Origin of the sequence: Acinetobacter sp. XH1741 (assembly GCF_041021895.1) — a bacterium.
GTDB lineage: Bacteria > Pseudomonadota > Gammaproteobacteria > Pseudomonadales > Moraxellaceae > Acinetobacter.
Map to the genome: position 1 here is coordinate 2,881,810 of NZ_CP157428.1, position 56,052 is coordinate 2,937,861.

Annotated in this window: 62 protein-coding genes (2 of these 62 cut by a window edge); 23 read left to right on the plus strand and 39 right to left on the minus strand. The window is 36.6% G+C overall.

Features of this window, described 5'->3' with window-relative positions; all coding sequences use genetic code 11:
* From ABLB96_RS13745 to ABLB96_RS13780, 8 genes are all read right to left on the minus strand, one after another.
* Positions 1–567: the 5' portion of a LamB/YcsF family protein gene (locus ABLB96_RS13745; RefSeq protein ID WP_000496072.1), read on the minus strand. 198 nt of this gene lie to the left of the window's left edge; only the first 567 of its 765 coding nucleotides appear in the window; it begins with the start codon at positions 565–567; the stop codon falls past the left edge of the window.
* A gap of 34 nt (positions 568–601) precedes the next feature.
* On the minus strand, positions 602–1,855 hold the full coding sequence (locus ABLB96_RS13750) for an NRAMP family divalent metal transporter (protein WP_081400410.1): 1,254 nt from the start codon (positions 1,853–1,855) through the stop codon (positions 602–604).
* 341 nt (positions 1,856–2,196) lie between these two features.
* Entirely contained in the window at positions 2,197–3,108 is a 912-nt protein-coding gene (mumR, locus tag ABLB96_RS13755) for a LysR family transcriptional regulator MumR (protein ID WP_348896761.1), read from the minus strand.
* A gap of 90 nt (positions 3,109–3,198) precedes the next feature.
* Complete coding sequence (locus ABLB96_RS13760; protein WP_348896762.1) at positions 3,199–3,378, minus strand: zf-HC2 domain-containing protein; 180 nt, start codon at positions 3,376–3,378, stop codon at positions 3,199–3,201.
* Entirely contained in the window at positions 3,372–3,992 is a 621-nt protein-coding gene (locus ABLB96_RS13765) for an RNA polymerase factor sigma-70 (protein WP_348896763.1), read from the minus strand. The genes ABLB96_RS13760 and ABLB96_RS13765 overlap by 7 nt, the downstream gene beginning before the upstream one ends.
* Positions 3,989–4,750, minus strand: coding sequence for a putative DNA-binding domain-containing protein (locus ABLB96_RS13770; protein ID WP_348896764.1), 762 nt, complete (start codon positions 4,748–4,750; stop codon positions 3,989–3,991). Before ABLB96_RS13770 ends, ABLB96_RS13765 begins: the two co-directional genes overlap by 4 nt.
* Complete coding sequence (locus ABLB96_RS13775) at positions 4,701–5,564, minus strand: DUF692 domain-containing protein (protein WP_348896765.1); 864 nt, start codon at positions 5,562–5,564, stop codon at positions 4,701–4,703. Before ABLB96_RS13775 ends, ABLB96_RS13770 begins: the two co-directional genes overlap by 50 nt.
* 69 nt (positions 5,565–5,633) lie before the next feature.
* On the minus strand, positions 5,634–5,942 hold the full coding sequence (locus ABLB96_RS13780) for a hypothetical protein (RefSeq protein WP_106465928.1): 309 nt from the start codon (positions 5,940–5,942) through the stop codon (positions 5,634–5,636).
* A 163-nt stretch (positions 5,943–6,105) separates the two neighbouring features.
* Between ABLB96_RS13780 and ABLB96_RS13785 the strand changes: the two genes are divergently transcribed.
* Entirely contained in the window at positions 6,106–6,708 is a 603-nt protein-coding gene (locus ABLB96_RS13785; RefSeq protein WP_151763686.1) for a DoxX family protein, read from the plus strand.
* On the opposite strand, the gene ABLB96_RS13790 is transcribed toward ABLB96_RS13785, so the two are convergent.
* The 6 genes from ABLB96_RS13790 to ABLB96_RS13815 form a co-directional block, all read right to left on the minus strand.
* The gene (locus ABLB96_RS13790; RefSeq protein WP_348896766.1) at positions 6,705–7,502 is read right to left on the minus strand and encodes an SDR family NAD(P)-dependent oxidoreductase; all 798 of its coding nucleotides are present in this window, start codon (positions 7,500–7,502) and stop codon (positions 6,705–6,707) included. The two genes, ABLB96_RS13785 and ABLB96_RS13790, sit on opposite strands and share 4 nt — an antisense overlap.
* A gap of 91 nt (positions 7,503–7,593) precedes the next feature.
* Positions 7,594–8,538, minus strand: a complete 945-nt coding sequence (locus ABLB96_RS13795; protein ID WP_348896767.1) for a DUF4424 family protein — start codon at positions 8,536–8,538, stop codon at positions 7,594–7,596.
* A 334-nt stretch (positions 8,539–8,872) separates the two neighbouring features.
* Positions 8,873–9,271, minus strand: a complete 399-nt coding sequence (locus tag ABLB96_RS13800; RefSeq protein ID WP_348896768.1) for an EamA family transporter — start codon at positions 9,269–9,271, stop codon at positions 8,873–8,875.
* Positions 9,268–9,627 carry an EamA family transporter gene (locus ABLB96_RS13805; RefSeq protein WP_309454797.1) on the minus strand — a complete coding sequence of 120 codons (360 nt, stop codon included), beginning with the start codon at positions 9,625–9,627 and terminating at the stop codon, positions 9,268–9,270. The genes ABLB96_RS13800 and ABLB96_RS13805 overlap by 4 nt, the downstream gene beginning before the upstream one ends.
* Positions 9,624–10,508, minus strand: a complete 885-nt coding sequence (locus ABLB96_RS13810; protein ID WP_348896769.1) for an alpha/beta fold hydrolase — start codon at positions 10,506–10,508, stop codon at positions 9,624–9,626. Before ABLB96_RS13810 ends, ABLB96_RS13805 begins: the two co-directional genes overlap by 4 nt.
* A complete protein-coding gene (locus ABLB96_RS13815) occupies positions 10,505–11,224 on the minus strand; it encodes an MtnX-like HAD-IB family phosphatase (protein WP_348896770.1) in 720 nt (239 codons plus the stop codon). Before ABLB96_RS13815 ends, ABLB96_RS13810 begins: the two co-directional genes overlap by 4 nt.
* Before the next feature lie 431 nt (positions 11,225–11,655).
* Here ABLB96_RS13815 and ABLB96_RS13820 point away from each other — a divergent pair, with 431 nt between their 5' ends.
* The 4 genes from ABLB96_RS13820 to ABLB96_RS13835 all read left to right on the plus strand — a co-directional run bounded on the left by ABLB96_RS13820 (position 11,656) and on the right by ABLB96_RS13835 (position 15,907).
* Positions 11,656–12,423 carry a MipA/OmpV family protein gene (locus ABLB96_RS13820; RefSeq protein ID WP_348896771.1) on the plus strand — a complete coding sequence of 256 codons (768 nt, stop codon included), beginning with the start codon at positions 11,656–11,658 and terminating at the stop codon, positions 12,421–12,423.
* Between the two features lie 80 nt (positions 12,424–12,503).
* Entirely contained in the window at positions 12,504–13,943 is a 1,440-nt protein-coding gene (locus ABLB96_RS13825; RefSeq protein WP_348896772.1) for an aminotransferase class III-fold pyridoxal phosphate-dependent enzyme, read from the plus strand.
* Between the two features lie 9 nt (positions 13,944–13,952).
* Entirely contained in the window at positions 13,953–15,020 is a 1,068-nt protein-coding gene (locus tag ABLB96_RS13830) for a GNAT family N-acetyltransferase (RefSeq protein WP_348896773.1), read from the plus strand.
* The gene (locus ABLB96_RS13835) at positions 15,017–15,907 is read left to right on the plus strand and encodes a hypothetical protein (RefSeq protein WP_348896774.1); all 891 of its coding nucleotides are present in this window, start codon (positions 15,017–15,019) and stop codon (positions 15,905–15,907) included. The genes ABLB96_RS13830 and ABLB96_RS13835 overlap by 4 nt, the downstream gene beginning before the upstream one ends.
* A gap of 33 nt (positions 15,908–15,940) precedes the next feature.
* On the opposite strand, the gene ABLB96_RS13840 is transcribed toward ABLB96_RS13835, so the two are convergent.
* Together ABLB96_RS13840 and ABLB96_RS13845 are read right to left on the minus strand one after the other, a co-directional pair.
* Positions 15,941–16,258 (minus strand): hypothetical protein, encoded by a 318-nt coding sequence (locus ABLB96_RS13840; RefSeq protein WP_348896775.1) that lies wholly within the window; start codon positions 16,256–16,258, stop codon positions 15,941–15,943.
* 146 nt (positions 16,259–16,404) lie between these two features.
* Positions 16,405–16,962, minus strand: coding sequence for a TetR/AcrR family transcriptional regulator (locus ABLB96_RS13845; RefSeq protein ID WP_348896776.1), 558 nt, complete (start codon positions 16,960–16,962; stop codon positions 16,405–16,407).
* A 710-nt stretch (positions 16,963–17,672) separates the two neighbouring features.
* On the opposite strand from ABLB96_RS13845, the gene ABLB96_RS13850 reads away from it, so the two are divergent.
* The 3 genes from ABLB96_RS13850 (at position 17,673) to ABLB96_RS13860 (ending at position 19,844) form a co-directional block, all read left to right on the plus strand.
* A complete protein-coding gene (locus tag ABLB96_RS13850; RefSeq protein ID WP_348896841.1) occupies positions 17,673–18,920 on the plus strand; it encodes a serine hydrolase in 1,248 nt (415 codons plus the stop codon).
* Positions 18,921–19,054: 134 nt separating this feature from the next.
* Complete coding sequence (locus ABLB96_RS13855) at positions 19,055–19,396, plus strand: hypothetical protein (protein WP_348896777.1); 342 nt, start codon at positions 19,055–19,057, stop codon at positions 19,394–19,396.
* 19 nt (positions 19,397–19,415) lie between these two features.
* Positions 19,416–19,844 carry a GNAT family N-acetyltransferase gene (locus ABLB96_RS13860; protein ID WP_348896779.1) on the plus strand — a complete coding sequence of 143 codons (429 nt, stop codon included), beginning with the start codon at positions 19,416–19,418 and terminating at the stop codon, positions 19,842–19,844.
* Positions 19,845–19,938: 94 nt separating this feature from the next.
* Here ABLB96_RS13860 and ABLB96_RS13865 read toward each other — a convergent pair whose 3' ends face one another.
* The 3 genes from ABLB96_RS13865 to ABLB96_RS13875 all read right to left on the minus strand — a co-directional run bounded on the left by ABLB96_RS13865 (position 19,939) and on the right by ABLB96_RS13875 (position 21,949).
* Complete coding sequence (locus ABLB96_RS13865; RefSeq protein ID WP_348896781.1) at positions 19,939–20,394, minus strand: hypothetical protein; 456 nt, start codon at positions 20,392–20,394, stop codon at positions 19,939–19,941.
* 251 nt (positions 20,395–20,645) lie between these two features.
* Positions 20,646–20,840 carry a hypothetical protein gene (locus tag ABLB96_RS13870; RefSeq protein ID WP_348896783.1) on the minus strand — a complete coding sequence of 65 codons (195 nt, stop codon included), beginning with the start codon at positions 20,838–20,840 and terminating at the stop codon, positions 20,646–20,648.
* 158 nt (positions 20,841–20,998) lie between these two features.
* Positions 20,999–21,949 (minus strand): 3-hydroxyacyl-CoA dehydrogenase NAD-binding domain-containing protein, encoded by a 951-nt coding sequence (locus tag ABLB96_RS13875; protein WP_348896785.1) that lies wholly within the window; start codon positions 21,947–21,949, stop codon positions 20,999–21,001.
* Between the two features lie 287 nt (positions 21,950–22,236).
* On the opposite strand from ABLB96_RS13875, the gene ABLB96_RS13880 reads away from it, so the two are divergent.
* Positions 22,237–22,935 carry a DUF1826 domain-containing protein gene (locus tag ABLB96_RS13880; RefSeq protein ID WP_348896842.1) on the plus strand — a complete coding sequence of 233 codons (699 nt, stop codon included), beginning with the start codon at positions 22,237–22,239 and terminating at the stop codon, positions 22,933–22,935.
* Here ABLB96_RS13880 and ABLB96_RS13885 read toward each other — a convergent pair.
* Entirely contained in the window at positions 22,932–23,396 is a 465-nt protein-coding gene (locus tag ABLB96_RS13885) for a hypothetical protein (protein ID WP_369029497.1), read from the minus strand. The genes ABLB96_RS13880 and ABLB96_RS13885 overlap by 4 nt on opposite strands.
* A 244-nt stretch (positions 23,397–23,640) precedes the next feature.
* On the opposite strand from ABLB96_RS13885, the gene ABLB96_RS13890 reads away from it, so the two are divergent.
* Positions 23,641–24,672 carry a MerR family transcriptional regulator gene (locus tag ABLB96_RS13890; RefSeq protein ID WP_348896787.1) on the plus strand — a complete coding sequence of 344 codons (1,032 nt, stop codon included), beginning with the start codon at positions 23,641–23,643 and terminating at the stop codon, positions 24,670–24,672.
* A gap of 163 nt (positions 24,673–24,835) precedes the next feature.
* On the opposite strand, the gene ABLB96_RS13895 is transcribed toward ABLB96_RS13890, so the two are convergent.
* Positions 24,836–25,699 carry an iron-containing redox enzyme family protein gene (locus ABLB96_RS13895; RefSeq protein WP_348896789.1) on the minus strand — a complete coding sequence of 288 codons (864 nt, stop codon included), beginning with the start codon at positions 25,697–25,699 and terminating at the stop codon, positions 24,836–24,838.
* 321 nt (positions 25,700–26,020) lie between these two features.
* On the opposite strand from ABLB96_RS13895, the gene ABLB96_RS13900 reads away from it, so the two are divergent.
* Complete coding sequence (locus tag ABLB96_RS13900) at positions 26,021–26,593, plus strand: TetR/AcrR family transcriptional regulator (RefSeq protein ID WP_348896790.1); 573 nt, start codon at positions 26,021–26,023, stop codon at positions 26,591–26,593.
* Between the two features lie 949 nt (positions 26,594–27,542).
* Here ABLB96_RS13900 and ABLB96_RS13905 read toward each other — a convergent pair.
* Positions 27,543–27,755, minus strand: coding sequence for a cold-shock protein (locus tag ABLB96_RS13905; protein ID WP_002054492.1), 213 nt, complete (start codon positions 27,753–27,755; stop codon positions 27,543–27,545).
* A gap of 1,742 nt (positions 27,756–29,497) precedes the next feature.
* On the opposite strand from ABLB96_RS13905, the gene ABLB96_RS13910 reads away from it, so the two are divergent.
* Positions 29,498–30,220 (plus strand): type 1 glutamine amidotransferase, encoded by a 723-nt coding sequence (locus tag ABLB96_RS13910; RefSeq protein ID WP_348896791.1) that lies wholly within the window; start codon positions 29,498–29,500, stop codon positions 30,218–30,220.
* Between the two features lie 199 nt (positions 30,221–30,419).
* Here ABLB96_RS13910 and metC read toward each other — a convergent pair whose 3' ends face one another.
* The 4 genes from metC to ABLB96_RS13930 all read right to left on the minus strand — a co-directional run bounded on the left by metC (position 30,420) and on the right by ABLB96_RS13930 (position 33,890).
* Positions 30,420–31,601, minus strand: coding sequence for a cystathionine beta-lyase (metC, locus tag ABLB96_RS13915; protein WP_348896792.1), 1,182 nt, complete (start codon positions 31,599–31,601; stop codon positions 30,420–30,422).
* Between the two features lie 245 nt (positions 31,602–31,846).
* Positions 31,847–32,572 carry an AAA family ATPase gene (locus tag ABLB96_RS13920; RefSeq protein WP_348896793.1) on the minus strand — a complete coding sequence of 242 codons (726 nt, stop codon included), beginning with the start codon at positions 32,570–32,572 and terminating at the stop codon, positions 31,847–31,849.
* A gap of 45 nt (positions 32,573–32,617) precedes the next feature.
* Entirely contained in the window at positions 32,618–33,088 is a 471-nt protein-coding gene (locus ABLB96_RS13925; RefSeq protein WP_348896794.1) for an Lrp/AsnC family transcriptional regulator, read from the minus strand.
* Between the two features lie 97 nt (positions 33,089–33,185).
* Positions 33,186–33,890, minus strand: a complete 705-nt coding sequence (locus ABLB96_RS13930; protein ID WP_348896795.1) for an SDR family oxidoreductase — start codon at positions 33,888–33,890, stop codon at positions 33,186–33,188.
* 310 nt (positions 33,891–34,200) lie between these two features.
* Here ABLB96_RS13930 and ABLB96_RS13935 point away from each other — a divergent pair, with 310 nt between their 5' ends.
* The 4 genes from ABLB96_RS13935 (at position 34,201) to ABLB96_RS13950 (ending at position 38,680) form a co-directional block, all read left to right on the plus strand.
* Positions 34,201–34,974 (plus strand): isocitrate lyase/phosphoenolpyruvate mutase family protein, encoded by a 774-nt coding sequence (locus tag ABLB96_RS13935; protein WP_348896796.1) that lies wholly within the window; start codon positions 34,201–34,203, stop codon positions 34,972–34,974.
* Between the two features lie 65 nt (positions 34,975–35,039).
* Entirely contained in the window at positions 35,040–35,624 is a 585-nt protein-coding gene (locus tag ABLB96_RS13940; protein ID WP_348896797.1) for a GNAT family protein, read from the plus strand.
* 158 nt (positions 35,625–35,782) lie between these two features.
* Entirely contained in the window at positions 35,783–37,954 is a 2,172-nt protein-coding gene (locus tag ABLB96_RS13945) for a TonB-dependent siderophore receptor (protein ID WP_348896798.1), read from the plus strand.
* Between the two features lie 48 nt (positions 37,955–38,002).
* A complete protein-coding gene (locus ABLB96_RS13950) occupies positions 38,003–38,680 on the plus strand; it encodes a hypothetical protein (RefSeq protein ID WP_348896799.1) in 678 nt (225 codons plus the stop codon).
* A 53-nt stretch (positions 38,681–38,733) separates the two neighbouring features.
* Here the strand turns inward: ABLB96_RS13950 and ABLB96_RS13955 are convergent, their stop codons facing one another.
* Positions 38,734–39,204: a spore coat U domain-containing protein gene (locus ABLB96_RS13955; RefSeq protein WP_348896800.1), complete on the minus strand. Its 471-nt coding sequence runs from the start codon at positions 39,202–39,204 to the stop codon at positions 38,734–38,736.
* A 448-nt stretch (positions 39,205–39,652) separates the two neighbouring features.
* Between ABLB96_RS13955 and ABLB96_RS13960 the strand changes: the two genes are divergently transcribed.
* A complete protein-coding gene (locus tag ABLB96_RS13960) occupies positions 39,653–39,976 on the plus strand; it encodes a pyrimidine/purine nucleoside phosphorylase (protein ID WP_348896801.1) in 324 nt (107 codons plus the stop codon).
* A gap of 22 nt (positions 39,977–39,998) precedes the next feature.
* Here the strand turns inward: ABLB96_RS13960 and ABLB96_RS13965 are convergent, their stop codons facing one another.
* Positions 39,999–40,109, minus strand: a complete 111-nt coding sequence (locus tag ABLB96_RS13965) for a helix-turn-helix domain-containing protein (RefSeq protein ID WP_369030206.1) — start codon at positions 40,107–40,109, stop codon at positions 39,999–40,001.
* A 335-nt stretch (positions 40,110–40,444) separates the two neighbouring features.
* Here ABLB96_RS13965 and ABLB96_RS13970 point away from each other — a divergent pair, with 335 nt between their 5' ends.
* Positions 40,445–40,882 carry a DUF2147 domain-containing protein gene (locus ABLB96_RS13970; RefSeq protein WP_348896803.1) on the plus strand — a complete coding sequence of 146 codons (438 nt, stop codon included), beginning with the start codon at positions 40,445–40,447 and terminating at the stop codon, positions 40,880–40,882.
* Positions 40,883–41,048: 166 nt separating this feature from the next.
* On the opposite strand, the gene yddG is transcribed toward ABLB96_RS13970, so the two are convergent.
* From yddG to ABLB96_RS13985, 3 genes are all read right to left on the minus strand, one after another.
* Positions 41,049–41,933, minus strand: coding sequence for an aromatic amino acid DMT transporter YddG (gene yddG, locus ABLB96_RS13975; RefSeq protein WP_348896804.1), 885 nt, complete (start codon positions 41,931–41,933; stop codon positions 41,049–41,051).
* A 29-nt stretch (positions 41,934–41,962) separates the two neighbouring features.
* A complete protein-coding gene (locus tag ABLB96_RS13980; RefSeq protein ID WP_348896805.1) occupies positions 41,963–43,036 on the minus strand; it encodes an alpha/beta fold hydrolase in 1,074 nt (357 codons plus the stop codon).
* Positions 43,037–43,152: 116 nt separating this feature from the next.
* Complete coding sequence (locus ABLB96_RS13985) at positions 43,153–43,704, minus strand: TetR/AcrR family transcriptional regulator (RefSeq protein WP_348896806.1); 552 nt, start codon at positions 43,702–43,704, stop codon at positions 43,153–43,155.
* 705 nt (positions 43,705–44,409) lie between these two features.
* On the opposite strand from ABLB96_RS13985, the gene ABLB96_RS13990 reads away from it, so the two are divergent.
* On the plus strand, positions 44,410–44,919 hold the full coding sequence (locus ABLB96_RS13990; RefSeq protein WP_348896807.1) for a GNAT family N-acetyltransferase: 510 nt from the start codon (positions 44,410–44,412) through the stop codon (positions 44,917–44,919).
* A 365-nt stretch (positions 44,920–45,284) separates the two neighbouring features.
* Positions 45,285–45,518: a hypothetical protein gene (locus tag ABLB96_RS13995; RefSeq protein WP_309455263.1), complete on the plus strand. Its 234-nt coding sequence runs from the start codon at positions 45,285–45,287 to the stop codon at positions 45,516–45,518.
* A 39-nt stretch (positions 45,519–45,557) separates the two neighbouring features.
* On the opposite strand, the gene ABLB96_RS14000 is transcribed toward ABLB96_RS13995, so the two are convergent.
* The 7 genes from ABLB96_RS14000 to csuAB all read right to left on the minus strand — a co-directional run bounded on the left by ABLB96_RS14000 (position 45,558) and on the right by csuAB (position 52,211).
* Positions 45,558–46,067, minus strand: a complete 510-nt coding sequence (locus ABLB96_RS14000; RefSeq protein WP_348896808.1) for an acetyltransferase — start codon at positions 46,065–46,067, stop codon at positions 45,558–45,560.
* 124 nt (positions 46,068–46,191) lie between these two features.
* Entirely contained in the window at positions 46,192–47,211 is a 1,020-nt protein-coding gene (gene csuE, locus ABLB96_RS14005) for a Csu fimbrial tip adhesin CsuE (RefSeq protein ID WP_348896809.1), read from the minus strand.
* Positions 47,208–49,706, minus strand: a complete 2,499-nt coding sequence (gene csuD, locus ABLB96_RS14010; RefSeq protein WP_348896810.1) for a Csu fimbrial usher CsuD — start codon at positions 49,704–49,706, stop codon at positions 47,208–47,210. The genes csuE and csuD overlap by 4 nt, the downstream gene beginning before the upstream one ends.
* A complete protein-coding gene (locus tag ABLB96_RS14015) occupies positions 49,703–50,536 on the minus strand; it encodes a molecular chaperone (RefSeq protein ID WP_348896811.1) in 834 nt (277 codons plus the stop codon). Before ABLB96_RS14015 ends, csuD begins: the two co-directional genes overlap by 4 nt.
* Positions 50,530–51,048 (minus strand): spore coat U domain-containing protein, encoded by a 519-nt coding sequence (locus tag ABLB96_RS14020; protein ID WP_348896812.1) that lies wholly within the window; start codon positions 51,046–51,048, stop codon positions 50,530–50,532. The genes ABLB96_RS14015 and ABLB96_RS14020 overlap by 7 nt, the downstream gene beginning before the upstream one ends.
* 4 nt (positions 51,049–51,052) lie before the next feature.
* Positions 51,053–51,601, minus strand: coding sequence for a spore coat protein U domain-containing protein (locus ABLB96_RS14025; RefSeq protein ID WP_348896843.1), 549 nt, complete (start codon positions 51,599–51,601; stop codon positions 51,053–51,055).
* A 73-nt stretch (positions 51,602–51,674) separates the two neighbouring features.
* The gene (gene csuAB / locus ABLB96_RS14030) at positions 51,675–52,211 is read right to left on the minus strand and encodes a Csu fimbrial major subunit CsuAB (RefSeq protein ID WP_348896813.1); all 537 of its coding nucleotides are present in this window, start codon (positions 52,209–52,211) and stop codon (positions 51,675–51,677) included.
* Positions 52,212–52,793: 582 nt separating this feature from the next.
* On the opposite strand from csuAB, the gene ABLB96_RS14035 reads away from it, so the two are divergent.
* The 3 genes from ABLB96_RS14035 (at position 52,794) to ABLB96_RS14045 (ending at position 54,914) form a co-directional block, all read left to right on the plus strand.
* Positions 52,794–53,432 carry a TetR/AcrR family transcriptional regulator gene (locus ABLB96_RS14035; RefSeq protein ID WP_348896814.1) on the plus strand — a complete coding sequence of 213 codons (639 nt, stop codon included), beginning with the start codon at positions 52,794–52,796 and terminating at the stop codon, positions 53,430–53,432.
* A gap of 210 nt (positions 53,433–53,642) precedes the next feature.
* A complete protein-coding gene (locus ABLB96_RS14040; RefSeq protein ID WP_348896815.1) occupies positions 53,643–54,044 on the plus strand; it encodes a DoxX-like family protein in 402 nt (133 codons plus the stop codon).
* Positions 54,045–54,080: 36 nt separating this feature from the next.
* Positions 54,081–54,914 carry an SDR family oxidoreductase gene (locus ABLB96_RS14045; protein WP_348896816.1) on the plus strand — a complete coding sequence of 278 codons (834 nt, stop codon included), beginning with the start codon at positions 54,081–54,083 and terminating at the stop codon, positions 54,912–54,914.
* A 149-nt stretch (positions 54,915–55,063) separates the two neighbouring features.
* Here the strand turns inward: ABLB96_RS14045 and ABLB96_RS14050 are convergent, their stop codons facing one another.
* Positions 55,064–56,052, minus strand: partial view of a monovalent cation:proton antiporter-2 (CPA2) family protein gene (locus ABLB96_RS14050; protein ID WP_348896817.1) — the 3' portion only. It continues 841 nt past the right edge of the window; only the last 989 of its 1,830 coding nucleotides appear in the window; its start codon lies beyond the right edge, outside the window — the gene reads right to left on this strand; its stop codon occupies positions 55,064–55,066.

Here is a 56,052-nt window from a genome sequence, read left to right on the forward strand (position 1 = left end):
CGAGTCGTGTAAAACCGCACCTTCTAGACGGCGAGATACTAGTGAACCATCGCTGTTATAAGCACGGTCTGCAAATGCCTCAGATACAACTTTTAAACCAGCCGCTCGTGCTTGTTCCACTAAGTTCGAACCTGCCAAAGCCACTAAAACCAGTTCAGGGTTATACATTTTAATCGCATCAATTACTGCCGCTGCCTGTGCTTGGTCATGTGCAATAGTGTTATAAAGTGCGCCATGTGGTTTAACGTATTGCACTTTTGAGCCTGCTACTTTCGCCAAACCATCGAGTGCAGAAATTTGGTAAAGCACATCAGCAATAAGCTCGTCACGTGACAAATCCATATTACGGCGGCCAAAGCCTACAAGGTCTGGGTAAGACACGTGAGCACCAATAGTTACGCCAAGCTCCACTGCTTTACGAACCGTTTTTAAAATACCCAGCGGGTCGCCAGCATGGAAGCCACAAGCAATATTGGCACTGGTCACGACTGGTAAAATCTGGTCATCATTACCCATTTTCCATGACCCAAAGCTTTCACCCAAATCACTATTTAAATCTACAAACATGGCATTATTCCTTTATTACTTCACGCAGTCTGGCTTAAAGCTTAGTCAAATAATTAAACACTGTCGTAAACGACATATAGCCCATCCACCACGTCAACAAACATGTTAACCCACCCAAAATAAGTAACCATTTTGGATAGTTATAATTACCCATTAAATCTTTACGGCAAGCTGCTACATACACAAAAATTGTAAGGCCAATTGGCAACACCAAACCGTTAAAACCACCCACAAAAATGAGTAGACCTGCTGGAGTTGCACCCAATAACACATACAGCAATAAAGCCAATGCGATAAAAGTAATGGTCGTATAGTTGGTTTGCTTTGGGGTTAAATTCTTTTTAAATGCGGTAAAGAATGAAACTGAGGTATAAGCTGCACCAATCGTGCTACTGATACCTGCTGCCCAGAAAATTAAGCCGAATAATTTAAAACCAAATGTACCCGCTGCATATTGGAATGCTTGGGCTGCCGGATTGGCATCATGGCTGGCTAAATCAATGGTTGCACCACTCACCACCACACCTAAGAATGCCAAAAACAGTACATAGCGCATGATGCCGACGACAATAATGCCCTTGGTCGCAGCTTTGGCAACTTCATCAATATTTTCAGGGCCAACCGCGCCTTTATCGAGTAACCGGTGTGCACCTGCATAGCAGATATAGCCACCCACTGTACCGCCTACAATGGTGGTAATAATGGCAAAGTCGATATGATCTGGAGCAAAAGTTTGGTGTACAGCTTGCCCAACAGGAGGCATCACAATCACAGCAACGATAATAATCAGCAGGATTTTAAGCAATCCCAACACGATCATGCTTTTATCCATAGCAAGCGTTGCTTTTTTGGAAGCAAAAATCAAAATGGCTAAGGCACCACTTAAAATACCGCCCCACTTTGTGTCTAGGCCAAAAAGTGCATTTAAACCTAAAGCTGCACCTGCAATGTTACCTACACTAAAGAAAAAACCGCCCAAAATCACCAGAAATGCCAGTAAATAACCACTACCCGGTAATGCTTTATTGGCAATATCCGATGCGCGCATTTGAGTCAGTGTGACTACGCGCCAAATGTTTTGTTGAACGACATAATCAATCAGAATGGAAACTAAAATTGCAAAGCCAAATGCCGCACCTAACTTAACTGTAAATACAGCAGTTTGGGTTAAAAATCCTGGCCCCATTGCAGAGGTCGCCATCATAAAGATTGAGGCAACAATGGCCCATTGGCGATCTGATAAAAAAGAAGATTTCAGTAAAGACATATTAATGCGTTCCTCATCCATTTGAGCTTAACAACGCTATTTTCAAGTTGAATCAAGAACACCATTTTTATCCTAAACGATATTCTTTAATCCTTTAAAATGACAAAGATTCCCTGTTCCCCAATCAACTTAATCGGTGATCAAATCTTGTATCTCAAATAAAAACATAGCTCATCCCTACGGACAATAAGACTTTTTACATAAATTAAAATTTATAAGTATTTAATTTTTATTATTTTTTATTTTATTAAAAGTCAGGATAAATTTTACTTATCGACTTTCATAAGCTGCCTTTATGACTTTGCATACAAGCAGCGATAATTTAGAGAAGAAAAATGAGATGAAAAGATCACCGATTCTACTTATTTTTTAATTTGCTCATTCAGCCTTTTCATGGCACTTGCTGAGACTTTAACAGCGACCTCGGTTAATTTTTCTTTCAAGGCAACGTCATTCCCGTGAATATAAATGGACGTGAAATGAAAGGTTTTTAAGCGAATAGGCGTATCTAATATCTCCAGTCGTCCGTCGGTAATTTCCTTTAAAGCCGTTAAGGTCGGTACGACTGCAATACCTAAACCTTGCTCAGCAAGACGCAATAAAGTCGCTAAAGAATAACTGGTAATTGAAAGCGGCTCATCAATGCCCTGTTCTTTCATTTTGGCCTTTAATTCCTTATAGGGATAGGTAATTTTTGGATAAGTTAAAATGGTATGCGACATTAAGGTTTTAAAAGACATTTGCCCAATTCCACCTTTAAACGATGGTGCTGCTAAGAAACTGAGTTCAAAGTTACAAAGGGACTGCTCAATACATTCAAAAGCCAAGGTTGGGCCAAGTAAAAAGGCCATGTCCAAGTCTCCCGTACGAACGCCTTCTTGTAAATTAGGTGTCAGGTCAACCACAATTTCGACGGAAATTTTTGGGAACTCTTGTTGAACCTTTTCTATATATTCAACGAGCCACGTATAAACAATAGTTTCGGAAACGCCTAAACGAATGGTGCCAGTCAGGTGCTGGTTTTCGGTCAGTTCTGCGACTAGATCTGTTTCTAAGCGCATAAACTTTTCGGCATATTTAAATAAAGTCATGCCTTTATGGGTCAGTTTAAACTGCCGCAAGCTTCGGTCTAAAACCTTAAAACCTAATTCATTTTCAAGAGATGTGATTTTTTGAGATACCGCAGGCTGCGTCGTTTGTAATTTAGTTGCAGCCTTATTGAAGCTATTTAAAGTAACAACCCAATAAAATGCTTCAAGATTCTTTAAATTCACGTTTCATCCTGTCTTAAAAATTCCTTTACTTTTATAGTATGTAAGCTTTTAGCGTGTTATGGCCAGCAATAAATAAATTTTTAACTAAAGTTAGTTATCCAAATTTTTAAATGCTTTAGAAAGCTGACTAATTGTTTTGATCTGTTTTGCATAACGGCGGCATGATCGGCATGCCAACAAATGCAGTTGTAAACCACTTTGCTCACGTAAAAAAAGTGGTCTATCTTGTTTTTCAGACAACAGTTGAGTGGCTTGTCGACATGTCAACATGAACAATCCTCCTTCAATAACCATTTATTTTCCAAGCATTCCCGTAAACGGGTACGACTTCGATACATCAACACATTAAAGTTTGAAATAGATAACTCCAGCTTGCTACAAATTTCGTTAGAACTCAGCTCTACCACTTCTCTCATCATAAAAACCTGAGCATATTTGGCAGGCAAATGATCTAAACAGGCTTCAAAAATTATCCAAAAATCTGACTGCTCCATCATTTCTTCAGGGCTTTGCCATGCTTGAGGTGCTTCATATTTATGCCAGTGTCCTGAAACATCAAACAATTCATCAACACTGAGTTCGCTTTCCTCATCTTTAAATAATTCAGACATGGCAACCAAACGTGACTTTTGCCGAACCACATCAATAATTTTATTTTTTAAAATAGCGAATACCCATGTTTTGAACGCAGCCCGCCCTTTAAATGAATCTAAGTTTTGAAAAGCACTGGTTAAAGCCTCTTGCACTACATCTTCAGCTTGCGGAAGTGAGGATAACTGTAAAAAAGCAAATTTAATCATTTGCTGCCTTAAGTCTTGTAAAAAGGCTGGGTTATGCAGTTGATCCCCTAAGTCGTCATGATGTGATGCCGCGGCCGAAGTCATCCTTGTACCTCTTTAAAATCATGGGGAATTTGAATTAATTGTAGTCGAGTTAAGAGGTTTTTGAGTTCTTGAATTTGCAGATAAATTTCAGGCTCAGACAAGTCAGTGAGTACGGAATGAATGAGTGTGAAAATATCATGGTCAGTTAACGCTATATTTTTCGTTAACTGTTCAATCAGCATAGCAAACAAAGGCGAAAGCTGTTCAATACATACTTTATTTTGTTGATCACGCCAGACCATTATTGCACTTGGTGCAAGTTCAACTTGTTCTAGCGTCATCAAAGTCGTCCACGTATAAACGGGATATTGATAAACCAGTACCCATACTTTGGTGGTTAACTGCCAAGCACAATTTTCGTGTAAAACATCATTTTCAATTTCAACAGTATCTAAATACAGTTCAAGCCATTCAAACTGCAATAATTCAGCCAACCAAGGATATTCTTGCAATATTGGATGCTGTCGTGCTGTTAAATACTCTCTAAACTCTAAAGAAATATCATTATATAAAGGTGAGCGACTCTTAGCTTTTTGAAAAAACTCTAACAGCAATTGTTGCCACTTTAATTCTGGCAACATCGAACGAGCTACCGGATAAACTAACTCAATAAATGAGCTGATATTATTAAAAAGTAAGTCCCGATAAATTTGCATTCGTTGAGCAGGAAGTGCTTGAGGTATTTCCAAATCAGGATCACGAATCCATTCACAAAACTGTCGTTGCATGGTTTGGAAGGATATTTGATTTCCCTTCATAGCCACTCTCCTGTTGTTGAATGAGTTTAATTTTGGCGAGTTCCTCTTCTAATTCTTGCCATGATGGAATATTAAAGTCGCGTTCTAATAAAGTCGGTTTTACTCCACACACTTGATAGGTATATCTCAATAGCTCCCAAACACGGTCACAAACTTCTGCCCCATGGGTATCGATTAATAAGTTCTTCTGAACTTTTTCATGCCCAGCAATATGTAAATAACGGATTCTTTCTTTTGGCATTTTCTGGATAAAACCAGATGCATCGCTACCATGATTGATACTGTTGACATAGACATTATTTACATCAAGGAGCAAATCACAGTCTGCATGTTGCATTACTTCACGGATAAATTCAGCTTCACTCATTTCGGCATTCGGCATTAAATAAGTAGAAACATTCTCTATAACTAATCTTTTTCCTAAAATATCCTGCACACGTAAAATACGTTCAGCCACATATTTAACAGCGGCTTCTGTCATCGGTATGGGCAACAAATCGTATAAATAGCCGCCATCATTTGTATAACTTAAATGTTCAGAATAAATTGGTACATCATATTGTTCTAAAAAGCGTTTTATTTTACCTATAAATTCGAGATTAAGTGGATGCGGCCCTCCAATAGATAATGACAACCCGTGACAAATTAACGGCGCTTTTTCAGCACACTGTGCAAGTAGTTTTGCATGTCGACCACCAAAACCTAACCAGTTTTCTGGGGCAACTTCGATAAAGTCCGGATATGTTTTTGCAGTTAGAAACGAATCTATAAAGTCACGTCTTAAACCAAGCCCCACACCATTCAACTCCATCATGGTGATTACTCCTTTTGGAAATGATGCCGACACTTACTAGAAGGCCGACATCATCCATGATTAGATTGTTTACTTGGCGCCACACTTGCCATCAGCAACTTTTTTATCTGCCCCGCACTTGCCGTCCGCTGCTTTTTTAGTTGCTCCGCATTTACCATCTGCTGCTTTTTTATTTGCTCCACATTTTGCTTCAGCAGACTTTTCGTGTTTTTTCATTTTGTTGGCTCCGCATTTCGCTTCACCACATTTACCATCGGCTGCTTTGGTTGCATGTACTTCGGTTGTTGTATTGGTTGCTGCTACAGCCACTTGCGTAGCACCCACAACTGAAAGTGCTAATAATGCTGCCACTGAAGTCATTGAGTTGAGTTTGTTCATTTTCGTATTCCTTTAATGCTAATTTCTCGGTTTGTACACATGTACATAAAGTTAGACGGACTAAATCCCTTTTTATTACACCGTAAATAAAAAAATTTTTATGTAAGAAATACAGTTTCCATCCGACTAATTATTATTCAATCGCATTGGATGTGAAATTATCATGAAGAACTTTATTTATGGCTTATCTCGATATTATCAAAACCTCGGTAAGTCTTTACAACATATTGACGGCATTGCCGCATTGGCTATACGATTGTATCTAGTTCCTATATTTTGGATGGCGGGTACAAATAAACTGATGCACTTCAATGACATTGTAGAATGGTTCGGCAGTTCAGATGGAGGATTGGGCCTTCCTTTTCCCTATTTAATGGCCGTGCTTGCAACGTCAACTGAACTAGCAGGTGCCATACTTTTAACATTAGGTTTATTTACCCGTTTAATTAGTATTCCTCTTATTATTACCATGTTAGTTGCAATATTTACGGTACACCTCCCAAATGGATGGCAAGCAATTGCAGACCCGCATGCTCCCTTCGCGAACATGCAAGTATTGGCTTCCGCTGAAAAGTTAGATAAAGCTCGAGAGATTTTACAGAACTATGGCAACTATGACTGGCTTACATCGAGCGGTTCGTTTGTTATTTTAAATAACGGAATTGAATTTGCCGCGACCTATATGATTATGCTACTTGCCCTGCTTGTACTTGGAGGTGGTCGTTACTTTAGTTTAGATTATTGGATTAAAAATAAACTACGCTAATCGATTATTGCACCAGCAGTCATGTTTACAACCGTTGCGGTCATTGAGTTCGCATGTTCCGAGGCAAGAAAAGCGACGGTTTCAGCAACCTGAGAAAGTGTAGGTAAACGCTTTAGCATGGTGCTCTGAGCAGCACCTTCAAGCCATTGTCCTATGCTGATTCCCATTGCTTGTGCTTTAGACTCAAATAATTCACGTGTATAAGAACCCGCTTGAACCGCATCAACAATTGCATGTGAGCGCACACCGAGTACCCGTATATTTTTAGAACCTAACTCACTGGCAAGCGCCTTAATAAACGCCTCAATTCCAGCACAACCCACAATATGTCCGAGATGTCCCGGTATCGCCATTCGTGCTGAAGGCGCCACAATTGAAATGATGGTTCCGCCACGCTCACCACCCATATACCGAACCACAGCTTTCGATATATTAAACTGAGCCGTTAGAAATGGCTCTATTCCCCCTACAAACTCGTTAAGGTTTAACTCCACAAGTACTTTACCCTGATTATGTATAAAACTGGTCGCATTAATGACGATATCTAAAGCACCCGTCGCTTGGGCAATTTGAGCAACGGCATCACTGGTTGCTTGGCTATTGAGTACATCAACACTAACGGTATGTACCATGCCTTCATGTTTTTGCAGTTGTGTCGCAATGTTTTGTAGTTTATTTAAATCTCTTGCGCATAAATAAACATGTGCTCCTTCACGAAGGAAAACTTGCGCAATCGCAGTGCCAATTGCACCACTGCCTCCAAAAATAACTGCTACTTTTCCCTTGAGCAACATACGGCATCCTCTTGTTATTGTGCGCCATAGCTAGGTTATGACACACAATCAAAAGTGATGCAATTTTATACAAATTAAAGTTTGTATGGGTTTATGGAAGATGAACAAAAATAACGTCTAAGTCTTGTTTTGGTACAAACTTGGTTTTGCTCATTTGAAATTGAGTCGGACTAATTTTAGTGACTTTGCCATCCCAACAAAATGAAACCAGTTCGTCTTTATCACGTTCAATCGTTAACTTAAAGTTTTCAATAGGCTTTGCCCAGTTAGCACCTGTCGTCAAAATATAACCTAACGCACTAAACGGCGAATGTTCTGCCTGTGCTTTTTTAAGGCCCTGCTTAAGCTGTTTATCCATGCAAAATTGCTTACTATCTTCTTCTGGTGTGAGACCTACAGAACCACCCACTAAGGGCTTATATTCATGGTGAATTTTAGTCAAACTATTGGCTTTGAAGGTTTGCTTCCAGCTATAAATAACTTGAGATGACCACGGAATTACATCATCTTTTTCAAATTGAGCTAAAATCTTCTGCATTTGTGGTTTATTACATTTGTTCAGCTTATCTAGATAATGCAAATAATCATAGTTATTGCGGATCCATGGATTCAGCATGTCTTTTTCACTGAAACCACACTGCTTAAATTCATCCGTTACATCAATTACAGGCGATTTTTCATCTTTTTGAATAAACGTTCTGACATGCATTTCCGGTTTTATATTTTGACCGTCCACCACAATTTTAAAGCTTTTTAAAAGTGCGTCTGTGTCTGCAAAATCCGCTTCAAAAAAGTTATCAACACGTGGTAGTGGAAATAAAACGGTTTCTGTCACATCCTTGTTACTTAAATTTTTATATACATAATCGACCTTAATCATCTTTTTACTAATAAATAGATCTTCACTCTGCATCGTAACTTGTGCGTTTTTTAAATACTGAATACCACCTGTACCGACATAACCCGTCGAGTCATTGGCGAAGCTATAGCTTGAAAGTGGAATCAAAGTAGCTAAGGTTATTGCAAGCTTTTTCATTTTAAAGTCTCTATATCGTTTTTCATTATGAAGTATCAATCTCTTATAAATAATAGCGCTTTGGCTGTGTTGCAGTAAGTATTACATCAGCTATTTAATAAACATAATTAAGGGATAAGAACATCTTTATTTATATTTGGGTTTGAAAATTTGTCTTTTTATTTTATACAAAAAACCAGATGACTTATTTTAAATCTTTCTTTTAATTTTCAATTTATTAACTTAAAAAATAATAAAACCGCCATATCCCCTAATACTTATCGAGCATTGCACTAACATTTATAAATATCAGTTACGGGGGTTATGACGGTTTTAACAAATAATTGATTAAAGATTATTTTGTAGCGACTTCTTCATGACTATGGGTTTCTTCTTCATCTTTAGCCAAGAAGCAGACACCAGCAAAAATAAGAATAGCGCCTGTGACTTTTGTAAATGTGAGCGGTTCATTAAACAGCCAAATCGACAAAAACATGACAGTGATGAGTTCTAAATGTGAAGCTGCAAAGGCAGGACCTATCGGGGCATGCTTTAATAAATTCATCCAGATAAAAAAGGCACCCAAATACCCAATGAAAGCCCCATAAATCCAGGGATGACCAAATACCCGAAGCAGCCAATCTACATCAAAAGTTAAAGGCATCGCATGATTTGAAGCCAACTTAAAACTGATCTGTGCCAAAGTATCGAAGAGCATTAATGTTAAAAAACCAACAATATAAAATTTTCTCATGCTCCAATCCCAACAATAGTCACTCCGAGTCCAATCAGAATCACACCAATTAATCGATTTCGAGTTAATTTTTCTTTAAAGAATAAACGCCCAGCAAGCATAATCACAACAATATTAATGCACCCTAACATCACTCCAACAGAAAGTGGAACTAGTGAGAGGAAAGCGAGCCAAACAACAAATTCAAAGATATAACAAAAAACACCCACCCATAACCACGGGCGTTTAGCCATGAACCACCAATGTTCAAGCCCTTCGTTGGTTTTACTTTCATGAGCAGCGGCCTTAAAAGCCAACTGCCCAACAGTATCAATCAAAATGGTTAGCATCCATACACTGAACACCACAATATTCATACAAGTTCACCAATCTTTTCAGGTGAAACTCTTCGTTCCTGTCTAGTTGACAGTGTTTCTGGCTTCTTTTTTTGCTGTTGGTACTGCTGAATAAAATGAATGGATTCGTCAATCACTTGCTTACGATCATTATCAATGGTGATCATATGATAACTGTTATAAAGCCAGATTAAACTCTTAGGCCCCTTCACTTTGGCATAAATTAATTCACTGTTTCTACGGTGAGCAATGTCATCGTCATAGGCATGTAGTAATAGACATGGTGCAGTGATATTTGAAAGATTTTTGCGAACATTGCGCGAAAGACGCTGCAACTGGAACAATGAATGCCACGGATTACCCGGTAAACCTGCTTCACTACTTTCACCGCTGTTCATGGCCTGAACAATACGTGAGCGCAATACTTCATTTTTGATGCCGTAAGGTTCAGCTTCATCAAAGGTATTATTACGGAAAATATTGAGATAATGCACACTAGGCAAAACAATAGGTGCCAGCATTTTTGACCATAAAGGAATGCTCCAGCCATCGTATTGAAAGGTTGGACTATAAGCAATCACTCCGGCAACCGGATAAGTCGACGCATACTTTAACGCCAACAAAGATCCCATCGATAAGCCTGCAACAAATAACTCATCGGTATGTTCTTTTAGCTTTTCTGCTGCTGCAACGACACTATTAAACCAATCTTCCCATCGACTGTTCACGAGGTCTTCAACATCGCCACAATGTCCAGCCAACTGTACGCCATATACGCTATAACCAGCCTGATGAAGCACGCGTGCGATTCCTCTCATTTCGTTTGGCGTACCAGTCAAACCATGAATGAGTAGAATACCAGTTCGGTTGCCCGATAAAAAAAATGAGTTGTCTTTTATCATGTAATCACCGTTACTGGAGTATCTATTCCAAAATCGCTACTTAATAGTTTAGCCAAAGGCTGGTAAATTTCTGCAAAGTTCTCAAACTTTGTATGGAAAATGTGGTTTTCTATACAATGGTCTATCAGAGATTTTTTTGCAAAAACATAATCTGCATTGCCTGCGAGACAATAATCTGAACGGCCATCACCAATCAAGATAGTATGTTTTTGAGGTTTTTGGTTGGCAACCTTACATTTACACGTTCCACTTTGACTAACACAGTTCACCTCCTGATTCGGGAACTCTAGTCTCCATGATCTTTCACCTGTCTGAACCAGATGATTTGCAATCACAGGCAAATGGTCTAACTGATATTTTTTTAAGATATGGCGAATCACAAAATCGAGGCCATCACTTACAATGGTCAATGGAATTTTATATTGAGCAGTAATCTTTACCAACTCGATAAACCCCAAGTCAATTTCAATTTTATCGAGACATTGCTGCAACTCATCAACAGAGACATCTAATAGTTCAATCTGTTTTTGCATACAAACTTTGGAACCAATCTTTCCTTGTTCCCACTCTTCCTCAATTTCTTCCCAACCAGCTTTTGCATAAGTTTCAAGCAAATAATCCGTTGTATCTTTTAAACTAATTGTTCCATCAAAGTCACATAAAATATGCCAAGGTACAGTGTGATCTGTATAGTAGTGCTGGTTGACCATGAACATAAAATGCCTCATACAAATAATCTAAGAATTTTTATAAAAAAATCACACTCTGACTTTAGGCGGGAAATCTTAAAATTTCTTTAATTAAAAGTCTTCAAAAAAATTTTGAATAAAGTATTATATTATTCCATCAATTACAAAAGTATAAATAGAGTTCAGATGATTTAATGGTTGAAAAAAACATCTTCTATTTTAAAGAAAAACTTACCAATCAATTTTTTAAACAAGGATATGCCAAAAAATGAATCGCTCATTTTTCTTAAAAAGTCTCTTTTTTATCTAAAATTAGAAAGGATTGGCAAAAAAATACAAAATTAAGTTAATTTTAATTTTTTCTTAAGTTTTGCATAAGAATTAGCTTTTATATTCAAAAAAATTTTGAACAGAACACAACTAAACACCGTTTTTTCTTCACCCCAGAAAGACTAAATATGATTAAACCATTGAAAAGAATCTCCATAGCAATAGTAATTACCAGTAGCTGTTTTTACTGCTCTGCTTATGCACAAGATGCTCAAGAAGAAAGCTCATCGCCAGATTTCACAATGGGTTTTAATTATTCTGTAAATTTTCAGGCTTATAAAGGTCATAAAACTTCTCAAACGCTTTTACCTGTTTTTTTCTATGACAATGATAAATTCTATATTGAAGGCGACGATGCCGGTTATTACCTGTTCAAAGACGACAAAAATCAATTACGCCTCGATGGTCACTATGACGGAAACTCATATGATCCAAGTGGTGAGCTACGTTTACTAGACAAACGCAAATGGTCTGTTTTGGCTGGTGCAAGTTATATGCGAATTACACCTTATGGCGGATTTAAAGCACGACTTAATACCGATGTTTTATCGCGTAGTAAAGGAACGATTTTAAGAGCGTCTTATATCGCTGAAGTGGACAAAGGCAATTTAACCGTCTATCCCGAAGCAGGTGTCCAGTGGAACAACGCAAAATATAACCAGTATTACTACGGCGTAAGCGATGCTGAAAGTAAACGTAGTGGTATCGCAGCCTATCAACCCGGCCAAAGTATATCGCCGTTTGTAAGTATGACGGCCAACTACCCACTTTCTAAACACGTAAACGCATTTAGCTCTATTGAAGTTAATTATTTATCAAACGAACAGTTTAAAAGTCCAATGGTAAAAAAACGCACAGACATTACTCCTGCTGTGGGGCTTACCTTTACCTTTTAAATATAAACACTCTTTTCACACTCAGCCTCTGTATCTAAAACGTACATACTGAAAACATCAACCGTAAAAGGAATAGAAGTATGAACAACAATCATACATTCAAGCAAGAAAGCACTTCTGCAACAAGTTCTAATAACCGCGTTCCACTTGATGAAGCGCAACTTTTAGCAGATGAGGCAAAGTATTGTTCACATGGTGATACAGTACACTATGTAAACCCACCTAAGATTTTTACGGATTGTCAGGGCAGCTATATATTTGATGACCAGAATATCCCATATTTAGATTTACAAATGTGGTATTCGGCAGTCAACTTTGGTTATAAAAACCCACGTTTAGACCAAGCACTTATCGACCAAATTCATAAACTTCCTCAAATTGCTAGCCAATATTTACACCCAACTAAAATTGAACTCAGTAAAGTTATTGCTGAAGACATGCTTAAAAAGACAGGTGTACAAGGCCGTGTTCACTACAACGTTGGTGGTTCACAAGCAATTGAAGACTCATTAAAAGTTGTACGTAACTTTACTAAAGGCAAAAGCCGCATGTTCGCTTTCGAAGGCGGTTACCATGGCCGTACTTTAGGCGCATCTTCAATTACTTCAAGCTATCGCTACCGTCGTCGTTATGGCCATTTTGGTGAGCGTGCTCAATTCATTCCATTCCCATATCCTTTCCGTCGTCCTAAAGGCATGACACCAGAAGAATATGCAGACAAGCTAGTTGCTGAATTTGCACGTCTTTTTGAAAATGAATACCACGGTGTTTGGGATCCTAAAGTTCGTGAAAGTGAATTTGCTGCTTTCTATATCGAAACAATTCAGGGTACTGGTGGTTATGTTATTCCACCGAAAAACTTCTATAAAGGCTTGAAAAAAGTTCTAGATGACCACGGTATTTTATTGGTTGTAGATGAAATCCAAATGGGCTTCTACCGTACTGGTAAACTTTGGTCTTTCGAACATTTCGGCATTACACCAGACGTTGTTGCATTTGGTAAAGCGTTAACCAACGGATTAAATCCTCTTGCTGGTATTTGGGCAAAAGAAGAAATGATTAATCCTGAAATTTTCCCAGTTGGTTCAACTCACTCAACATTTGCATCTAACCCACTTGGTACAGCAGTTGGTCTTGAAGTCATGAACATGTTGGCTGAAAAAGACTATGAAAAACAAATCATGGAAAGCGGTGCCTATTTCCTAGAAGGTCTAAAAGACTTACAATCACGTCATCCAGAAATTGGCGATGTTGATGGTTTAGGACTAGCATTGCGTGCAGAAATTTGTCAGGCTGATGGCTTTACTCCAAACAAAGAATTGTTGGATAAAATGGTCGATATCGGTCTTTCAGGTACCCTTGAATATCAAGGTCAGCAATGTGGTTTGGTGTTAGATGTAGGCGGTTATTACAAAAACGTAATTACATTTGCACCATCTCTAGAAATCTCGAGAGCCGAAATCGATCAAGCTATGGTATTACTTGACCAATTATTAATTCGAGCTAAACGGGAAATTTAAAATCAATTTATGACTATAAACCTGAATCAGTTAGAACCTCAGGCAGTGGTGGATGCTTTTTTAAAGCATCCACCTTTAAGTTTTCAGGTTCATTCTTCTAACAATTTTTTGCCTTATTTTTATACAGAGTTTGATTTATTAACGACTCTAGATACTGATCTTCTTAAAAAAATTAAAGCGATACCAGGCTATCAAATCTGGGGAAAATTCCTTCATTTTAAAACGTGTTTTATCGGTACCACTGTTACAGAATACAGTCTATTACCCGATCAGCTTTCACTGGACTCAATTACAGATTTTTTAAAAAATAATGACCAAAACATTAAATTAGGTATTATTAAAGATCTTCCTTTAAGTTCACCTTTACTCAGCGATCTTGAAAATAATTACAGTCAAACGTTTATTCAAGAAGCAGAAAAAAAAGGGTTTTTATCTGTTGAAGGCCAAGCCTTAGCATATGTCCCTATCGACTTTTCAAGTCGCGAAGAATATCTATCAAGATTATCTAGACCTCGTCGTAAAAACTTTAAACGTAAACTCAAAAGTTTAAATGAACTCAATATTGAGCAATTGTCTACGGGCGACGAACGGTTTAACGATTCTCGATTTAGAACCTATTTATATCAACTCTATTTAGCGGTTTATCAACAAAGCGAAATACATTTCGACCTACTCAGCCCTGAGTTTTTTTCAGAAATTCTTCAAGATGCAAACAGTGGCGGCAAAGTCTTTTTATATTGGGCAGACGACACGCTTGTAGGCTATAACATTTGTTATGAATATAAAGACAATCTAGTTGATAAATATATTGGGCTCAATTATCCGCTCGCAAAAGAATACAATTTATATTTTATTAGTTGGTTCGTAAATTTAGATTATGCATTAGCCAACAACCTCAAATACTACATTGCCGGATGGACAGACCCTGAGGTCAAAGCTCAACTCGGGGCTAAATTTACATTTACCCGTCATCTGGTATGGATACATTCCCCTGCCTTACGTTTTGTTTTAAAAAAATTACGACCTTTATTTGAAGCAGATCATCAGTGGCATGTTAAACAGGAAACACGATCATGAATCTGGTAAATAACAGAACACCTGTCGTTTTAAATTTTGATGATTCTGCGGGTGATCCTGATGATGCAGTACGTATTGACTTAACTTCATGGCAAGAAGTGATTCGCTTTGGTTGTAAATTAAAAGAGTTCGATGAGTTACGCACACATCTAAACCAGCATTTACCTTCAAAACTCGGTTGTGTGCTTTTAGGTAGCGGTGATTATCACCACGTTACTCAGCTTTTACTCGAAAGATTGCCATCTGATGAACCAATTCACCTGATTGTCTGCGACAACCACCCTGACAACATGCGCTACCCTTTTGGTATTCACTGTGGTTCATGGGTGTATTGGGCAAGTAAGCTTCCACAAGTTGCCAGAATTGACGTGCTTGGGATTAGTTCAAGTGATATTGGTTGGCTACACGCTGTAGAAAACCATTGGTCGCCTTTACTAAAAGGAAAACTGCATTACTGGAGTATTCAGCAAAATGCATCATGGGTGCGTTTTACCGGTAAAAAAAATGCATGGCAAAATTTCGATCATCCAGATGAGCTGCTAACTGCATTCCTGATAGAACTAAAAGCATCGAATTCGCCTATCTATTTATCAATTGATAAAGATGTGCTGTCGAGCGATGTAGTAATGACAAACTGGGATCAAGGTAAATTTCTAGAAAGTCACTTACAGAGCGTAATTGAAGCATGTAAAGGTCGTTTAGTTGCAGCAGATATTACGGGTGATGTTTCTGCCTATCATTATAAAAACTACTTTAAACGATTTTTAGCAGCTTCTGATGGACAAGAAGAACCGACTGCCGAAGAACTCTCAAATTGGCAGTTAGAACAGAAAGCACTGAACTTACGTTTAATTCATGCCATAGATTCAGCTTGGTTAGATCAATAAGAAAAAACCCACAATATGTGGGTTTTCTTTTAGTTACTTCACTGCGTTTACGCCAACAATAAATTGACTACAATTCGAGCCTTCAGAAGCATTGCCTAACTGCTTTTCAGAAAACTTAAATTTTGATGCTACAGAAGCATAATCTTGCTTAAGGGTTTGACCTGTGAGTTCGCCTAACTCTTTTACTTTTTCAGGTTTTAAGATGCCATGTTCAACCGCTTGATTGACCATTACACATGCGGTCGTCATCGCATCATAACGTGCGGCTGTTTTAGAATAACCGAGAGCGCCCACTACACCACCAATAATTAAACCTACAACCGCAGCCAAAATCACATGCATTTTATTCATTTTAAATACCTAAAAATCTAACGAAAAACGAGCATTTTAAGAGTATGTGCTCAAGTCAAATCAGAATAACGGCATTTAACTGATATAAAAAGTTAGATTCTTTCAAAGTTTTTGATAAATTGTATAACCGTTTCTCTTTTTCATTTTTACACCACTCCACCCAAAAACGTCTCTAGCACCACATCCCTTTCTTCCAAAGTGTTTGAGCTTAAAGCCTGTAGCAGTAAACCATCTATAAGGTTGACCACCATGTTGGCATCGAATTTGGGTTCGCGGATTTCACCGCTAAAAATCAGGTCAAAAATTTCATGGTGCAGCCATTTGCGATATTCAACCGCCATACGGTAGGCCTTCGGGTATACCAATTTCGTTTCAAAAATGGCTTTGAGTAATAAATGGTACAAGCTGTTTAAATTGGTATGTAAGACAATAATTTCTTTGAGTTTATCTTTTGATGTGTAGTAACGGTTTGAATAAATGATCGCGAGCACTTCTTCTTTGAGTAGGCTTTTTTGAAAGACAATACACATTTCAATCAGGCCTTCTTTTGAGCCAAAAAAGTTATAAAGCGTGGCTTTAGGTATCTCGGACTCTTTTACAATCAGATCAACACCCGCGGTGTGAAATCCATAAGTTGTAAATAAACGAATGGAGGTATCAATAATGTGTAATTTTTTGGAAGAAGTTTCTAAGTAATTTGGCATAGTTTTACCGTTATAAAATTCTTGTTGTATCGATATGAGAAAAAGCCTGTGCCCTTTTTGGGAGAAAAAAGGCACAGCAAAGCCGCAAGACGGTGCTTGGCACATCTCAAGTTTTATTGTTGATACAAGTTTTTTTGAGCCGTAATGACTTAAAGCCTGAAAACCTTAGGGTGATCAAGCTGCTTTAAATTTTTAAGTTGTGTCGTTATAGCTTTTGGCCTTGAGAGCCAAGAAATAATGAATGTGCAAAGCCAACTCCTTTTTATTGGGAGTTCTGCCAAACATTAAAATTATGGTGGCAGAACGAGAAAGGGTTCGCGGACTGGTTTCGACTCCAGCACACCCGAAGGTGTCCCTCTCCCGTCCTACCGCTACGGGAGGAGACGAGGAGATGCTCACACAAAACTATTCCTCAGAAGAAATAATCCTGATGTGGTCGAAAACAGCGGTCCGCGACGACCGACTGGCAATGTGGCCAGCAGGCAAAGAATAGTGCCCAACCCTTTTGCAGTCAAGCACACAAAATGACATTTGTTTTAAAATAGATCATTAAAAAGTAAGGATAAATAATTCAAATTTATTATTAAATTAGGGTTTATAAAGTCAGCGAAATTTATATAGATATATGAGGTTTGATAGGTCAAAATGAAGGTTTGTTTTAAAACCATTTATAAAAATTGTGGATTGATTTGAACATAAGAGGACATTTAATGAAGAACTTTCTAACCAAGAAAATGTACACGACTAGAGCTTTATTGCTTGCTGTAGGCGTTATAACTTTGAATGTTTCCCCTATTGTTATTACTCACTCTTACGCAGCGACAGAACAAAAAATGGATAACTTATCTAACAAGCTTTCACTCATTTTTGAAGATAAGCCTATAGACGCTTCTTTATTTAGTCCTCACTTTTTACAACAGGTTTCCATAACACAAATTCAAAAAATCGTTGATGATTTAAAAGCCTCTTTAGGCCCGTTAAAAAGTATGAATGTTTCTAATGGCTCCGGGACTATTGATTTCGAAAAAGGCGAATTACCTGTTTCAATTAGTTTAGATCATCAAGGGCAAATTAGTACTCTTTGGTTTAGCGCACCTCATTTTAAAACAGTAAGCCTAGACGAAATGGTTAAAGGCCTACATGAAAATGCAGTTGGTAAAACCTCTCTTTTAGTTGTGGTAGATAACAAACCCGTGGTTGTTGAAAATGATAAAACCCCAATGGCCGTCGGCTCTACTTTTAAGTTACTGGTTTTAAAAGCGTATGAAGATACGATAAAAAAAGGTGAATTAAAAAGAGAAACTATAGTCTCTTTAAAAGAAAAAAATCGCTCATTGCCAACTGGGGTACTACAAAACCTACCTGCCGGCACACCTGTAAATCTTGAGCTTCTCGCACAGTTAATGATCCAAATTAGCGATAATACAGCAACCGATAGTCTTATAGAGGTATTAAAGAAGCCTCGTATAGAAGCGCTTTCACCTAGAAACACCCCGATGCTAACTACAAGAGAGCTATTTCAACTGATTGATCCGAGCAATGAAAAGCTAAGAAATAAGTTTAAAACAGGAACAAAATCAGCTCGTCTAGAAGTGCTCTCTGAATTAGACAAACTGCCGCTACCAAGTGTGAGTAGCATTGGAAAATCGGCTACTTGGCAAGATGCTGAATGGTATATATCAGCCAATGAGATTTGTCCTATTCTCGAAAGTGTTCAAGATGCCCCTGCTCTGAATAGCTCTTTAAATCCACTTTTTAAAAATTTGAATTGGCAAAAAATTGGCTTCAAAGGCGGTTCTGAATATGGTGTGATTAACTTTTCTGTAATTGGTAAAACTCAAAAAGGTCATAAAGTTTGTGCAGTATTTACTGCAAATGGAAATGAGCCACAACCTGAGTCAAAATTAGCCGTTTTATTTGCTGGTATACTTCAAGCTGTTGATTCTATGAATTATTAAGTATAAAAGCCCTATTTGGTAAAAGGGCTTTTCCTAACCACTGCTGATGGGCTGTTTTGATTTGGATTTAGTCGGGTATTTGCATAGAGTAGTTTTAGCAAAATTTATTATTAAATAAATAGTTGGTGATTAAAATGTCATTAATCGTACCTGTAGGAGTGGATGAGGGAGCACTAGAAGTACTTTGGTATAGCTCTTTTCAAAATATTGAAGAAATTATTCTATGGTGGGAATCTCAAGAAAGTATTGATATATATAAATATAAAACTGACTTAGAGGCTGCTGAAGCTATACTATCTAATGGCAAAGTAGTGAGTGTTAAAACAGAAGAACAATATGATCTCTACTATGCAATAAGTGCAAAAGCGGAAACTATAACGCTCATAATCGACACAGACTATACCTCGCGCTTATCCTATAACGGAAAGAAATATTTTCATAAAGGAAAGCTTAATTTCCCCCCTGATTTAACTTAATGGTACTACAAAAAATATTATGGAAATTTCATTAAGACTTGCTAACACTGCCGATCTAAAAACCATAAACGAACGTTATGCTGAGGTTGATTTTGTTCCGTCATATGAAGATGAACTTATTGTATTAGCTTCTATTGGTGGAAAAATTGTTGGTCAAGGTAGAGTTGTGTCTATTGATTCAAACATTGGCGAACTCGGTGGAATTTACGTCTTTCCTAACAATGAAGGCTTAGGAGTCGCACGTAAAGTGGTCGAGTTCTTAATTAAAAACTCAAAACACCCATTGCTTTACTGTCTACCTTTTGCCGAACTACAAAGTTTTTATGGTTCTATGGGTTTCGCTCCCGTGGAAGACATGGCTCAGGTTCCAAAGGCTATAATCAAAAAATATAAGTGGTGTAACAGCAATTACGACAAAGCTGTTTTGCTGCTACAAAGAACTAAATAATGTAATACTCATAAAAAAACCGCCCCAGAAGGCGGTCGCTGAGTTAAAACCAGCAGGTATATAGAAGTATGGTGGACGGATACTTCTATATTCTTTATGAAGGAGTTTTATTGGTTTTCATGAAATCTTCAGATTTAAAATAACTAATGATCATATCTGCATGTTCTTCTTTTGGAGGAACAGCCGTTACAGGAAATACTTCTTTAGAAATTTTAAAACCTTGCGGAATTAATTGTGAAATCGGTGGAAATTTAGGTTTTCCTCCATCTGTAATCCGCTCAATAAAACCGGCCAACCAGAGCAAATATTCTCCTTCATTTTCAAACTTTGGCATGACACTTAAGTCAATTTTAAATTTGGATTCGCTCTGCGACTTAAATTGCTCATCAAAATCGATATAGTTAAACTTAAGCTTAAAGTCAGTTCCTTTAATAGCCTTACGAATTTGACTGATTAAACAATTTAAATTTTGCGTTAGGTCTTTGGTAAATAAGTTATCTTTTTTAATGTTTTTATAGACCTTTTCAGCCACTGCTAAATACTTTGGCATTTTACCCTCCTCACTCTCAATTGTTATAAAGTTCTGATCTTAAAATGATTTATGGTTCTGATTATGGCGAAACAAATGTAATGAAGTGAAACAATATTATAGCCGAACGTAAGTATTTAAAGCCTAGTGTAAATTGCACCAAATAAACACCGAAAAAAATTATGGTTTTGTTAACTCATCCGCAATATTTTTTAATTTATCTACATATTTTGAAACATTTACTTTCAATTTCTTTTTACCATTTGGTAAAATTAATACGGTCTCATTTGCTGATCGCGTCTGACTAAACCCAAAACTGATCTACGCACTCTTATTTCTTCTTCAGAAAATGGTAAATATTGTGTTAACTCACCTATAGAAAGTGAATTATTTTCTATTAAAAAACAGTCTTGTTCAGTCGTCCAGTGTGAAACCATTGGTTCAGTTTGTTTGTAGTAACGTTTCATATGTCCTAGTAAAATTAAGAGCCTAAAAAGCTTACAAATAGAGCAAGCTTTAATAGTATTGAAGCAAAAAGAAGAATAGGAATAGTACTCAAATACTCAATAATAAAAAAGCCAAACACTGCAACAAAACATTGTTTGGCTATGAGTCACGAATAGGCTTAATCCAACTTTAGTTGCTGTCTTAGCTTTAAAATATCGACCAATCCTTTATCTCTTTTTTGGTATAAATCGACATCTTGATATTGCGTTAAAAGCTCATTAGTTTGAGCTTCTAGCAACTCTGTGGTTTCTTCCGAGTGCTGAAAGGCTTGCATATCATTCCACCATTCGGTCATTGGTGGCCCTAAGTGATGAATCGCCTCTTTAAAACCCTTCTGGTTTGCAAGCTCCATATTTATATAAGGACCAAATAATGCCCACCTTAGCCCAGGCCCACTGGTGATTGCGATATCTACATCTTCTGCTGAGCAGACGCCGTCTTTAACTAATGAAAATGCCTCTCGCCATAAAGCTGCTTGTAAACGATTGGCGACATGCCCTTTTACTTCCTTATTTAAAATAATCGGGTGCTTACCTAGCCTTTGATAAAAAGCAGAAGCTCGTTTTAAAAGCTGTGGATCTGTTAGTTTTCCTCCAATAATTTCAACCAAAGGTAATAGATGAGGTGGGTTAAATGGATGACCTAAGAAAATACGCTCGGGATGGGCTGCATCTTTTTGAAAGTCGGTCACTTTCAAGCCTGAAGAACTTGAAGCAATAAGTGTTTTTTCAGGGCAATATGAGGTAATTTCCTGATATAAATTTTGTTTTAACTCTAAACGTTCAGGTGCATTTTCTTGAATAAAATCTGTATCTGAAACGGCATCTTTTAAGTTGTTATAAAGTTCAATATTTAACAAAAGGTCTTGTAAATTATAGCCGCTATGCTCTTGCTGATCTAAAGCAAGTAAATCACTTAGATTGGCATATATCCGTTTTTTAAATAACTCCTCATCTATAGGGTAAGGGTCATATACCTTTACTTTAAAACCTTTATATAAAAATAATGCTGTCCAGCTTGCACCAATAACACCTAGGCCAACCACACCGACTGTTTTAATATCTTCCATATTTTCCTCATTATCCTCTTACTTTTTAAAGCTTCCCTAATTTCCCTTTACGACTTTAAAAATAGTCAAACCCACATTTTTTTAAGCGTTCAGTACTTTGCCTCTACACTGTCATAATTGCATGAGACTGGTTTTATAATAGGCATACCCTTTCTAAAGTTCATCTCATTATTGTACTTTTCTTGCATTATCTTCAGCTCTAAAGTCGAAATTATGGCTGATAGTTGCAGCCCCCTAGACACTAAGCGTGTATGATTACGCAAAGTTTTGAGCTATCTAATAGTTATATGACGAGCACCTCTTCCGACCACAAACAAATTAAAGTTGTTTCTAGTTTCGCTGAACTTGTAAATACACATTTTCAGGGAGAAACGAACGCTATTTGCTGGTCTAGAAACTTGCTTGGTGACTTTAAAGAAATCGTGGATAAGCTCCAGTTAAAAGAAAACATAACCGAAATTTCGATTGAAGACTTGTTAGTACTCAAGCTTTCAGAACAAGGCCACTTGGCACGCGAAATTATCTTAAATGACATACAACGATTAACAGATCAGGGCGCCTCACCTTCACTTAATTTACTTAAAAACTATGAACGTGACGAAGAGCTAGATTTTATTTCAACAGATGTTTACTCGTTTCATGTCGATCGTTCCCCTATTGAAACCGATACATTCTTATGTACTTATTATGGTGCAGCGAGCGATATTGTGCCTAATGATCAGGTTGAGCAAAAAGTTTTAATTCCAGAAATTAGAGCAAAGCTTAAAGAATTACATGATGGTTCAGAAGCCGAATTCGAAAGTTTTCTGGCAGAGTATTTTTTTGATTTGCATTATCAGCCAAAATCTCAAGCACAACCTATAAATTTAGGTACGGGTCATTTGTGGCGTTTGGCAGTAGACCACCCCACTCAAAAGGTATTACCTTGTGTGCACCGAGCACCTGTTGAAAGAGAGGGTGAATATCGGTTGCTGTTGATTTGTTAAGTATTGTCGCTTAACCACCTTGAAAGATATTTATGAGAATTCCTAAATTTCAAAGCTGACAAAAAATGATCTAAGAAATCACTCAACATTTTCAATAAATCTGATTGGCTGATATTTTCCACATAATTAGGTGTCCAAGCCCCATCATGACTTTGTCCATAGCAATTATAGTTGCCATGATTAAATTTAAATAAAATTTCTCTACTCATACCCTGCTCATATAAATCGATGAAACAATCATGTCCTAGTTTTATTTCTTTTATACAAATAGGCAATTGCTCTAAAAAAACAATCAAATCTGTTTCGATATCTACAGGCCAAAACTCAGTTGAGAAAGCTTTAATCTTAAATTGATTGAATTTATTTTTAGACAACTCACCGCAAATGTCTGTCAACACACTAATTTCGTTGTCATATTTATCGTCATATTGTCGCAACTGCCTCATATCGAGTACCGACATGAGTTCTAATTCAATTAACATAGCTTTTTCATACCTAAGTTACTAAAAGACAGGGTGATAACTTCTTATTCACCTATCTTTTATTTTAAAAGGAACTGTATTTATTGCCTTAATTATGGAGCTATTCAACACAGTAACTTGCTCTCATCTAGCAAAATAATAAAAAATATTAAGCGAAATGAGTTGACCCTCACGTAACGTAAGCCCCTAGCATAAAACACACCTAAGGAAGAAGGAGCTAAAGATGCTGTTAAAAGTTGGTGAATTGGCTAAACAAACCGGACTCACTGTTCGTGCTCTTCATCACTATGACGATATCGGTTTACTTCAGCCTTCGGTCCGTTCCGATGCGGGTTATCGACTATACAGTCCTAAAGATATTGCTCGTTTGTATCAAATACAAGCATTACGCGGACTGGGTATGTCATTAGCCGAGATCTATACGGTTCTTGAAGACCCCAATCTTGCACTTTTACCTATTATTGATCAGCAGATTCAAGCAATCGATCAAAGACTGTCAGAGCAAAAGAAATTGCGAAATCAGTTGAGCGAACTTAAATCTCAGATCATCAATGGTGAAGCGCTCGCTTTGGAGGACTGGTTAAAAACACTGGAGCTTATAGTAATGTTTGAGAAATACTTTACAAAAGAAGAACTTGAAAAACTAAGTTTCTTACAATCAGGTAGTAAAAGTCATCAAGAGTGGCAAGAATTAACTCAGGCAGCAAATGCCCTATTTAATGCTGGCGAGTCATTTAGTAGTGAAGCAGCTCAAGATTTGGCACAAAAGTGGATGAAAACCCTTGAGCACAATACACGATCAAACCCTGAATGGCTTGTTAAATTAAATACCATAAATTCGGCGGAAACCGAGTTTCAACAAAAATTAGGAGTAACGCCCGAAATCGTTGAATTTTTACTTGCAGCCTTTTCTGAAAGTAAGCTCAATGTTTTTGCCCTTTATTTATCTAAGGATGAGTTTGCCTTTCTAAAGGAGAATTATATTCGTGAGATGAAAAAATGGCCCCAATTATTGGTCGATATCGAACAAGCAATTGATGCTGAGGTCAAACCTGATAGTGAAGGAGCACAGCGTTTAGCACAGCAATGGCTTACGATGCTACAAGGCTATACGGGCAAAAACCCAAGCACACAAGAAAAAATACGTAAGGCTATGCAAAATGAACCCAGTCTTGCTGAAGGAACATGGCTCAAACCCGTAACCTTACAATTTTTGGAAAAAGCAGTCGCAGCATTTTTAATGCATAGTGCTTAGTTTTATTAGAGCCTTACGCTATAGCGTATAAAAGCTAGGCTGCATCATTATTTGATGTAGCCTTTAAACTCAATGAAAACAAACAAATATTCAGAAATAAAAAAAGCCTACCCATCTGGATAAGCTTTTTTTTGAATGAAGCGATTGCTATATGACGTTAACCTTATGCCAGCTTCTTTGTTTCAATAAAATGAATATCTGACATTTGAGCATCCCAGAACTCATTCCATAAAGCACAATACTCTACACATAGGTTTGTTAGGCTTTCATAATCATCTTTTGTAATAGCTTGGGCTAATGCAAACCATAAGTCATCTTCATGGTCATCGTCTGCGGCTTCTGATGTCTCGTCAGTAGACACACCATGTACGTGGTAATAGCCACCACCTTCTACATCAACCCCCACAGCTTTAGTCGCTTCACGTAATGGAGGACTAAAAAGAATCACCTCTTCTTCTGCAACAGCAAGTAATGCCACAACTTTAATGTAGCTATCATATGAAGATTCTAAAAAGGTTCTCACCTGATCTGCGATTTTTGAAGGTTGATACGTTCTACGATCTTGTTCATTTAGACCATAATCATTCAATAAATCTTCATAGAGTGGATAGTGTGCGTACTCAGGGTTACCTAAATAATAATTTTCTTGATCTGTTCCAGGTCGAAAACCAAACTCATCCAGCACATTCAAGCTTAATAAAACACGCGGGAACATTTTAGCTCCAGAGTGCAGTCTCGGCTCTAATTGCTTTGTCTGGAACTGAGCCATTAATAAGGCGTCAGTAAAGATCTGTACAATAGCGTGGCGATATTCCAAATGAATTTTTGTTAATGTGAATTTATCAAGCTGTCCGTTATTTAAAACTTCGATTGCTGGATGTTGGCATACTGGTAATTCAGCAATTTTACCTCTTAATTGTTTGAGAAATTTTAGATTTTCTTCCCACTGTTCTGAAGGAATACTATTCTTCATCCCCAGTAATGCCTTTTGCCTTGGATTATTAAAATCTTCAAATTTTTTTGACATAATCATTCTCAATAACAAATTAGTTCTTATAGTTAGGTTATGAGTTCTCCATTATTTTAATCATGCATTCATTTGCTAATCAATAAAATTGTATACTCATCCCTAAACAATTCGATATTAGGTTTATTGTTCAAACAAATCAATCCATCATTTAATGAATTTTTTTAATAAATTAATTAACAATTGATAGCAAAAAATATTGCTTTTTTATTATTGAAGCTGTTGTATTACAATACCGATTTCAATATGATTAAAATAACTTTAACCAGAGACCACTTTTAAAAAGAAACGGATTTCAAAAGGTTTACGATGGGGAAATCAATGTCAAAAAGAGACACAATTATAACAACAGCTATAGCCCTTTTTAATCAGAAAAGCTATAACGGTATTGGGGTTGATAAAATTATTGCTGAATCCAATGTGGCAAAAATGACATTCTATAAATATTTTCCATCCAAGGAAAAACTAATAGAATCATGCCTTTATAAGAGAAATTCTGATATTCAGGCTGCCATATTAGAAAGAATCAATACAAACGACCTGCCTTTAGTTCAGCTCAGGAGTTTATTTGATTGGTATATTGACTGGATTCATACTGAAGATTTCAATGGATGTTTATTTAAAAAGGCAACCATGGAAGTAGTTCAGGTTTATCCATCACTTAAGAACCCAATTAATGAATATCGTGAATGGATCTATCAGCTTGTTTTTTCAATATTAATTGATTTTTATGTTGAAGACCCTGCTGCATTAACTACATTATTTCTCAATATTATCGATGGCATTATTATTGATGGCACAATTAATAAAAGTTTAGTTAATCCTGAAAAAACATGGTCTTATATTAAAAAGATTATTGAGCTTGAAAAAACTGAAGAACGTATTGCTGTTTAAACTATCGAAAAAGAGATTTTTTTTGCATTTATTTTTAAAAATTAAAAAATAATCTCTTTTTTAATTATTTTAAGCCTACTTGTGCTTATATTCATTAAACTGTTATTTTCGGTTATATACAAACATATTCAAATTAATTTAAATATTTAATTTTCTTATATTTGGCTATCAAATATAATCCTCAACAAATATATTTTTTAAAACAAGATAGATGCTTTAAACCTAAAAACCATTTGGTTATGTCCGTCAGCTATATTTCTTTTCACTCATTGGAATGTCTAACTTTATATACTCTCCTCACCTATTTAGTCAATTAGTACGGATACAACCCAAGAGCTTTGCCAATCATTTTTCACATGTCATTTGTACTATCTCAGCTTACAAGCTCCTGAGTAAAACATGTAAAGAATGCTTACTCATTTAAACTTTCTAAAGTTAAAAATCCGAAAATTCATCAGTGAGCTCTTACCAAGGTGTGAATCAGTATTGCTTTGGCTCAGTTGTAGTGAAGGATCTGGCTCTGAAAATACTTTAGCTAAAGTTCTAGCCTTCAATGTAGCTTCATTTATTTCTAAAGATAAACAGGATAGAGATGTAAATGCTATAAAAATGGTGAACAGTCGATGACCGATGATGCTGTTCTTATAGTGATTAGGAACTATTTTGATAAATTCAAAAATATGCTGAGCAACTCTCGATATTTTTAAAGCTTATAACCGCTTAAAACTAACTTTTTGATTGAAAGGTAACAGTACTTGCAAACACTATGGATAGAAAAAGATGTAGCTATTTTAATTTCTGATAAGTTTGAAACTGTAAAACAGCAATTCAATGTGTTTCTTTAAAAATGTCATGTTTGGGAGTGAGAAAAAAAGCCAAAACTATTTCTACTCAATAAAAAAAGCCCTCCAAAGAGGGCTTTTCTAGCTTTTATATTCTACAGAAATAATTACTGTGGAATAATGTTTGTAGCGCTAGGACCTTTTTGACCTTGAACTACGTTAAAAGTTACGCGTTGGCCTTCATGTAAAGTTTTGAAGCCAGAAGAAGCGATTTCTTTAAAGTGAGCAAAAACGTCTGGACCAGAATCTTGTTGAATAAAACCGAAACCTTTAGTTTCGTTGAACCATTTAACTGTACCGGTAGCTGTGTTGTTAGACATAACATATATCCTATTGATATTTAAGAACTTAAAGTCATGAGACATGACGGGTTTAACTTTGAAAAAATAACGAATTGAGCTTAAGATCTTAAAAACGGAGGATTATGAATAAAGCTTCGATACTAAAAGAGGATTTACTAAACTAATAAGTCTTTTTTCTAGTTAAGTTGATTATACACCAAAAGCTTACTCATTCAAGCAAATTGTACGAATTATTTATTACTTCTATACTATACATTTGTTTATCTATGTAAAAATTATTACAAAATATTATGTAAGCTAGCAATGAATGAGCTGTTATACAACTTTATAAAATTAGAATTTTTTATCACTCCAAACCCTTCATTCAAATATTAAAGACTACTCTCAACTACTCCCCTATACTAGGAAAAAAGAATTTATTTAAATAAACTTATAATTAAATCATTATTTTAACGATCATACACAACCTACACCACTTATATAAAAATCAACAAATATAACATTTATCAAAACCACTCTAACAAAATATTTTTCAATAAATATATTTTTTAAATTACCATATTATCAATACCACCTTTAAACTTTAAAAACCAATACCTTCTAAAATAAAATTAATCATTAATATCACACAAACCCATTTAAATCATAACATTAATCTTTAAAATTTATTAGTTAGTACTGTATATAGCAAGCGATGTACCTAGTAAAAAAATCTACCTCCTCTCATTTTCATTTACGCAGAATAAGTTATAAATTTGAGATGTAAAATATTAGATTAATAATAATCTGGCATTCCCATCTTTATTTATCAATATGTAGAATCTACTTCATAAAGATGGGGATTACTTTTTAATTAGTGGATAGGTTTTAATAGCAAAAATAAAATATAACAATGAGTTAAACATCAAAAAAATATTTATAGGCCATTAAGCCATGCCTTCTAAAGAGTGTCAGGCTGTTCACCTAAGCACTCAATAGCATAGCTTGAACTATAAGTCTTTAGAAGAAATGACCAGTTTTGCATTAAAGCAAATTGAAAAAAATTTTGCAAAAAAATGGAATCTGTCTTCGTTATAGGAGTAAAACACTAGATCATTATTTTTTTGCAATTGAAATAACTTAAATATGGAATTTATATTATTATCTCCAACATACTCCATTTATAGTTATGAATTATTTTAAAAACCATAAAGTATAAAATTGCAATAAATACTTTTATAAAACTTATATAAAAATATTTCAAGACATATACACCCAGAGTTATCACCTATATGTTTTAATTAATTTAAATAACCGACTTATTCCAAACAAAAGATACAAAAAGCCACTAGCACAAATTATAAATAATTCAACCACAATTTAAAAACAACACATAATTATATACAGCATCTCTTTTCTACATTATTAAGAATTTAATTTTCACTCGCATTAAAACAAAAAAATCAAACGACTCCAAAATATAAAAACAAAGGTTAAATTGCATTTAAATTTATAAATTACCTAATTTTCTCTTGCTTGTTTAGTTTAAAATTTTTAAATAGTAGTTACCTTCTAACAAGTTTTATTAAAGCTAAAAGTTAAGCAGTTTTTGAATAAGAAATGATCACACTATATATAAAAACATTAAATATTATCTGAGCTGGACCATATAACTTTAGAGAACTGGATGTATCGATTGCTCCATAGTGTACCTAAGCTGTTCTTGGCTCATATCGACTAGCAACGAGTCTATCTATAATTCTTTGAACTTGAGGACACTCATGCATCTACATTTTATTGTTCATGAAGATTTTGAAGCACCAGGTGCATACGAAATTTGGGGCAAAAGACATCACTTTGACATGACATATTCAAGAGTGTATTTAAACGACCCCTTACCTTCAAAGGTTGAAGACATAGATTTCTTAATTGTGATGGGTGGTCCACAAAGTCCAGATACTACAGTTGAAATGTGCCCTCATTTTAATTCACTTGCCGAGCAAGCAGTTATTAGAAAAGCGATTGAGGCGAATAAAGTGGTTTTAGGAGTATGTCTGGGTTCACAGCTTATAGGCGAAGCTTTAGGAGCGAATTTTGAGCATAGTCCAGAAAGAGAAATTGGCAAGTTTCCTATTATGCTCACAGAATACGGCGTTAAGCATTCGCTATTTTCACATTTAGGAAAAATGACAGACGTGGGACATTGGCATAATGATATGCCCGGCTTAACGAGTGATGCAAAAATTATTGCTTTTAGCGCAGGATGTCCACGACAAATTGTTGAGTATTCAAAATTAGTTTATGGCTTGCAATGTCATATGGAACTGACACCTGAAGTCGTCGAATTACTTATTCAGCATTCGGCCGTTGAACTAAATCAGGTTCATGATTATAAATTCGTAAACACGCGTGAAGAGTTACAAAGCCACAACTACCAAGAAATGAACCAAAATCTGTTTATTTTTCTTGATAAGCTCAAAGATGAATATTTAAAACTCAACTAAAACACAGTAAAGCCCTTTTAATAGGGCTTTCTTTCATAACGTTAGTTGAGCTGTAATAAATGTAGCAACAGGATCCTAAGAGTAGATGGCCCGCTATACTGGAATAGCCACCATCTACAGGAATGACAGCGCCTGTCACAAATGAAGCGGCTGGTGTGCAAAAAGTCTAGCTTATCAACCCAGCTAGGTTGTAAGACGGCTATAAAACACTTTCAACAAGCATCTGCTCTGCGCACTGTAGTGCATATTCCAAATCTTTTTGTAGATCGAAAACCGATTCTAGCCCAATATTCAAACGCACCAAATAGCCATCTTTAGGTAGATCGGTATGAGTTCGATCAGCTTGTCCAACAGGTAGAATCAGACTTTCAAATCCACCCCAAGACAACCCAATATGAAATAATTTCAACGAATCAAAGAATTTTTGCACATAAGAAGGTTCAGACTCTTTTAAATAAAAAGCAAATACGCCAGATGAACCATCAAAATCTCTTAACCACAAATCATGATAAGGACTGGTTTCTAAGGCAGGATGAAGCACTTCCTTAATAGCTGGATGTGTTGCTAGAAATTGCGCAATGATGAGAGCACTATTTTCATGTTGCTTTAACCTTACCGCTAAACTGCGCAAGCCACGTGAAGCCAAATAAATGTCGTCAGGGCTTGTCGTTTCACCAAACCAATGACCGGTTTTAGTGAGCTGTTCGTATGTTTCGGCATTTGCAGTTGCCACCCCCATTAATATGTCAGAATGGCCGCCAATGTATTTGGTTACGGACTGAATCGAAATATCAGCACCATGCTTTAATGGTTGAAAAAGTAATGGCGTTGCCCAAGAATTATCGACTAATACTTTTGCACCGTATTGATGGCTAATTGAAGAAATTGCTGCTACATCACTCAGTTCAAATGTCATTGAACCCGGCGACTCAATAAATACTACACTGGTATGATGATTAATTTTTTCAATTAAGGCTTCAAGGTTGGTAGAGTCAAAATATTCAACACTTACCCCCATTCTGACTAAGATATTGTCAGCAAAATTTCGGGTTGGGCCATAGATGTTATCGGCAATCAAAACATGACTATTTGCCTCAACACAAGCCATAAGTGAATGCGTACATGCCGATAACCCAGATGGAAACACCATACTACCCGCACCACCTTCAAGCGCATTGATTGCACTTTCAAAAGATTTAGCTGTTGCAGCACCGAAACGGCCGTAATGTCGATATACCCCACCATTTCGTTTAAATTCCTCCCATTCACTAAAGCTATTTACAACAATAGTCGAACCACGAAAAACAGGTGTGTTTACTAGACCATCAAAGCGCTCTGGTGTTCGCCCTAAATTAATGACATCTGTACTGAATTGATTCACTTTTATATTCCGAGAAACATATCAACTTTATTACCAATTGATAATAGTTAGATTTCACAGGATATAAATTTTAATCTTTTCTGTTTTTTATATAAAAATTAGATTTTTATTTACTATTTACATTAAAAATTAGATTTTTAATCCGATATACATGTCTTAGCATGAACTATTTTTATAAAGCTCGTCATTGATCAGCTTATTGTGTGGACTTGATCGTAAGTCGGATACTTCTTCCTCTATCGTTATTATTCATCCATGATTTGCTGGATACGCTTTTGGTAATTATTTAAAAAATCATGCGTCACTCGAAAATGTTCCGTTTGCTCATACTGGATTTCACGGATCCCTGAGTCAGAAAAGTGATAAATTTTAGCATTAGGATAAGCCAGTAAAATTGGCGAGTGCGTTGCAATAATGAGTTGTGAGTGATTTTTGCATAATTCATGAATAGCCGACAAAGCTACAAATTGCATGCTAGGTGAAAGAGCCGCTTCAGGTTCATCTAATAAATAAAGCCCTTCACCTTGTAATTTATTGGTCAGCAACTTTAAAAAGCTTTCCCCATGTGAACAAGCATGGATATTGCCACCATAACTTTTTACATAACCCACTTCATTCATATATGTGACGACATTGTAATAACTCTCGGCTCTTAAAAAATAATAGTCTTTAGGCTTTTTAAAGCTTTTAATCATTCTTAAATATTGAAATAAACCTGATGAACTACTTGCTGAATTAAGTCGCACATTTAGAGTGCCGCCTTCTTCTGAAAAGCCAAGTGCCAAAGCGATGGCTTCCATAATAGTCGACTTACCAGAACCATTTTCACCCACAAAAAAAGTGACATCTGGATGGAAAGTTAAGTGTTCAATATCATTAACGGCTGGTATGGCAAAGGGATAAATTGACCAGTCGACCTGCATATTTGCTTTAATTTGTACCGAACGTAAATAAGGTTTTGCTTCTAGCATGTTTCGCCGGTCCTTAGTCTTTAATGGTATCGCCAGTTGCTTTTATTAGAAAAAATTTAAAGGAAGTTCTGTCGTATATTTAATTTGCTCCATTGCAAAACTAGAGCTCACATCGGCCAATCCATTAATTTCAATTAATTTTTTATAAACTTTATCGTATTCAGCAACATCAGATACGGCGACTTTAAGTAAATAATCTGTTTCACCTGCCATTCTATAAACTTCAATCACTTCATCTATGTTATAGATATGAGCGTGAAATTTCTGAATCCATTCAATATTGTGTTGTGCAGTTTTAATAAATACCATCACAATCACATTAATGTTAAGTTTTTTACGGTCTAGCAAAGCAACTTTTGCACGAATAATACCTTCTTCTTCCATCTTATGTATTCTTCGCCAACAGGCCGTGTTACTTAATCCCACTTTTTCAGCAATATCTCCTATTGCCAATGTGCAGTCCTTCTGTAGAAAATCTAATATTACGCGGTCATATTTATCTAAGTTTAACTTCATACCTTCAAGCTTCTCTGCACTATTTATTTGAGATAAATCAATTCAACGAACAATATATTAGATTATTCTTATAATTTTTCTGTTAATTTGCTGTGCTCTATAAGCTTCCCCCACCATCAACATTTAAAACTTGACCCGTAATAAAACCTGCATGTTCTGATAGTAAAAAAGATACGGCATGTGCAACATCTTGTGGTGTGCCAATCCGTCCTAGGGGAATACTTTCTAATATCGCTTTTTCAGCTTCACTTCCAACTGGTCTGGTTTTTCTAAAAAGTTCCGTTTCAATTGGCCCCGGTGCGATACAGTTTACCGTTATTCCAAACTCAGCCAACTCAAGTGCCCAAGTTTTAGTACACCCGACCAATGCACTTTTTGCTGCCGAGTATGCTGTCCGTTGTTTTGCTCCATAAATTGCCCTACTGCCAATATTAACAATTCGTCCAAAGCGCTGTGCTTTTAGTTGAGCAACAAAATGCTGAGTTACTTGTATAGCAGCTCTTACATTTAAGTTCCAAACTTCCTCTAAAGCAAGAAAGGAAATCTGCCCTAAAGGTTGAGGTAAGCTAATTCCTGAGTTATTTACGATTCCATGTATGACATGAGATTGAGAAATTAAAGCTAAGGTTTCTTCAGTCTGTTCTATATTGGATAGATCACAACTAAAAAGCTGTCCGCGAAAGTCTATATTGTCAATGTTTCTGGCAATACCAATCACTTGATGCCCCTGCAAGGACAGTGCATCGCTAATAGCTTTTCCAATACCTTTTGTAGCGCCTGTAACTAAATAAGTGTTTTTCATAGCCTATCCTCGTTCGTCATAAAATAGTTTCTGATTTCTCTCTTGTTACGTACAAAAATAATAAAACGCTAACTCGAGTTTTTTATGACGATAAATGGATTTATATAGCTTCAGAAAATCTATAATCCATGTCCAAAAATGAACATCACTTTATTTTGATTTTCTTATTTGAAATGAAGAAGTGATTATATTTCTATAAGTTAAAAAATTGTTATAGTCATTTAGCCTCAACTCACCTTTTAAGCCTTTTCTATAAAGACAAGATTAAGTGACTAAATTTAAGTAAATACACTAAAAAGAGTACGAAATAATGAAAATCTCAATTGATGAGAAAAGAAAAAATTTCCGCGCACTCCATGAAGAGGGATTCTTTATTTTACCCAACCCTTGGGATGCAGGCAGCGCAAAAATACTCGAACAACTCGGCTATAAAGCACTTGCTACAACCAGCTCAGGCTATGCATGGTCTTGCGGCAAAGCAGATGGTCAGCTCGACCGAGATGAAACACTGGCACATCTACGTTATATGGTTCAGTCCACTAACCTACCTATCAATGCTGATTTTGAAAGTGGCTTTTCAGATACAACTCAAGGCATTATTGAAAATGTTTTGATGGCACTTGATACAGGTATAGCAGGTATTTCTATTGAGGATTCAACCGGAAATACTGAAAAGCCACTACGTGATATTTCTGATGCAGTTGAAAGAATACGAGCAGCTCGTGTAGCGATCGATCAAAGTGGAACTAACGTGATGCTTATCGGTCGTGCTGAAAACTTCTTTGTAGGTGTGCCCGATTTAGAAGATACCATTAACAGGTTAAAAGCATATTCAGAAGCTGGTGCTGACTGTCTATATGCGCCCGGTATTAAAACTCGTGAACAAATCATCGCTGTTGTGAATGCCGTTTCACCAAAACCCGTAAACGTTTTAATTGGTTGGGATAGTGATTTAACGGCGGCAGAGCTTGCATACTTGGGTGTAAGACGCATTAGTCTTGGTGGAGCATTAGCTCGTTCAGCTTGGGATGGTTTTATTAAAACAGCATTCGCTCAATACTACGGTTTCAAGTGGCGATCTTAATAGTCGATTTAAATAAAACTCGGGGTAATCTCTTTATTTGCTAACTTCTCATTAGGACCTCTGTTATGCCTTTAAACATAACGCTTTCAAGTGAACGTATTCGGTTACGCATATTAACCATTGAAGATTCAAAAGCCTTAGTCGCCGCTGCTTCAGATGGAGAACTATGGAACCTCCCTTTCACTGTAGTTCCTTCAGCAGAAACTATAGATGACTATATTCAGCACGCCCTAGAGGGTTACCACTCGGGTACAGTTCTTCCTTTTATAGTCGAAGATATCGCCACAGGGAAAATCATTGGGTCTACCAGATTTTGGAAAATAGATAGAAAAAATTTAAAGTTGGAAATTGGAAGTACTTGGTACTCAAAATCATGGCAGCGAACATACGTAAATACAGAAGCAAAATATTTGCTTCTGCAATATGCCTTTGAAGAGTTAAATTGCGTTAGAGTTCAATTCACAACAGATGTACTGAATGAAAAATCACAGAATGCGATTTTAAGACTAGGCGCTCAGAAAGAAGGTGTTGTTAGAAATGAGCGAATTATGCCTAATGGCAGAAAAAGGAATTCTGTCAGGTTTAGTATCATTGATGAAGAATGGCCGAGCATAAAAGATAATCTAATTAAAAAGTTAAATTATTATTAATTTTTCCTACGGCTTTATTGCCTGCAAACCATTGCAAATGAGTCTCATTTATATATACTTTACACACTTTTTTGAGTCTAGTCGGCACTCCTTTTTGTTCGCTTGAATAGTCGCTCTTATTTGGCCTTTCACGATTTTTATATCACTTAGGTATACTTATGTTTGCTTTCTCCCCGCGTAAAAATTTAATTACTGTTGAAATTTTAAAACATAGTAGCCCCTTACTTTTATCTCTCATCCCGATGATGTCTTGGGCAGAAGCAACCGCAATCCAACCAGCGCAACTAGAAACGATTAAAGTTCAGGCTGAAGCAGACTCAAGCTATATTGGTACACAAACAGCGTCGACCCTCAGAGGCAAACAAAAAAATCTAGAAAGCCCGCAAACTGTAAACGTCGTATCTAAGCAATATATGAAAGATTATTTGCCTGCAAACTTGGACAATGCACTAACCCAAGTCAGTGGTATTACGCAGGGCAATACTTTAGGTGGTACGCAAGACACCGTAATGAAACGCGGCTTTGGTGATAACCGCGACGGTTCAATTACCGTAAATGGTATGCCAATTGTGCAAGGCCGAACCATGAATGCGGCAGTTGAACAAGTTGAAGTTTTAAAAGGCCCAGCTTCATTACTCTATGGCATTATGGACCCGGGCGGTGTAGTCAATGTCATTACAAAAAAACCTGAGACAACTCAGAAAACTGAACTTTCACTCTATGGTTCAAGCTTTGCTGCGGGTAAAAATGGTCTAGGCGCAAGCATAGATACCACGGGTGCAATTAGTGGTAGTAACTTTGCCTATCGCTTTATTGCCGATCATTCTGATGCAGACTACTGGCGTAATTTTGGTAACCTGAAACAGACTTTAATTGCTCCGTCTGTGGCTTGGGATAATGGTCAAACTAAAGTAAACCTGAGCTATCAATACCGTCACTTTGATGTGCCATTTGACCGCTCTACCGTTTTTGACCCGAAAACCAACAAAGCCCTCCCTATCTCTAAATACCAACGCCTAGATGAAGCTTTTAACCAAATGAAAGGTGAAGATCATTTGGCGCAGTTGTTGGTAGATCACCAAATTAATGATAACTGGTCAGCTCACTTAGGCTATACCTATAACTATGAAACCTATGATGCTAACCAATTACGTGTGACCAAGTTAGATACGACTAATCACACCGTGACACGCCGTACAGATGCAACCTTAAATGCACAAAGCATAGATAGTAATGCTCAAGCGTATGTCACGGGTTCAACCAATCTGTTTGGTTTAAAACATGACATTCAAATTGGTTCAGACATCGAATACCGTAAATATTTCCGTCCAGATATGGTGCGTGGCAATACCTCAACTTTAGATTATTTAAATCCAAGTTTTGGAACTATCGAACCATCTCAAAATGTTGTGGCATCAGATAGCGACCAAACCGATAAACTGCATACCTATGGTTTTTACGTACAAGATGCAATTCACTTAAATGAAAAATGGATTGCTGTACTTGGCGGACGTTACCTGAACTATCAACAAACTGCTGGCCGTGGTAGACCGTTTAAAGAAAATACCAATACCAATGATGATGCTTGGCTTCCACATGCAGGTTTAGTCTATAAGTGGAATGACCAGCTTTCATTCTATGGTAGCTATACCGAGTCACTTAAGCCTTCTTCTTCAATTGCGCCTTTGGGTGGCGATGCGGTTATTAACTCTGATGTGCAACCAGAACAAGCCAAATCTTATGAAGTGGGTGCAAAATATGAGTTAAATGACCGTATTAAAGCCAATTTTGCGCTCTACGATATTAAAAAACGTAATGTTTTAGCTAAAGTCACTAACTCATCGACTGGTGAAGTTGAACTACATACTACAGGTGCAGTACGTTCTAAGGGAGCTGAACTCGACCTGACAGGACGCGTAACCGATCAACTTGATGCGACCCTGACCTATGCTTATACAGATGCTAAAGTAACCGAAGATGAAAGTGGCCTTGAAGGCAATCGCTTGAATAATGTAGCGAAAAACACTGCTTCTTTAGCATTGGCCTATAACTACGGTGAACTTTATAACGGTAATTTACGTTTTGGTGTAAGCGGTAACTATGTGGGCAAACGTGCTGGGGATTCGGAAAATACCTTCGACCTACCTGACTATACCCTTGCTAATGCCTTTGTGAGCTATGACACGACCATTGCTAAACAAGCAGTCACGTTCCAATTTAATTTAAATAATATCTTTGACAAAACCTACTACACAGCGAGCGTCAATAATTTGGCCGTGTCTCAAGGCGACTCTCGTCAAGCGGTATTACGTGCAACCTTTAAATTCTAAAACAGAGGATCAGAGCAGTGTTTAAATCACTGCTCTTTTGAGATCAATATGAAAAAGCTTCTTTCTATCTTGGTGTTGATTGGCACACTGTTTAGCTCTTCTGTTTATGCCCAAACACGAATTGCCCTGATTTCACAGGTTAAGGGTTCATCGGCTAGCACAGATATTGCCATTCAAAAGTACTTGCAAAGCAAAGGCTATCAAGTTGAGGTATTAGATCAATCTGTTTCACCAAACAATTTAAAGAATACAGATTTAGTTATTATCTCTTCTACTGTCGCGTCTAAGAATATGCAATCGGGATGGCGTCAGCTACCCGTTCCACTTATGACGTGGGAAAACGATTATCTTGATGACTTGGCAATGACCGGTAAACGCATTAATACCGATTTTGGCGAAGTCGAGAAAGAACGTTATTTGTGGTTAGTCAATGCACCGCATCCATTGTCTGCGCATCTTCCTGCGGGAACTCATAATGTGTATAAAGCACAAGCACCTATGAGTTGGGGCAAACCCGGATTAGGCGCGACTATTATCGCAACTATTTATGGGCAACCTGAAAAAGTGGCCATTTGGGGTTATGAGAAAGGCGCAACAATGGATTATGAATCTTTAGCACCTGCAAAACGACTCATGTTCTTCCTTAATAATGACACCTTTACCAATCTATCTGACGATGGGTTAAAACTGTTTGATGCCTCAATTCAATGGCTCATCAATAAATAAAAAAATTTGTACAGCTCACAAGGTTTCATTCATTACACTTTGCTGAGCTGCCATCAATAGACCACATTCACACGTACCCAATCTTCATACTTTGTTGCCTGAACATTGGTACTCGATGTAATCATCCCATGAACAGGAATATTTTCTTTCATACCTGTTGCGACTCCCGAATGTATTTTACTTCCTGTCCCTCCCCAAATTTGAGTATGGCCTGCATCTTGAAATAATACGTATGCGACAGATGCTGTGTTGGCAGCAGATTTAAGTTCAAAGTTATTGTCTGAAGTTATAGCCAATTGATACGGCGTATTGTGAGTGCATTGCACAGAAACATTCGTGGTTGCAGGAGCAACGGGTTGCGCACGGACAACTGAACCAAAATCTAAATTTCCTTGTGTTGAGACCTCACAACTTTCAAGAATGGTTAAACTGACCTTTAAAGATGTCGATGCATTTCCCGCCTCTGCATTATTTATGATCAGCATTCCCATAAGAGAAAATAAGGCGTATTTAATGAGATTCATTTCTTCTCCTTATCTTTTTGTTCTAATAACTCGTCATTTTTTATTGTCATTTCTCTGCTTCTATAAAGAAACAGTTTCAGGATGTTTTAGTTATAAAACTTAATATCACCCCCTGTCAATTAACAATAATTTCATGATTTTCATATTATTTTTATAATGTGTGATGGATTAAACGTAATCGATTTAAATTAGAAAATAGTTGATATTTTTTATTTATCTTAAGCCACATTTTAGCAACAAATTGTTTGATCACTTCATTCAAGTGGGGTGTCTTATTGAGCTGCTTAAGTGTTTAATGACTCAAATGGCATTCATTTTTGATTAAAAAGGTTGTTAAGAAAAACTTACTTTTATGAGCTAGTTAAAAATATAATTTTATAGCTTGAATGAACTGATGTTTTCTTATTATTATTTCGAAAGTGCTCAATACAATAAAATGGACAAAAACATGCAAAATCAATTTGATTCCGTTTCTATAAGAAAAAAAGCAAATGTTCACTTTGAAGGCCATTCTGTGAGTCACATGATTGAATTTGAAGATGGCTCAAAGAAAACCTTAGGTGTCATTCTTCCTACCCCTACATCATTAACCTTTAAAACTCACGTACCAGAACGCATTGAGATAATTTCAGGAAAATGTACTGTTCAAATTGGTGATGAACCAGAAGCTAAAATTTACTCGAGTGGCGAATCTTTTAATGTGCCTGAAAATAGTAAATTTAAAATTATGACAGATGAAGTGATTGATTATATTTGTCACTTAGATGAATAAATTAAAAAGTATTTTTATAAACTCATTGAAAGGATGATTTGGTACGTCGGTATTGTCCCGGCAACATACCAATATGCTTTTTAAAAGCTTTTCCGAACGCAGCCTCAGACTGATAACCAACCTCTAATGCAATTGTCCCTACCTAAGAATCTGTCTTAGTCAATAAATGACAAGCCATAGACATCTTTGCTTCTTGTCGTCGTGTCCAATCCAGCTTGAGCTTTCAAGATGCCTTGTTCTGTTTCAATCAACCACTCGCCCCGCCAACAGCACCTTTAAAACGAAATAATTCTGCCATTCTCGCAATTGCATAAAAAAAGCGATCAACGTAATATCTGAAAATACAATACGATTTTGCATAATGTTAACCTTCTAGATTCAAAACAAAGAAGGCTGTAAAGTTGACTTTAAAATGAATAATTTTGGCAGTTAAAGCCACCCTATTTGTTAATTTGAGAAATGATTGTTATGAAAAAATATCTATTCCTACTTTTACTCAGCTCTTTTTCGGTTCATTCCTTTGCTGCCGACAAACTTAATGGCACTGTTTGGAAAACCATTGATGATGAAACCAATCAGCCTAGAGCACTCATCAAATTTAGCGAAGACAAAAACGGCGTTTTGACTGCTAATATCGAAAAAATTCTTGTTCCAAGCGAAGCCAATAAATGCACTATGTGTGAAGGCACATATAAAAATAAATCTTTAATTGGCTTAACTATTGTCAAAAACTTAAAAAATGTAAGCCAAAACAAATATGACAAAGGATCTATTCTTGACCCTCAGTCAGACAAGACCTATCGCTTTAGCGTATCGGTATCTCCAAGTTGGGACAAACTCACCGCACGTGGTTATATTGGTATCTCTGCAATTGGCCGAAACCAGACATGGTATCGAGTTAAATAAGCTTTAAATAGCACTTCCTATTTATATAAGCCACATGGTTTTTGACGAGATTATTTTGTCTAAAACCATGTATTTTTGAACTTTCGCAGTCATTTTATAAGTAAAAGTTAGTGAAACCTCGTTATTTAAATAACTGATCTACCTCAAACCAGTGTCTTCAAATTTATTACTTCTGCCGCGTGGCAAGCCAACATAAAACCGAACCGATACATACCATGGCTGCCCCTTGCCAAAACGACATGGAAAGCGGTGTTTGTAAAACAATTGCTGCCAAAGCTGCTGAAAACACAGGTATAAAGTAAGACGCGCCAGCAAGAATCGTTACATTGCCATGCAAAATACCGACATTCCATGCTGCATAGCCAAAACCCATTGCGGCAGCAGCAAGTACAAGATAGATCACTGCATGGAAATCAAATACCATTGGTGCCCCGCCAATGACGAGATACTTCACCCATAACGCCAGTGCTGTGAGTATGAAAAAGAGTGTTACGCCATTTTTTCCGTTGGCGATTCTTGCAGTTACCGTACAGTATGTCGCCCAAATTAATGCACCGATAAAAGCCAGCCCATAACTGAGAGGATTGTCTTTTATATTTTCGAGCATACTCTCCAAATTAAGACCTTTCTCACCACCTAGTACCCAGCAGATTCCTAAAATGGCAATAATGAATCCGGGAATTACTAACCAGTTAGATTTTTGATTGTTAAATAAAATAGCCGCGACCATTGTCAGAGCTGGCCATAAATAATTGACTATACCTACTTCAATAGCTTGGCGGTTGGTATTTGAATAACCAATAGATAATGCAAGACATAACTCATAGGACACAAACAATAAGCTGCCCCAAATTAAATAGCGCTTAGGGAATTCACTCAGTTTTGGAAACCCTATGCTAAGCAAGAGAAAGACAGAGGCAACGCTGTACATCATGGCTATACCACCCGTTGCGCCCAAGCTCTCGGTCACACTACGAATTAGTCCAACAATAGAACTCCATAGCAAAACAGCGATGAGCCCGATTAACGTTGCATTTCTCCTACCGATCATATCTTTAAATCACTTCATTCATTAATGCCTTATTTCACGGTAGTACTATAAAAACTGTCAATAGCATTCACCATTTGCGATAAACCCGGTTGCTCTAAAGGATAGTGCCCCGCATTTTGTAATATCACAGTTTTTACAGGAACTTTGTGAATACGACTAAGAAATGGCGTACTCAAATCAAGCGGCGTCCAACGGTCTTTTTCCGGTTGGGTTAACAAGACTGGGCATACATCAAAATCTTCAGGCGCAATCTCTGGTTTGTAGTGTATGTAGGTATCTAAAAAAGTAAGTGAAACCGAGTTACCAGCCGAGGTTTTATCTTTCATAAAGACCTTTAAAGCCTCTTTGTTATTTACCAAAGTACTCATTTTACTTGCCCAGCTCATTGGAACTCGCATAGATGCCAACGGTGTTTTTGCAGTCAAATGCGTAATTGGTGTGCCTACCCGACTCATAAATAAGTTACTTGCTACCGTGTCTCTCACCTTTTTGTCACTTGTATCAAGGAAAGTCATGCCAACAATTGCTTTTACTTTTTTATTCTTGGCAGCAACATGATAAGTCAGCATTCCACCTGCACTTAAGCCATACAGTACAACCGGACGGTTATCTTTTGCCAATTCAACATCAACCAAGTCACTACCTGCCTGCACCCAATCGTTATAGCGAATAACTTTGCCTTTCCCCACTTGTGTTACACCATAGCCGGGCATATCGACTGCTATTGTTTCATAGCCCCGATCTGCCAAAGGCTTACCTAAAATCATCGACATTTGACGGCCATTGGTGCCTACACCGTGAAATAGAATGACCTTAATTTTTGCATTTGGGTTTCGGTACGTATCTAAATGAATGTTATTGCCATTCCAAGCCCACCATTCTTCTTTGGGTAATTGGTCTTTAGCAATATGAAATTCTTGCGGAAGAAATTGTTCAATTTGTTGCCAAGCGACTTGTTTTTGATAACCCATTGCCGAGTCTCCTGTTTTTATTACTTCAGCGGCAGATACATGTGTGGCACAGACTACGAAGCCTATTACGCTTATTTTTTTTATTAAATACCGCATCACACCTTCAGATTTTCTTTGTTGAATAGTATTCATTTTTATCCTACTCATTCTTAGTCAGTACCTAGATGTTAGGTGTTTAGATTTAAATTAACTATGGAGGTTTCGACGTAAATTTTATTATTTCGGTCAATTGCCCCCATTTATAATTTTTAAAAAATAAAAAACCGTTCCACCACCGTATCTCTTTCATCCAAACTATTTGAGCTTAAAGCTTGTAGCAGCAAACCATCTATAAGATTTACCACCATGTTGGCATCAAATTTTGGTTCGCGGGTTTCTCCGCTAAAAATTAGGTCAAAAATCTCATGGTGCAACCATTTGCGATATTCAACTGCCATGCGGTAGGCCTTCGGGTATACCAGTTTCGTTTCAAAAATGGCCTTAAGTAATAAATGGTACAGGCTGTTTAAATGGGTATGTAACACAATAATTTCTTTAATTTTATCTTTTGACGTGTAGTAACGGCTTGAGTAAATGATGGCGAGTACTTCTTCTTTGAGCAGACTTTTTTGAAAGACAATACACATTTCAACTAGACCTTCTTTTGAGCCAAAAAAGTTATAAAGCGTGGCTTTGGGTATTTCTGACTCTTTCACGATTAAATCGACACCTGCTGTGTGAAATCCATAAGTCGTAAATAGACGAATAGAGGTATCAATAATGTGTAATTTTTTGGAAGAGGTTTCTAAGTAATTTGGCATAGTTTTACCGTTATAAAATTCTTGTTGTATGGATATGAGAAAAAAGCCTGTGCCCTTTTTGGGAGAAAAAAAGGCACAGCAAAGCCGCAAGACGGTGCTTGGCACATCTCAAGTTTTGTTGTTGCTAAGTTTTAAGTAAAAATGACGTAAAGCCTGAAAACCCTAGGGCGTTCAAGCTGCTGTAATTTTTTAAGCTGTGTCGTTATAGCTTTTGGCATCGAGAGCCAAGAAATAATGAATGTACAAAGCCAACTCCTTTTTATTGGGAGTTCTGCCAAAGCATTATAAATTATGGTGGCAGAACGAAAGGGGTTCGCAGACTGGCTTCAAGAGACCCAGCACACCCGAAGGTGTCCCCCTCCGTTCCACCATAGAGGGGGCGCGAGGGTGTACACACTAAAAGAAGAATCTTTTAATGCTCTTGAAGTTCGGTCTGCGACGACCGACTGGCAATGTAGGCCAGCAGGCAAAGAATAGTGTCCAAGTCACATGTAGTCAAGCACACAAAATGACATTTGTTTTAAATTAGATCATTAAAAAGTAAAGATAAATAATGAATGAGTTATTGTTAAGGAGGGGTTTATAAATTATTTATATAAAACTCAGTATATATGCCTAGTAAAAGCTTATTGTTTACTTTAGCTTGAGTACGAATAATATATTTTTGATAACTATTAAATTTACGTGATTTATATAAGGATTATTATGAGTTTGTATGAAGTGAGTATTTCTACTCAAAGACTTAATCTAAATCCATTTACGGCGGAAGATGCAGATGAAATATACAACTGTATTACCCCTACACTCACACGCTATATGGCTTGGGATCCTCAACCAAGACAGGAGTTCGATCAAACTTGGAGTAAATGGCTAAAAAACTTTGCTGATGGAACTGAAATTATATTTGTTATCAGAGAGGTATCTTCTCAAGTATTTATAGGGCTTGTTGGCCTACATCGTATGCAAACCAGTAACCCAGAGTTAGGCATATGGATACGCGAAGATTATCACCATCATGGCTATGGTAGAGAAGCTGTAACGGCGGTAGTAAAGTGGGCAATTGACTTTGTTAAGCCGAACTTTTTTGTTTATCCAGTCGCCGAAGAAAACTACCCAAGTCGAAAAATTGCTGAATCTCTAGGAGGGAAAGTAGTTTCAAAATCTACAGGCCCCAAATACGAAGTTGTAACTTATGAGATTCCTATTAATGTCTAAACCGATAGAAATGAGTATAAAAATTACCTATCAGAAGACTTTTTAGAACAAAATTTAATTCAAACAAAAAAGCCAATTCTTTCGAATTAGCTTAATTACAACAGACCAGCTTTACTTGAAAATTGCTTCTTGGTTTTATTGTTCGCAACAATCTTCATCTTTTTTTGTTATAGGCTTAACTTAACTTTTCATTATGACATTTCGGTTAAAAAAACATCGCACACCTATATGAAAACAAACTTGATACACAAAATAGTGATTTTAGCCAACCACATCACAATTCAATGAACAAGTATTTTTAATACATATTTCACCGAACTCATAAGTCTATTATGCTTAAATTGTCTAATGGTTAAGTATGTATGATGGAACAGCAAACTTTATTACAGGAACTGAACTCACTCATTGAATACTATTCAAAAAGAACCGATTGCCCACCTGCTCGAATATGCATCGGCTATAGAGCTTATGCAAAACTCATGCAGTGCCCGCCTTTTGCGGATGAAGTAATGAACTCAGCGTTAGATCCCAATAAGCGAAAATATAAAAAGATTAAGATCAAAATTACCAAAGATGACGACCAATTAGAGCTTGAGTAGTTGTATGTTGTGAATATCTCAAATTAGTTTGTATCGACCTTAAAAATTTCTTTTTATGATTTCAATTTCTTCAGCGGTAATATGAGTTAACTGTATTGATGATAGTTCGTTATTAGAGTTAAATCCAAAATATAACTCTTCATTTTTAAAGTAATGTATTGATTTTTCAATATTTAAAAAATTTAATGCCAAGTAATCTGAACCTACAACTAATTGTAGTTCATAATTAAAATCATCTTTAAATATGTTGGAATAATCCTGAGATATTATATTCCAATCTGAGACATCAAATTTAGGTAGGACATTTTCCACAGGAAATGGAATTTCAAAGTTACTGTTGTTTTTCAAAACGTTACTATTATTTATTGATGTAAGAGTAATATTAATTACTTCTCCAGTGTTACTTAAACCTAGTTCAAATAAACAAGTTTTTCCATTTCCACATCGCCAGTATAGATCAGCTACTCTATTTTCAGAGAACTCAATAGAAAAAGGAATGTATGAGTCTATGCTAGTTAATACATGTTTAGGCTGCTGTTTATCAGACATAACTAACATACTTTGCCCTTCCTGATTTAAAGTTAAAACCTATATTAATTATTTGATTGTAAAATATTTTCCAAGAAAAAAAGCCCATGAACTGAGCTTTTATCCTTAGTAAAACAAACAAAATCTAAAACTCGACTTGTACTGTCACCGTGTCTTGATAGGTTCCCGCTGGTGTAGTGTCTGCATTTTCATCGACAATTTTTGTGGTAAACACATAGCTCTGCTGGGTCACTCCGTTATGTACACCCGGATTGATAGTCGCATTTAAACTCGACCAACGTTCATTACCACTTCCCCATCGGTCATTCGATGAGTTTTTAAAAATATCGTATTTTAAAAATGTATTTCCCGTTTGCGACTTCATGGCACGTTGGTTGCCATTTTGCGGGGAAAGTCCATCATTTAAACTCACATAATACGGAGTATTTACAGAGCACCGAATTCCCATAGATGACTGTACAGGCTCAAGCTTGGAAGCAAATGCTGCCGTACCAAAGTTTACGTCTTGAGTTAAAATTCGACAGTCCGGAAGTACGGTAATTGAAAGTGAACCGAGTGAATCAGCTCCACTTCCCCAGTTAAAACCAATACCTAATACCCCACGTTTAAACCCAGGGCTTTCAAAGAAGATCCCGATGCCGGCAATAGCGACACCCGGTACAGAATAAAACCATTTTACTTTTAACGGTGAGTCAGCCTGATAAACACCCGGTGATACAGTTTGCCCAGCCGGAAGGCGTATATAGAAAGGCAAATTACCATCTGGCCCACTAAAAAGATTGACTAGCGTAAAGCTACTCATGTCTTTCTCTTGGCCTAAACTCAGAATTTCATTGTTACTGTCTAAAATAATGGCATTGAGCTTTTCTCCGGTTTGAGCATTGGTAAATGTATTCGACATTTGCTCAACCCGATACTTTAAATAAGTCATGTTCGCCAAAGCCAAGCTAAAACCCGTACATGATAAACCCGAATTAAACTGTGAAGAGTTCTCACCATTTTCCGTTAAGTAGATAGACGGAACTGAAATAGAAGATGAACCAGAAGCGCTCACGCTACATGCAGCATGAGCCAAATTTCCAGCCAGCATAAGTCCAGAAAACAGGCATAAATGGCTGAGTAATTTTTTTGTTTTTATATTCATGGTAAAGATACCTCATGACACGTAACAGGCTTAACCACCACAATCTGTTGCTTGGCTTGCTCTACATCTACAGAAAAATCTGCTTTACAAATGCTTTGATCCGAACGTTGAACCGTTACGGTATTGTTCGGTTTTAAATTTTCTAAATAGACAATGCCATCCATTCCCACATATGACGACTCTTGGTCCTCTCTATGCACCACAGAACCCACCGGTATAGGTTTGCCATCTGCTTGAGTCAAATAAACGTTGGCAGCAATAGACTGATGAACCGGGAACTTAATCACCACACCCGAACCGCGTTTAGCGGAAATACGCTGTTCCACTTGGGTAATGGTAAAGTTTGAAGGTAAGTCGATTGGGTCGACACTGTATTTACCCGAATAATAAGGCGTCACGGATGGCACAAAAATATGGCCTTTTTTATTACTTCGACCAATTAAACTGTTTTCGTATCTGACCAGAACATCCGGTACTTGGTTGGTGTCGACCAATGCAAAAGACTCACCCAAGCGGTTCGAAGCAAATACTTCGCCTGACATATAAATGAGGGAACCAGATAAACCAAACCAGTAGTTATAGTCATGATTTCCAGACATACCAAAGTCTGTATTGATATAACCGTTGCGGTAGTTGACCCGTGCCTGATTTAAATCTTCACTATTTTCATTATAGCGTCGGGTCAAATCGACACCGAAACCACCTTCGGATGGTACAGAACGGTTGAAGTTAATATAGCCAGTATCACCCTGTTTATTAAATGCATAACCCGAGTTTACAGTAGCGTTTCGCTGGAACAGTGGGATTGAAACTTGAAATGCAGCACTCCACTCTTTTTCAATAAAATCACGGTTTGCACTGAGTGAAACGGTTACGCCATTCATATAAGTTGGTAAAACAGGTGCCCATGACAAGTTTAAGAACCGGTTTTTAAAGTCATTTGCTTTGGTATCAATATATCCGACACCAAAAGTCCCTGAGTTTTTGGTCGCAAAGTAAGTATTGGCCGTTAAGCTTTCATTACTATTGACCGAAATTAAATTGCTATATTGCAGTCGTGAAAGGTCGGTGTATTCATCATCACGGTGGTTATGGTTAATGCTAAAACCAAACCGATTACGGTTATAGCTGTACCCGACTGTATATTGCTTACCCTGTAAGTCTTTCGTCCGATCACCAAACATCGACTTATCGGCTTTACTTTGGGTAAAAGAAGCACTGAGCACCCCTAAGTTTGCAAGCTTGAGTACAGACCCTGCACCGAATAACTGTAGGTCTGAAGAAAGCTCTGTTCGTCCTTCTATAGTTAACCAATCATTTACCCCATATCGGGCATCGGCAGCACTTGCAAATTTCCCATAAGAAAAATTCTTCAATCCGTAGTCTTCACGGATTTTCCCTAACGACAATGAATAGTCGAATAGTCCCGGTTTTAACAATGTATTTGCAATATAAAATGGAACGGCCGTAGTAACCTGACGCCCGACCGCATCGGTCGTCACCACAACGGCTTCCCCTTTCCCATTAATAAAGGGAACATTGTTTAATATAAACGGGCCAGACTGTACTTCAGTTGAGCTGGTCTTTTGACCATTAATAATTAAGTCGACTGTGCTTGGTAATGCAGCTTGCCCAATAAACTGTGGTAATGGATAGGTAATTAAATCGGGTCGGGTTGAATAGTTTCTTTGTACCTGAAAACCACCGAGGCGAACCGAACTCCCCCACGTGGTTTTACTTCCCGTAATAATGTCACCCAGCAAGAAAGAGGTCGCATTCTTTTGGTTGTCAAACTGCCAAGATGTGTCATAACGACGATAGCCGTCATTGTCTAAAGTCTCGGCGTTACCTTCATTTTTATACTGATTTTTGACATAGACACCAGAGTTTTTAATTACCCCTAATGGAGAGAAAAAACGCTGCTCTGTAAATAAACTGCTGGTTGACCCACCTTGATGCGGTCTATAAGTATAAAAATCATAGTTATTGAGTAGCCCTATACCCGACTGAGCAACAACTGGCTTATACCATGAGTCTTTACCCAAAACTTGAGTTGGCATCCAAGCAGGCGGGAAGTTCAGCTTAAAATATTGGTTTGATGAATTATATTCATAGCTTACATCTTTTAATTTATCTAAAGATATCCAGTCACTCGCATCGCCATTAAACCCCAAAGTTAAGATATCTTGATTGGTTAAGGCAGTCTCAGTATTGGTTAATAACTCTTGAGGAATCTGAATTTCCAACTCATCAATGAGCTTGTTTTTTTGTATAAAGTACTCATCATTTTTAACAATAACAGGTACAACTTGTTGCACTGAATATTGGTTTACAACCAAGTCGAGGTACAGTTTAAACAGTTGATTAATTTCGTTAATATCTTTTGGTGGTGGAGGCAATTCGCCAGCAAGAGCAATATTGGGAATATTTAAGCATCCACCCGACAACAAAATTAGCAAAATACTTTTGCATAAATTATTATGCCGAAGGATCATGTTGGATCCTCCATTTTGGTGATTTCGATCAACTCTTGTTTTATGCCGGAGCTATCAACACCATATATTTTAGAAGTTTTTAACAGCTCATTTGCGGTCGACTTATCAATGGCAAACTTCATGGTGCTATTTGATAAAACATAGCCAAAGGCAGCCTTTCCTAAAGAAATATCATTGCCAGTTTTTGACGTTTTGAGTGATGAAAGGCGTGCAAATTTTTGACCATTATTTTTAAGATATAACTCAAACTGCCCCTGTTCATTGTTGCGAATTGACCATTGTAATACAGGCTTAGCTAAAGGATTTTTTGCATTCGCTTTTTGGCTTTCTTCATTTAACCCACTGCCTATACCTTTTCCATAAGCAAAAAGCGGAATGGAGTAACGCATTTGGAAGCTCACTTTAGAAGCATCTTGCTCGTTTCCATCAGAAAGACGAATCGGTAACTCATCTACAATTAAGCGATATGACTGTTCTTTGCCATCTGGCAAATTAGCACTTTTGGTTAAGCGAAGCATGTGCTTCTCACCTGCTTTAATCTTAGCTACAGGTGGGCTTGGTATAACCTCAGATTGCTCGCTATAGTTATCTTTTGAGCCGTCTTGGTTCCATTTAAATACGCGAATCTGAACCATCGCATCGGTCTTGCCCGTATTTTGCAACCAAACCGCAGTCGCTTTTTCGTTGGCTTCAATTTTCGGATAAATTGGCCAAATTAAAAAAGTCGCTTGAGCCATCGCAGGCGTCACAAGTGATAATGTACTTGCAAATAAAAAAGTTTTTAAAATGCCATTTTTAATAAATGCAGAATTGTTCATACAAATCACCATGAAATCATTATTGAAACAGTATCTTTATAAATTCCCGCGGTATGTGATTCATTATTATTTCCTAAATCAACGACACCATATATTTGAAAATTTGCCAGATGGTTTGTAGGCGTTGTAGCAGGAAGTAAATATGTACTCCCTACAACATATTCATTTATTAAACTACTCGAGTTATATAACTTATAAGACAAATAATCAGACGATGAAGTATTTTTCATACGTCTAATATTATTCTCGAGGTTTTGACCACCATCTATAGATATATTTACAGGCAAGCTTTCGGTACACCGAATATTCCAAGAAGTTGCACTATTTATAATATTCGCTATCACTTTATCTTTGGATAAAGCTGAGTATTGACCAAAATCCATTTTCTGCTCAACATTATCAATCGAGCATCCATTTTCAATTTTGGCTTGAACTTTAAAACTCGAATTTAATAGAGGGTCTGCTGCATATATAAACGGACTAACCGACAACAAAAATATTGCTTTAAAACAAAAGTCTTTCATTTTCTTAAAACTCAATCGTAATCGGCACTATATCCGTATACTCACCCTTAGATATACGACTACCATCATGGGTTGCCTGACCAAAAATATCGATATTCTTTTTAATGTTCATGTCATTAAGAATAAATACATCATTTGCTTTAATGACTTGTTTACTTAAACCATAGAGCAAGTTATAAGCAACAAAGTCTCTACCATTACTCAAAGCATGATAATAATTTTGTGAAAATGAAGCAGGAACTTTACTATCATTATTTCCAGACCCAAAGGTTATTTTTACAGTTGAAATACCAGCACATTCAATCTGTAAACCTGAATTACCACCATTAACTAAACTTGCCTCTAATATTCCATTAAATGCAGTAGTCGTTTCACCAAAATCAATAGTTCCTAAATTTAAATTTGCCGTATTATTTTCAACAACTTTATTATTAATAGAACAAGAAGGTAATAATTCAATTTGTGTATTTAATTTAGCTCCTATTTCTCCAGCACTCACCGAGGATATTAAAAAATAAAAAAATATAAATGCTGAACCGCGATTAAATATCATCACCCCTCCATTTAAAACAGGTTTATTCAACTGCGAACAAACCTGCTACTCAATTAATTATTTCTTTTTATATTTAGAAATTTACTGTTACTAAGAGAGTATCTTTATAATCGCCTTGTGCTTTTGGTGTACCCGTATTTGGCGCGATTGTACCGAAAATTGGTACATCCGTAGCTTGGCCACTCACCGTACTGAACTGTTGAGGTTGATTCACAACATATAGGTTTGTACGCGCAGCATCACGGTAAACGTTATATGCAACTACATCAGCAGATGCGGTATTTTTTAAAGTACGGTCTGTACGTTCACCACCATCGATTGCAACTGTAAAATCAACAGGATCAGTTCCGTCACACGTTACAGAAATATTGCCACCGGTTGCTGCAGAAGCAACTTCAGCAGTTAATACGTTGTTCCAAGTACCAGAAGTTTTACCGAAATCTAAAGTACCAAACTTGTTCATATTTCCTTCAGTTTGACTACCCCCTACAGTACAGCCTGTTGAGACATTTAATTTAACGTCAACTTGTCCGGTAACAGCCGCTTGAGTATTTACCGCATAACCAGCAACTATTAATGCTGCAAGAAGTGATTTCTGAATGTTTTTCATATTCATAACCTACATATATAATGATTAGATTTGTAGAACAAAATGAATCAGACTTAATAAATAAAATATGACCAATTTGTTTTATATATAAAACAAATTAATATTTACTAATATGTGATTCTTTTCACAATTTAATAACAATTATTTAACTTGTATACATACATTACAAAAAGACTATGTTGAGTTATTTAAAATCAATTTTTGAACTCTTAAAAAATCACTTGGTTAAATACCCACCCCTACTTTAAAAAAATGGCTAAAATTTATAAAAAATAAATATCTTTTTTTTAATCAAAAAACTTAAATTATCATTCAAATACAATTGTTTATAAATTCAACAAAACTTAATATTATTTACCCATATTTAAATAGGTAGGTTGACCTATTTTAACTAATACTACACAAATAAAATTAAGTCAGTTGACCTATTTTTTTGTTTTTAATTGAGTCATATGACCTATATTAGAGAACTATCGGTCATATGACCTATATTTAGTTTAATAGAATTTAAATATTTTATTTATATTTTTTTAATTTCATGGTTTAGAATGCCTTTTTTAAATAGTACTTACAGGCTGGATAATGATCAAAATTGATACCTTTGATACTATGCAAATAAAGAAGTCCTTTACCACATTAAAAGGGCAAGAAAGAATAAAGCAAATCTTAAAAAACGCTGAACTCGTTTTTCTTACTAAGGGTTATTCAGGCTTTAGTATGAGAGGAGTGGCTAATCAATCGAATATTAGTTTAAGTACACTACAGCATTATTTCCCCAATAAAGATATTTTATTAAAAGCACTGCTTAATAAATTAATTTGTGACTACATACAGCGAATTGAAATTTTAATCAATTTAAATGCAAATGAAGCACCATTACATCGCTTTATGAATATTATTACCAATATAATCTATGAAATAGAAAAACCGATCATTACTAATACATTTAAAGAGTTTTTTTCAATCTCAGATCATTTACCCTATGTATATGATGCTTTGTCAATCATACAAAAGTATAATCTTGAGCTTATATATAAAATCATTTTACCTATTCACAATGAAATATCATCAGAAGAATATAAAGAAAGAGCAATTATTATAATCACACAACTCAATGGGTATTTAGTTCAACATTCAAACAAAAATACAGATGAATCCTATAAAGAATTTCTAAGAAATATACTTTTAAAAAATATATCAAGATTAGTCAGTGAACCATAAGTTTGAAAACATAGGAGTGGTTCTCCTATGTTTTCAATAAAAAATTGGCGTACTCTGGTCGGGTGAAATTCTGACCTTATTTTTAAGCATGAGAAAATAATAAAAACTGTCATTTGCTGACCTCTTTCATCGCTCTTGAATAGTAAAATAAATCTAAAGATAATGGCTCAGCATATGAAAACTGAAATTTCAAACATTTAGAGAACACAAATGGCAAATGCTAATGCATTAAAATTTATAAATATTGTGCTGGCTTTTTTATGGATCTATCAAGGATTAGTTCCCAAACTTCTTTTTATCAATGCTGATGAAATATTTGTGTGGCAAACAATAGGATTATCTTTTGAAAATGCGAAACTTGCAGGGCGCGCGAGCGGTATAGCTGAAATTATTTTTGGTTTATTGTTTCTTTTTTCTACTCATAAATATATTCACTATTTAAGTATTTTAGGTTTATTCGGTTTACTCCTCTTAATTGGTTTTTTAAAACCCTCTACACTTATCTCGCCTTACAACCCTGTTGTAATGAATATTTCGATGATAAGTTTATCAATTATCTATCTACTTTTATTAAAAGAACAGGTTTCTGACTTTGGTAAATTTGTGCAATAACCTTCTAAGTTTTTAGAATTTTATATAGAGATTTCAATGAGTTTATCTAAAAGTGAAGTTTATTGTGTAGTCATTACGGGTAGTACTAAAGGTATTGGTTTAGCACTTGCCCATGCTTTTTTAGAGCTTGGATGTTGTGTAGTGATTACTGGACGTAACGCGGAGCAGCTTAACTACGCCCTTTCTCATTTAGGAGCACATTTTAATCAAGAGAAGTTTATTGGCTTATGTTGTGATGTGACACAAATTGCTGACGTACAAGTCTTATGGGATAACGCTATTCAGCATTTTGGACAAGTCAATGTCTGGATTAATAATGCAGGAAGCTGCCACCCAACGAAAGACTTTATTGACCTAGAACCAAATGAGTTAAACGCAGCCGTTTCCACCAATATTTTAGGTACCATGCTTGGTTCGCAAGTGGCTTTAAAGGGAATGCTGAAACAAGGTTACGGTCAAGTTTTTAATATGGAAGGTTGGGGAAGCAACGGCGAATGGAGTGCAGGAATGACTCCTTACGCAACCACCAAACGAGCGGTAAGTTATTTTAGTAAAGCACTTTATAAAGAAACAAAATCCACTTCTATTTTAACTGGTACGCTCAGCCCTGGCATGGTGGCAACCGATCTATTAGTTTCTTCTTGGACCAATGGCAATATACAAAACTGGAAAAAGATGAAACGTTTATTTTTCTTTGTGATTGACCCGCCTAAGGTTGTTTGTGCTTATTTGGCGAAACAAATTATGCAAAACAAAAAAACCAATCGACGCATTGCATGGATTACCCCGTTGAAACTTTTTCTTAGATTCTTACAGCCTTATTACTGGCGTAGAAACCCAGTTAAAGGCACGGCGTTAGAGCATTTATAGTTAGGCTTACCGCCTAATTAAAATCTGATGACACCAAGCTAAATTAGTTTGATTGATAGGCGCATCGGGTTTAACACTTTAAGCTTTTTACCATAAACCTGTTCAGTAGAAGTTCTTCTAAAGAGAGCTTCTACTGAACTTGATACTCATTAAGAATCGCTATCTGAATGATCTTCCTTATTTAAAATCCGCCCTTCCCGTTTTGGTCGAATTAACGGTGCTGTTGGTCGTGGATGATGTGTATGTGTATATTGCAAACCTACTCCCGCATTTACGTCATCTGCTGCGATTTCAGTTTCAAACCGCTCATTATCCAAATCTCGAATTTCCTCGGTAATTCTTTCTACTTCGTCTTTATCTACGCCAAGTTCTTGTAAAATTACTCCACCAAACTTAATTGCAGATTCAAACGTTTCACGAATCATAAAGTCTACTTTTTGTTTGACTAGATGCAGCGAGTGTTCACGGTCATATGAGCGGACTAATAATTTCGCTAAAGGAAATTCATGGGTGACGAGTTCCACAATTCTATTTGTGGTTTCTTTACTGTCTACACACACCACAATCGCTTGTGCTGTTGCAGCACCAGAAGCATGTAGAATATCTAGGCGGCAACCATCGCCATAATAAATTTTAAAACCAAATTTTTCGGCGTTTTGAATCATGTCGGTATTATTATCAATAATGGTGACATCCACACCTCTTGCCAATAAGAGTTGACTGGTTACCTGCCCAAAGCGTCCGAAACCGATCATTAAAACACTACCGCTTAAACCCTCGGCAATATTGACGTTTTCTAATGAAACATCCGCTTTCGTCTGAGTAAATCGTTTAAAAAGAATACCCACAATTGGGGTCAACACCATTGAAAGTACCACAATAGCGGTTAAGTTAGATTTAACCGTACTATCAATCACTTGAGCACTTAGCGCGGCAGAGAAAAGTACAAAAGCAAACTCTCCTCCTTGAGCCATGAGTAAAGCGCGATCCAATGCTTCAGTATGAGGACTTTTGGTTAATCGGGCGACTATATAAATCATGAGCGCTTTGGCAAACATCAGGGCAATTACACCACTCACAATGAGCTGCCAGTTTTGAGCAACAACCGATAAATCCAATGACATGCCGCCCCCAAGAA

What these genes read in the sequence shown, in the direction of transcription:
- ABLB96_RS13750 (WP_081400410.1), bottom strand. Translation starts at nt 1,855, where the DNA reads ATGGATGAGGAACGCATTAATATGTCTTTACTGAAATCTTCTTTTTTA.
- ABLB96_RS13760 (WP_348896762.1), bottom strand. Translation starts at nt 3,378, where the DNA reads ATGTTGACATGTCGACAAGCCACTCAACTGTTGTCTGAAAAACAAGAT.
- ABLB96_RS13765 (WP_348896763.1), bottom strand. Translation starts at nt 3,992, where the DNA reads ATGACTTCGGCCGCGGCATCACATCATGACGACTTAGGGGATCAACTG.
- ABLB96_RS13770 (WP_348896764.1), bottom strand. Translation starts at nt 4,750, where the DNA reads ATGAAGGGAAATCAAATATCCTTCCAAACCATGCAACGACAGTTTTGT.
- ABLB96_RS13775 (WP_348896765.1), bottom strand. Translation starts at nt 5,564, where the DNA reads ATGATGGAGTTGAATGGTGTGGGGCTTGGTTTAAGACGTGACTTTATA.
- ABLB96_RS13780 (WP_106465928.1), bottom strand. Translation starts at nt 5,942, where the DNA reads ATGAACAAACTCAACTCAATGACTTCAGTGGCAGCATTATTAGCACTT.
- ABLB96_RS13785 (WP_151763686.1), top strand. Translation starts at nt 6,106, where the DNA reads ATGAAGAACTTTATTTATGGCTTATCTCGATATTATCAAAACCTCGGT.
- ABLB96_RS13790 (WP_348896766.1), bottom strand. Translation starts at nt 7,502, where the DNA reads ATGTTGCTCAAGGGAAAAGTAGCAGTTATTTTTGGAGGCAGTGGTGCA.
- ABLB96_RS13795 (WP_348896767.1), bottom strand. Translation starts at nt 8,538, where the DNA reads ATGAAAAAGCTTGCAATAACCTTAGCTACTTTGATTCCACTTTCAAGC.
- ABLB96_RS13800 (WP_348896768.1), bottom strand. Translation starts at nt 9,271, where the DNA reads ATGAGAAAATTTTATATTGTTGGTTTTTTAACATTAATGCTCTTCGAT.
- ABLB96_RS13805 (WP_309454797.1), bottom strand. Translation starts at nt 9,627, where the DNA reads ATGAATATTGTGGTGTTCAGTGTATGGATGCTAACCATTTTGATTGAT.
- ABLB96_RS13810 (WP_348896769.1), bottom strand. Translation starts at nt 10,508, where the DNA reads ATGATAAAAGACAACTCATTTTTTTTATCGGGCAACCGAACTGGTATT.
- ABLB96_RS13815 (WP_348896770.1), bottom strand. Translation starts at nt 11,224, where the DNA reads ATGTTCATGGTCAACCAGCACTACTATACAGATCACACTGTACCTTGG.
- ABLB96_RS13820 (WP_348896771.1), top strand. Translation starts at nt 11,656, where the DNA reads ATGATTAAACCATTGAAAAGAATCTCCATAGCAATAGTAATTACCAGT.
- ABLB96_RS13825 (WP_348896772.1), top strand. Translation starts at nt 12,504, where the DNA reads ATGAACAACAATCATACATTCAAGCAAGAAAGCACTTCTGCAACAAGT.
- ABLB96_RS13830 (WP_348896773.1), top strand. Translation starts at nt 13,953, where the DNA reads ATGACTATAAACCTGAATCAGTTAGAACCTCAGGCAGTGGTGGATGCT.
- ABLB96_RS13835 (WP_348896774.1), top strand. Translation starts at nt 15,017, where the DNA reads ATGAATCTGGTAAATAACAGAACACCTGTCGTTTTAAATTTTGATGAT.
- ABLB96_RS13840 (WP_348896775.1), bottom strand. Translation starts at nt 16,258, where the DNA reads ATGAATAAAATGCATGTGATTTTGGCTGCGGTTGTAGGTTTAATTATT.
- ABLB96_RS13845 (WP_348896776.1), bottom strand. Translation starts at nt 16,962, where the DNA reads ATGCCAAATTACTTAGAAACTTCTTCCAAAAAATTACACATTATTGAT.
- ABLB96_RS13850 (WP_348896841.1), top strand. Translation starts at nt 17,673, where the DNA reads ATGAAGAACTTTCTAACCAAGAAAATGTACACGACTAGAGCTTTATTG.
- ABLB96_RS13855 (WP_348896777.1), top strand. Translation starts at nt 19,055, where the DNA reads ATGTCATTAATCGTACCTGTAGGAGTGGATGAGGGAGCACTAGAAGTA.
- ABLB96_RS13860 (WP_348896779.1), top strand. Translation starts at nt 19,416, where the DNA reads ATGGAAATTTCATTAAGACTTGCTAACACTGCCGATCTAAAAACCATA.
- ABLB96_RS13865 (WP_348896781.1), bottom strand. Translation starts at nt 20,394, where the DNA reads ATGCCAAAGTATTTAGCAGTGGCTGAAAAGGTCTATAAAAACATTAAA.
- ABLB96_RS13870 (WP_348896783.1), bottom strand. Translation starts at nt 20,840, where the DNA reads ATGAAACGTTACTACAAACAAACTGAACCAATGGTTTCACACTGGACG.
- ABLB96_RS13875 (WP_348896785.1), bottom strand. Translation starts at nt 21,949, where the DNA reads ATGGAAGATATTAAAACAGTCGGTGTGGTTGGCCTAGGTGTTATTGGT.
- ABLB96_RS13880 (WP_348896842.1), top strand. Translation starts at nt 22,237, where the DNA reads ATGACGAGCACCTCTTCCGACCACAAACAAATTAAAGTTGTTTCTAGT.
- ABLB96_RS13885 (WP_369029497.1), bottom strand. Translation starts at nt 23,396, where the DNA reads ATGTCGGTACTCGATATGAGGCAGTTGCGACAATATGACGATAAATAT.
- ABLB96_RS13890 (WP_348896787.1), top strand. Translation starts at nt 23,641, where the DNA reads ATGCTGTTAAAAGTTGGTGAATTGGCTAAACAAACCGGACTCACTGTT.
- ABLB96_RS13895 (WP_348896789.1), bottom strand. Translation starts at nt 25,699, where the DNA reads ATGTCAAAAAAATTTGAAGATTTTAATAATCCAAGGCAAAAGGCATTA.
- ABLB96_RS13900 (WP_348896790.1), top strand. Translation starts at nt 26,021, where the DNA reads ATGTCAAAAAGAGACACAATTATAACAACAGCTATAGCCCTTTTTAAT.
- ABLB96_RS13905 (WP_002054492.1), bottom strand. Translation starts at nt 27,755, where the DNA reads ATGTCTAACAACACAGCTACCGGTACAGTTAAATGGTTCAACGAAACT.
- ABLB96_RS13910 (WP_348896791.1), top strand. Translation starts at nt 29,498, where the DNA reads ATGCATCTACATTTTATTGTTCATGAAGATTTTGAAGCACCAGGTGCA.
- ABLB96_RS13920 (WP_348896793.1), bottom strand. Translation starts at nt 32,572, where the DNA reads ATGCTAGAAGCAAAACCTTATTTACGTTCGGTACAAATTAAAGCAAAT.
- ABLB96_RS13925 (WP_348896794.1), bottom strand. Translation starts at nt 33,088, where the DNA reads ATGAAGTTAAACTTAGATAAATATGACCGCGTAATATTAGATTTTCTA.
- ABLB96_RS13930 (WP_348896795.1), bottom strand. Translation starts at nt 33,890, where the DNA reads ATGAAAAACACTTATTTAGTTACAGGCGCTACAAAAGGTATTGGAAAA.
- ABLB96_RS13935 (WP_348896796.1), top strand. Translation starts at nt 34,201, where the DNA reads ATGAAAATCTCAATTGATGAGAAAAGAAAAAATTTCCGCGCACTCCAT.
- ABLB96_RS13940 (WP_348896797.1), top strand. Translation starts at nt 35,040, where the DNA reads ATGCCTTTAAACATAACGCTTTCAAGTGAACGTATTCGGTTACGCATA.
- ABLB96_RS13945 (WP_348896798.1), top strand. Translation starts at nt 35,783, where the DNA reads ATGTTTGCTTTCTCCCCGCGTAAAAATTTAATTACTGTTGAAATTTTA.
- ABLB96_RS13950 (WP_348896799.1), top strand. Translation starts at nt 38,003, where the DNA reads ATGAAAAAGCTTCTTTCTATCTTGGTGTTGATTGGCACACTGTTTAGC.
- ABLB96_RS13955 (WP_348896800.1), bottom strand. Translation starts at nt 39,204, where the DNA reads ATGAATCTCATTAAATACGCCTTATTTTCTCTTATGGGAATGCTGATC.
- ABLB96_RS13960 (WP_348896801.1), top strand. Translation starts at nt 39,653, where the DNA reads ATGCAAAATCAATTTGATTCCGTTTCTATAAGAAAAAAAGCAAATGTT.
- ABLB96_RS13970 (WP_348896803.1), top strand. Translation starts at nt 40,445, where the DNA reads ATGAAAAAATATCTATTCCTACTTTTACTCAGCTCTTTTTCGGTTCAT.
- yddG (WP_348896804.1), bottom strand. Translation starts at nt 41,933, where the DNA reads ATGATCGGTAGGAGAAATGCAACGTTAATCGGGCTCATCGCTGTTTTG.
- ABLB96_RS13980 (WP_348896805.1), bottom strand. Translation starts at nt 43,036, where the DNA reads ATGAATACTATTCAACAAAGAAAATCTGAAGGTGTGATGCGGTATTTA.
- ABLB96_RS13985 (WP_348896806.1), bottom strand. Translation starts at nt 43,704, where the DNA reads ATGCCAAATTACTTAGAAACCTCTTCCAAAAAATTACACATTATTGAT.
- ABLB96_RS13990 (WP_348896807.1), top strand. Translation starts at nt 44,410, where the DNA reads ATGAGTTTGTATGAAGTGAGTATTTCTACTCAAAGACTTAATCTAAAT.
- ABLB96_RS13995 (WP_309455263.1), top strand. Translation starts at nt 45,285, where the DNA reads ATGGAACAGCAAACTTTATTACAGGAACTGAACTCACTCATTGAATAC.
- ABLB96_RS14000 (WP_348896808.1), bottom strand. Translation starts at nt 46,067, where the DNA reads ATGTCTGATAAACAGCAGCCTAAACATGTATTAACTAGCATAGACTCA.
- csuE (WP_348896809.1), bottom strand. Translation starts at nt 47,211, where the DNA reads ATGAATATAAAAACAAAAAAATTACTCAGCCATTTATGCCTGTTTTCT.
- csuD (WP_348896810.1), bottom strand. Translation starts at nt 49,706, where the DNA reads ATGATCCTTCGGCATAATAATTTATGCAAAAGTATTTTGCTAATTTTG.
- ABLB96_RS14015 (WP_348896811.1), bottom strand. Translation starts at nt 50,536, where the DNA reads ATGGTGATTTGTATGAACAATTCTGCATTTATTAAAAATGGCATTTTA.
- ABLB96_RS14020 (WP_348896812.1), bottom strand. Translation starts at nt 51,048, where the DNA reads ATGAAAGACTTTTGTTTTAAAGCAATATTTTTGTTGTCGGTTAGTCCG.
- ABLB96_RS14025 (WP_348896843.1), bottom strand. Translation starts at nt 51,601, where the DNA reads ATGATATTTAATCGCGGTTCAGCATTTATATTTTTTTATTTTTTAATA.
- csuAB (WP_348896813.1), bottom strand. Translation starts at nt 52,211, where the DNA reads ATGAAAAACATTCAGAAATCACTTCTTGCAGCATTAATAGTTGCTGGT.
- ABLB96_RS14035 (WP_348896814.1), top strand. Translation starts at nt 52,794, where the DNA reads ATGATCAAAATTGATACCTTTGATACTATGCAAATAAAGAAGTCCTTT.
- ABLB96_RS14040 (WP_348896815.1), top strand. Translation starts at nt 53,643, where the DNA reads ATGGCAAATGCTAATGCATTAAAATTTATAAATATTGTGCTGGCTTTT.
- ABLB96_RS14045 (WP_348896816.1), top strand. Translation starts at nt 54,081, where the DNA reads ATGAGTTTATCTAAAAGTGAAGTTTATTGTGTAGTCATTACGGGTAGT.